Source organism: Pantoea sp. Mb-10 (genome assembly GCF_021272205.1).
Taxonomy (GTDB): Bacteria; Pseudomonadota; Gammaproteobacteria; order Enterobacterales; family Enterobacteriaceae; genus Pantoea.
Window position 1 is genome coordinate 230,248 of sequence record NZ_JAJSDX010000002.1, and the last position, 56,553, is coordinate 286,800.

At 58.8% G+C, this 56,553-nt stretch carries 55 protein-coding genes and 1 tRNA gene (1 of these 56 only partly in view); 44 read left to right on the forward strand and 12 right to left on the reverse strand.

What is annotated here, in order from left to right; all coding sequences use genetic code 11:
* Positions 1-151, forward strand: partial view of a helix-turn-helix domain-containing protein gene (locus LU196_RS04390; RefSeq protein ID WP_232759755.1) — the end only. 725 nt of this gene lie to the left of the window's left edge; only the last 151 of its 876 coding nucleotides appear in the window; its start codon lies beyond the left edge, outside the window; its stop codon occupies positions 149-151.
* A 67-nt stretch (positions 152-218) separates the two neighbouring features.
* Entirely contained in the window at positions 219-3,854 is a 3,636-nt protein-coding gene (locus LU196_RS04395) for a hypothetical protein (protein ID WP_232778279.1), read from the forward strand.
* A gap of 96 nt (positions 3,855-3,950) precedes the next feature.
* Here LU196_RS04395 and LU196_RS04400 read toward each other — a convergent pair.
* A tRNA-Arg gene (locus tag LU196_RS04400) sits at positions 3,951-4,025 on the reverse strand.
* A 395-nt stretch (positions 4,026-4,420) separates the two neighbouring features.
* On the opposite strand from LU196_RS04400, the gene LU196_RS04405 reads away from it, so the two are divergent.
* Positions 4,421-4,858: a VOC family protein gene (locus LU196_RS04405; RefSeq protein WP_232759446.1), complete on the forward strand. Its 438-nt coding sequence runs from the start codon at positions 4,421-4,423 to the stop codon at positions 4,856-4,858.
* Between the two features lie 355 nt (positions 4,859-5,213).
* Positions 5,214-6,797: a diguanylate cyclase gene (locus LU196_RS04410; RefSeq protein WP_232759447.1), complete on the forward strand. Its 1,584-nt coding sequence runs from the start codon at positions 5,214-5,216 to the stop codon at positions 6,795-6,797.
* Positions 6,798-7,165: 368 nt separating this feature from the next.
* Here the strand turns inward: LU196_RS04410 and LU196_RS04415 are convergent, their stop codons facing one another.
* Positions 7,166-8,083 (reverse strand): formate/nitrite transporter family protein, encoded by a 918-nt coding sequence (locus tag LU196_RS04415; protein ID WP_232759448.1) that lies wholly within the window; start codon positions 8,081-8,083, stop codon positions 7,166-7,168.
* A 244-nt stretch (positions 8,084-8,327) separates the two neighbouring features.
* On the opposite strand from LU196_RS04415, the gene ccmA reads away from it, so the two are divergent.
* From ccmA to mlaA, 10 genes are read left to right on the forward strand one after another with little or no spacing between them, the layout of a single operon-like run.
* Positions 8,328-8,948: a cytochrome c biogenesis heme-transporting ATPase CcmA gene (ccmA, locus tag LU196_RS04420; protein WP_232759449.1), complete on the forward strand. Its 621-nt coding sequence runs from the start codon at positions 8,328-8,330 to the stop codon at positions 8,946-8,948.
* Positions 8,942-9,601 (forward strand): heme exporter protein CcmB, encoded by a 660-nt coding sequence (gene ccmB / locus LU196_RS04425; protein ID WP_232759450.1) that lies wholly within the window; start codon positions 8,942-8,944, stop codon positions 9,599-9,601. The genes ccmA and ccmB overlap by 7 nt, the downstream gene beginning before the upstream one ends.
* A gap of 51 nt (positions 9,602-9,652) precedes the next feature.
* A complete protein-coding gene (locus LU196_RS04430) occupies positions 9,653-10,393 on the forward strand; it encodes a heme ABC transporter permease (RefSeq protein ID WP_232759451.1) in 741 nt (246 codons plus the stop codon).
* A complete protein-coding gene (gene ccmD / locus LU196_RS04435; RefSeq protein ID WP_232759452.1) occupies positions 10,390-10,620 on the forward strand; it encodes a heme exporter protein CcmD in 231 nt (76 codons plus the stop codon). Before LU196_RS04430 ends, ccmD begins: the two co-directional genes overlap by 4 nt.
* Positions 10,617-11,102 (forward strand): cytochrome c maturation protein CcmE, encoded by a 486-nt coding sequence (gene ccmE, locus LU196_RS04440; protein WP_232759453.1) that lies wholly within the window; start codon positions 10,617-10,619, stop codon positions 11,100-11,102. The genes ccmD and ccmE overlap by 4 nt, the downstream gene beginning before the upstream one ends.
* Positions 11,099-13,057 carry a heme lyase CcmF/NrfE family subunit gene (locus LU196_RS04445; RefSeq protein WP_232759454.1) on the forward strand — a complete coding sequence of 653 codons (1,959 nt, stop codon included), beginning with the start codon at positions 11,099-11,101 and terminating at the stop codon, positions 13,055-13,057. Before ccmE ends, LU196_RS04445 begins: the two co-directional genes overlap by 4 nt.
* Positions 13,054-13,608 (forward strand): DsbE family thiol:disulfide interchange protein, encoded by a 555-nt coding sequence (locus LU196_RS04450; protein ID WP_232759455.1) that lies wholly within the window; start codon positions 13,054-13,056, stop codon positions 13,606-13,608. The genes LU196_RS04445 and LU196_RS04450 overlap by 4 nt, the downstream gene beginning before the upstream one ends.
* Positions 13,605-14,060: a cytochrome c-type biogenesis protein gene (locus LU196_RS04455; protein ID WP_232759456.1), complete on the forward strand. Its 456-nt coding sequence runs from the start codon at positions 13,605-13,607 to the stop codon at positions 14,058-14,060. Before LU196_RS04450 ends, LU196_RS04455 begins: the two co-directional genes overlap by 4 nt.
* Positions 14,060-15,271, forward strand: a complete 1,212-nt coding sequence (ccmI, locus tag LU196_RS04460) for a c-type cytochrome biogenesis protein CcmI (protein ID WP_232759457.1) — start codon at positions 14,060-14,062, stop codon at positions 15,269-15,271. The genes LU196_RS04455 and ccmI overlap by 1 nt, the downstream gene beginning before the upstream one ends.
* 35 nt (positions 15,272-15,306) lie before the next feature.
* The gene (mlaA, locus tag LU196_RS04465; RefSeq protein WP_232759458.1) at positions 15,307-16,074 is read left to right on the forward strand and encodes a phospholipid-binding lipoprotein MlaA; all 768 of its coding nucleotides are present in this window, start codon (positions 15,307-15,309) and stop codon (positions 16,072-16,074) included.
* Positions 16,075-16,144: 70 nt separating this feature from the next.
* Here mlaA and fadL read toward each other — a convergent pair whose 3' ends face one another.
* Entirely contained in the window at positions 16,145-17,437 is a 1,293-nt protein-coding gene (gene fadL, locus LU196_RS04470) for a long-chain fatty acid transporter FadL (RefSeq protein ID WP_232759459.1), read from the reverse strand.
* A gap of 343 nt (positions 17,438-17,780) precedes the next feature.
* Between fadL and LU196_RS04475 the strand changes: the two genes are divergently transcribed.
* The 4 genes from LU196_RS04475 to sixA all read left to right on the forward strand — a co-directional run bounded on the left by LU196_RS04475 (position 17,781) and on the right by sixA (position 22,355).
* Entirely contained in the window at positions 17,781-18,071 is a 291-nt protein-coding gene (locus LU196_RS04475; protein ID WP_232759460.1) for a YfcZ/YiiS family protein, read from the forward strand.
* Positions 18,072-18,235: 164 nt separating this feature from the next.
* Positions 18,236-19,546: an acetyl-CoA C-acyltransferase FadI gene (fadI, locus tag LU196_RS04480; protein ID WP_232759461.1), complete on the forward strand. Its 1,311-nt coding sequence runs from the start codon at positions 18,236-18,238 to the stop codon at positions 19,544-19,546.
* Positions 19,546-21,675, forward strand: a complete 2,130-nt coding sequence (fadJ, locus tag LU196_RS04485; protein ID WP_232759756.1) for a fatty acid oxidation complex subunit alpha FadJ — start codon at positions 19,546-19,548, stop codon at positions 21,673-21,675. Before fadI ends, fadJ begins: the two co-directional genes overlap by 1 nt.
* A gap of 194 nt (positions 21,676-21,869) precedes the next feature.
* Positions 21,870-22,355, forward strand: a complete 486-nt coding sequence (gene sixA / locus LU196_RS04490; protein WP_232759462.1) for a phosphohistidine phosphatase SixA — start codon at positions 21,870-21,872, stop codon at positions 22,353-22,355.
* Between the two features lie 59 nt (positions 22,356-22,414).
* Here sixA and smrB read toward each other — a convergent pair whose 3' ends face one another.
* A complete protein-coding gene (gene smrB, locus LU196_RS04495) occupies positions 22,415-22,963 on the reverse strand; it encodes an endonuclease SmrB (protein WP_232759463.1) in 549 nt (182 codons plus the stop codon).
* A gap of 152 nt (positions 22,964-23,115) precedes the next feature.
* Between smrB and prmB the strand changes: the two genes are divergently transcribed.
* From prmB to LU196_RS04525, 6 genes are all read left to right on the forward strand, one after another.
* The gene (gene prmB / locus LU196_RS04500; protein ID WP_232759464.1) at positions 23,116-24,048 is read left to right on the forward strand and encodes a 50S ribosomal protein L3 N(5)-glutamine methyltransferase; all 933 of its coding nucleotides are present in this window, start codon (positions 23,116-23,118) and stop codon (positions 24,046-24,048) included.
* Positions 24,049-24,094: 46 nt separating this feature from the next.
* A complete protein-coding gene (gene aroC / locus LU196_RS04505; protein WP_232759465.1) occupies positions 24,095-25,180 on the forward strand; it encodes a chorismate synthase in 1,086 nt (361 codons plus the stop codon).
* Positions 25,181-25,187: 7 nt separating this feature from the next.
* Entirely contained in the window at positions 25,188-26,012 is an 825-nt protein-coding gene (gene mepA, locus LU196_RS04510) for a penicillin-insensitive murein endopeptidase (protein WP_232759466.1), read from the forward strand.
* Positions 26,013-26,072: 60 nt separating this feature from the next.
* Entirely contained in the window at positions 26,073-26,870 is a 798-nt protein-coding gene (locus LU196_RS04515) for a sulfite exporter TauE/SafE family protein (RefSeq protein ID WP_232759467.1), read from the forward strand.
* A gap of 67 nt (positions 26,871-26,937) precedes the next feature.
* Positions 26,938-27,483, forward strand: a complete 546-nt coding sequence (locus tag LU196_RS04520; RefSeq protein ID WP_232759468.1) for an elongation factor P hydroxylase — start codon at positions 26,938-26,940, stop codon at positions 27,481-27,483.
* A gap of 31 nt (positions 27,484-27,514) precedes the next feature.
* The gene (locus LU196_RS04525) at positions 27,515-27,796 is read left to right on the forward strand and encodes a YfcL family protein (RefSeq protein ID WP_232759469.1); all 282 of its coding nucleotides are present in this window, start codon (positions 27,515-27,517) and stop codon (positions 27,794-27,796) included.
* Between the two features lie 34 nt (positions 27,797-27,830).
* Here the strand turns inward: LU196_RS04525 and mnmC are convergent, their stop codons facing one another.
* On the reverse strand, positions 27,831-29,840 hold the full coding sequence (mnmC, locus tag LU196_RS04530; RefSeq protein WP_232759470.1) for a bifunctional tRNA (5-methylaminomethyl-2-thiouridine)(34)-methyltransferase MnmD/FAD-dependent 5-carboxymethylaminomethyl-2-thiouridine(34) oxidoreductase MnmC: 2,010 nt from the start codon (positions 29,838-29,840) through the stop codon (positions 27,831-27,833).
* A gap of 155 nt (positions 29,841-29,995) precedes the next feature.
* Between mnmC and fabB the strand changes: the two genes are divergently transcribed.
* Positions 29,996-31,216 carry a beta-ketoacyl-ACP synthase I gene (gene fabB, locus LU196_RS04535; RefSeq protein WP_232759471.1) on the forward strand — a complete coding sequence of 407 codons (1,221 nt, stop codon included), beginning with the start codon at positions 29,996-29,998 and terminating at the stop codon, positions 31,214-31,216.
* Between the two features lie 42 nt (positions 31,217-31,258).
* Here fabB and LU196_RS04540 read toward each other — a convergent pair whose 3' ends face one another.
* A complete protein-coding gene (locus LU196_RS04540; protein WP_232759472.1) occupies positions 31,259-32,692 on the reverse strand; it encodes a PLP-dependent aminotransferase family protein in 1,434 nt (477 codons plus the stop codon).
* Between the two features lie 86 nt (positions 32,693-32,778).
* Here LU196_RS04540 and LU196_RS04545 point away from each other — a divergent pair, with 86 nt between their 5' ends.
* The gene (locus tag LU196_RS04545; protein WP_232759473.1) at positions 32,779-33,222 is read left to right on the forward strand and encodes a rhodanese-like domain-containing protein; all 444 of its coding nucleotides are present in this window, start codon (positions 32,779-32,781) and stop codon (positions 33,220-33,222) included.
* Position 33,223: 1 nt separating this feature from the next.
* On the opposite strand, the gene flk is transcribed toward LU196_RS04545, so the two are convergent.
* From flk to LU196_RS04565, 4 genes are all read right to left on the reverse strand, one after another.
* On the reverse strand, positions 33,224-34,255 hold the full coding sequence (flk, locus tag LU196_RS04550; protein WP_232759474.1) for a flagella biosynthesis regulator Flk: 1,032 nt from the start codon (positions 34,253-34,255) through the stop codon (positions 33,224-33,226).
* Positions 34,256-34,374: 119 nt separating this feature from the next.
* Positions 34,375-35,883, reverse strand: coding sequence for a tripartite tricarboxylate transporter permease (locus tag LU196_RS04555; protein ID WP_232759475.1), 1,509 nt, complete (start codon positions 35,881-35,883; stop codon positions 34,375-34,377).
* A gap of 11 nt (positions 35,884-35,894) precedes the next feature.
* Complete coding sequence (locus LU196_RS04560; RefSeq protein ID WP_232759476.1) at positions 35,895-36,326, reverse strand: tripartite tricarboxylate transporter TctB family protein; 432 nt, start codon at positions 36,324-36,326, stop codon at positions 35,895-35,897.
* A gap of 11 nt (positions 36,327-36,337) precedes the next feature.
* The gene (locus tag LU196_RS04565) at positions 36,338-37,270 is read right to left on the reverse strand and encodes a tripartite tricarboxylate transporter substrate binding protein (protein WP_370640967.1); all 933 of its coding nucleotides are present in this window, start codon (positions 37,268-37,270) and stop codon (positions 36,338-36,340) included.
* A gap of 165 nt (positions 37,271-37,435) precedes the next feature.
* On the opposite strand from LU196_RS04565, the gene tctD reads away from it, so the two are divergent.
* Positions 37,436-38,107, forward strand: a complete 672-nt coding sequence (gene tctD, locus LU196_RS04570) for a transcriptional regulator TctD (RefSeq protein WP_232759477.1) — start codon at positions 37,436-37,438, stop codon at positions 38,105-38,107.
* Positions 38,098-39,474, forward strand: a complete 1,377-nt coding sequence (locus LU196_RS04575; RefSeq protein ID WP_232759478.1) for a sensor histidine kinase — start codon at positions 38,098-38,100, stop codon at positions 39,472-39,474. The genes tctD and LU196_RS04575 overlap by 10 nt, the downstream gene beginning before the upstream one ends.
* On the opposite strand, the gene LU196_RS04580 is transcribed toward LU196_RS04575, so the two are convergent.
* Entirely contained in the window at positions 39,455-40,354 is a 900-nt protein-coding gene (locus tag LU196_RS04580; protein WP_232759479.1) for a DMT family transporter, read from the reverse strand. The genes LU196_RS04575 and LU196_RS04580 overlap by 20 nt on opposite strands.
* A 170-nt stretch (positions 40,355-40,524) precedes the next feature.
* Between LU196_RS04580 and pdxB the strand changes: the two genes are divergently transcribed.
* The 14 genes from pdxB (at position 40,525) to hisP (ending at position 53,950) form a co-directional block, all read left to right on the forward strand.
* Entirely contained in the window at positions 40,525-41,649 is a 1,125-nt protein-coding gene (gene pdxB / locus LU196_RS04585) for a 4-phosphoerythronate dehydrogenase PdxB (RefSeq protein WP_232759480.1), read from the forward strand.
* Positions 41,650-41,747: 98 nt separating this feature from the next.
* On the forward strand, positions 41,748-42,758 hold the full coding sequence (locus LU196_RS04590) for an aspartate-semialdehyde dehydrogenase (RefSeq protein ID WP_232759481.1): 1,011 nt from the start codon (positions 41,748-41,750) through the stop codon (positions 42,756-42,758).
* Entirely contained in the window at positions 42,758-43,564 is an 807-nt protein-coding gene (truA, locus tag LU196_RS04595) for a tRNA pseudouridine(38-40) synthase TruA (protein WP_232759482.1), read from the forward strand. Before LU196_RS04590 ends, truA begins: the two co-directional genes overlap by 1 nt.
* Before the next feature lie 82 nt (positions 43,565-43,646).
* Entirely contained in the window at positions 43,647-44,309 is a 663-nt protein-coding gene (locus tag LU196_RS04600; RefSeq protein ID WP_232759483.1) for a DedA family protein, read from the forward strand.
* 132 nt (positions 44,310-44,441) lie between these two features.
* Positions 44,442-45,350, forward strand: coding sequence for an acetyl-CoA carboxylase, carboxyltransferase subunit beta (gene accD / locus LU196_RS04605; protein WP_232759484.1), 909 nt, complete (start codon positions 44,442-44,444; stop codon positions 45,348-45,350).
* A gap of 139 nt (positions 45,351-45,489) precedes the next feature.
* Complete coding sequence (gene folC, locus LU196_RS04610) at positions 45,490-46,758, forward strand: bifunctional tetrahydrofolate synthase/dihydrofolate synthase (RefSeq protein WP_232759485.1); 1,269 nt, start codon at positions 45,490-45,492, stop codon at positions 46,756-46,758.
* A complete protein-coding gene (gene dedD, locus LU196_RS04615) occupies positions 46,748-47,515 on the forward strand; it encodes a cell division protein DedD (RefSeq protein ID WP_232759486.1) in 768 nt (255 codons plus the stop codon). The genes folC and dedD overlap by 11 nt, the downstream gene beginning before the upstream one ends.
* A gap of 250 nt (positions 47,516-47,765) precedes the next feature.
* The gene (gene cvpA, locus LU196_RS04620; protein WP_232759487.1) at positions 47,766-48,251 is read left to right on the forward strand and encodes a colicin V production protein; all 486 of its coding nucleotides are present in this window, start codon (positions 47,766-47,768) and stop codon (positions 48,249-48,251) included.
* Positions 48,252-48,287: 36 nt separating this feature from the next.
* Positions 48,288-49,805: an amidophosphoribosyltransferase gene (gene purF / locus LU196_RS04625; protein ID WP_232759488.1), complete on the forward strand. Its 1,518-nt coding sequence runs from the start codon at positions 48,288-48,290 to the stop codon at positions 49,803-49,805.
* Positions 49,806-49,944: 139 nt separating this feature from the next.
* On the forward strand, positions 49,945-50,514 hold the full coding sequence (locus tag LU196_RS04630; protein WP_232759489.1) for a UbiX family flavin prenyltransferase: 570 nt from the start codon (positions 49,945-49,947) through the stop codon (positions 50,512-50,514).
* 275 nt (positions 50,515-50,789) lie between these two features.
* Positions 50,790-51,572, forward strand: coding sequence for a lysine/arginine/ornithine ABC transporter substrate-binding protein ArgT (gene argT / locus LU196_RS04635; RefSeq protein ID WP_232759490.1), 783 nt, complete (start codon positions 50,790-50,792; stop codon positions 51,570-51,572).
* Between the two features lie 195 nt (positions 51,573-51,767).
* Positions 51,768-52,454: a histidine ABC transporter permease HisQ gene (locus LU196_RS04640; RefSeq protein WP_232759491.1), complete on the forward strand. Its 687-nt coding sequence runs from the start codon at positions 51,768-51,770 to the stop codon at positions 52,452-52,454.
* Positions 52,451-53,167, forward strand: coding sequence for an ABC transporter permease (locus tag LU196_RS04645; protein ID WP_232759492.1), 717 nt, complete (start codon positions 52,451-52,453; stop codon positions 53,165-53,167). Before LU196_RS04640 ends, LU196_RS04645 begins: the two co-directional genes overlap by 4 nt.
* 9 nt (positions 53,168-53,176) lie before the next feature.
* Positions 53,177-53,950 carry a histidine ABC transporter ATP-binding protein HisP gene (gene hisP, locus LU196_RS04650; RefSeq protein ID WP_232759493.1) on the forward strand — a complete coding sequence of 258 codons (774 nt, stop codon included), beginning with the start codon at positions 53,177-53,179 and terminating at the stop codon, positions 53,948-53,950.
* Positions 53,951-54,001: 51 nt separating this feature from the next.
* On the opposite strand, the gene LU196_RS04655 is transcribed toward hisP, so the two are convergent.
* Positions 54,002-54,898, reverse strand: a complete 897-nt coding sequence (locus LU196_RS04655; protein WP_232759494.1) for a TIGR01777 family oxidoreductase — start codon at positions 54,896-54,898, stop codon at positions 54,002-54,004.
* A gap of 206 nt (positions 54,899-55,104) precedes the next feature.
* On the opposite strand from LU196_RS04655, the gene yfcF reads away from it, so the two are divergent.
* Both yfcF and yfcD read left to right on the forward strand, forming a co-directional pair.
* Positions 55,105-55,746 carry a glutathione transferase gene (gene yfcF / locus LU196_RS04660; protein WP_232759495.1) on the forward strand — a complete coding sequence of 214 codons (642 nt, stop codon included), beginning with the start codon at positions 55,105-55,107 and terminating at the stop codon, positions 55,744-55,746.
* A 113-nt stretch (positions 55,747-55,859) separates the two neighbouring features.
* Positions 55,860-56,405, forward strand: coding sequence for an NUDIX hydrolase YfcD (gene yfcD / locus LU196_RS04665; protein ID WP_232759496.1), 546 nt, complete (start codon positions 55,860-55,862; stop codon positions 56,403-56,405).
* Positions 56,406-56,553 lie beyond the last annotated feature (148 nt).

Consider the following 56,553-nt stretch of genomic DNA (forward strand, 5'->3'; position numbering starts at 1 on the left):
AGCCCAGCGCCTGCTGCGTACCACCGCACTGCCGCTGACGGAGATTGCGCTGCGCTGCGGATTCCACTCGTCCAGCCATTTCAGCCACCGTTTTCGTCAGCTGCACGGTACGACGCCTTCGGCATGGCGTCAGGCAGGAGGCCATGAGTGATTCCTGAAAGAGGGTAAGACATTTCAGGAGTAGGCTGCGCCTCCTTTATCTCAACCGGAGACGCATCATGCACGCGGCCTCATCTTCCTCTTCTTCAGCAGCTCCTTCTTTCTCTTCCCCATCATCCGCGCGCGCTGCGGCTCCCTCTTCGCACGCAGCGCAGGGAGGACGCTATTGCCAGCAGGTTACGGCCGTCCACAACCGGCAGATTAGCCCGCCGCTCACGGGTGATGTGCGTCATCACGACATGCAGTCATGGCTTACCCATGGGCACTACGCGCCGACATCCGCCGAAGCGGCATGGCGCCCCTCCACTGCCAGCGTTGCGACGTTCAATCTGGCCCCTGAGCAGCGAACGCTAATTGATAAAAATATTCTCTTTATCTGGGTGGGAGGGAATAAAATTGCGCAGAAAAACCTGAACAATATCAAGGTATGCGCAGAGAAAAATCCCGACGCCAGGATCACCGTGTTACTGCACGACACCCGCAGCAGCAGCACGCCGCAATTAATCGCGAAGTCGGGCTTTGCCGAGGTGCTGCCGCGCAACATCACCTGTGTGGATCTCGGCAGAAGTCCGGCGTTAGAGAGTATCCGGCAGAGCGATGTCTGGCCGGTGAGTGAAACGCTGATGCAAGAGTCGCGCTTCTCGCTGGTCTCCGATCTCATGCGCTTTGCCTACAACCGCGTGGAATCGCTGATGTATGTCGATGTGGATGATGCGATAACCTCGCCGATCGACTGGACCAGAGCCTCAGCGGCACCGGATGAGATATTAGTCAGCTCTCCTGCCAGCCTAAAAGAAAGCCCACTTTTTATTCCTACCCGGCCTTATCTGGCGCATAAAGACAACAAAATCATCGAGCAGGTGAGCAAAGAGCAGCTGGCGAATTTCAATCAGCTGCTGAAGATCGATGCGCACGGCTACGGCGGCATGGGCCTCAGCGCGCTGCAATCCTTAATGGATATCGAAGCGACCTGCGGTGCCATTTGCTTTACCGAGGTGTTCCGGCGCTGCGATCCGCGCATTGATACGGTCCTCAAACGTGTTGAGCAGGCGGTTGCAGAAAACAATAGCGAGCTCGCCTTGGATGCCCACACCGTCAGCCTGTTTCCTTTTGCGCCTAACATCCAGATTTGTGACTATCAAGCGGACGCAGATAACTCTTGGGCCGATACGTTTAACTATGACCTCAAGGGTGTGCAGCCGCCGCCAGCCACAGACACACCGCATCTCGCGTGGCTGGTGGAGAATATCCGCCGTACCAGCACGTGGAGCGACGCGCGCTTTGATGTCGTGCCGCTGCTGCTCAATCGGATGCTGGCCGAATCGCCCTATATCGCCTTTGATCGGCTGGTGATTGTGGATAATCAGGGCGCGCTGACCCATTTTTCGGCAGGGCCGCCGGATCTGCAAAATGCGGTGGTACTGCGGCTGGATAACGCTGACGGGGCCGCGCCGCACTATGATGCGGTCTCGCCGCGCGATCCGCGTGGGTATCAGCTGACGCAGCGGAACGGACGCTGGATGCTCGCGCCCGACAGCATCAGGATCACGCCCATTGCCCGCGATGGCCTCTGTTTAACCAATGCGCTTGCTTCTTCCCTCAGCATGGGCGGTGAACGCTTGCGCGCCGAATTTAGCCAGTGGCTGACGCAGCATGACGATATGCAGCAATTTGAGGAGCAACTCGCGATAGCGTCGGCGGTATCCGGCCCGACGGTCGCCGCCGAGATGCGATCAGAGAGTCGTCCACTAACGCGCCATCGCGCCCCAGCGCTAATCGACCGTGAGGTGGCCGCACGCGTGGCACCGATCTCCGCGCCGATTGTGCCGTCAAGCACCGCCACCCCGAACACACCGCTCTCCGCACCGCAGTTGGCGGCCATCACCGAGCATCTCGTTGCCCTGATTGACACGCATCGCCTAACGGATTTGTTGGCGTCACTCACCGCCACCACCGCGCTGCCAGCGCCTCAGCAGCGCGAGGTGGCGTTGGCGATACTGCCTGCGCTGGTGCAGCAAATGGATAAACAGGATACGCGTCGACACCCAGGCGGGGCCAACGTGGCGGCGGTGTCGCACCTGCTGGACGTTCTGACCAACACGCAGGCGCTCGCCGCCGATCAGGGCGACGCGCAGCTTGCCAGCCTGCTGTTTACGCCGCAGCAAAACGGTAAACATGTGGCTGAAACCCTAGCGCCCTGGCTGCCGTTCCCGGATGTGAAGAGGGTTGGCGAGCAGCTGTTGCATCTCACCCACAGTCTGGCGTCGTTCAAACCCGCTCAGGCGGCAATCCAGACCGGCATTGAGAGGGTGCGCAAACGTCTTAAGCAGCAGGTGGTGGGGGACGACAACGTTAAGCAGGCGCTGTCGGCGTCGTTCAAAGCGGTGGTCAAAGCGGTAAAAAGGGGTCAAGCGGCAACGCTGCGTAGGGTTCCGCCCGCGCTGCCGTTAACGGATGCTCTGCCGCGCCTGATGGCGGCGGGTGAGGCCCACGTCAAGCGTGAAGCGCGACAAAAGCAGGTATTGCAGGCGCAGCAGGCGGTCGTTAATACGCCGGCCTATCAGCGGCAGGAACAGATTTTCGCCCGGCTAAGATCCGAGGCGGAAGACAAGCAGGCGCGTCACCAGCAACACAGTCAGGCCATGCTGTCGTATAGCCTGAGCAAAACCGATGAAGCCAATGTGGCCGCCGCCGTCAGAAAAGCCGCTAAGCAAACGGCAGAAGTGGCCAACGTGCAGGCGCGCGTGCGGGACGAGGCGCGCGTCCAGCAGCGCAGACAAGCGCTCTTAGCGGAGTCGCGCGCGCAAGGTGCTGCCACGGTGCAGCAGATGCTGGCCATTGACGCGGCCCGGCGCGCACCTGAACCGCAGCGGGCGCTGACGCAGCACGCCGATCACACCCCGCAGGCGTCGCTGACCGCCGCGGAGTCAGCCCGCGCGCTCACCGCACCGCCCGCGTCATCTGCGCTGATGCCTTATGACGCACGCGCAAAACTGGGCGTTGCGGTGAAAACCGTGACCGGCCGCTACATTCCGGCCTTGCTCACCCTGAGCGGTAAAAACGTGGTGATTGAATCCGACGCCGCCCGCGCCGCGCCGGGGATCCACACCTTTACGCAGATAAAGAATGCCGCTGCAGAGGGCAGTCAGATGTGGTTGAACGGACCGGATGGCGGCAAGATCAAAGTCAGTGGCGAACTGGATCGCGTGGCGTTACAAACCCGCGCTGGGCACATCGATCTCCGCGCGCAGGCCTGGCAAGGTAACACGGCGGTGCTGGCCTCAGACAAGGGCATGCTCAGAACGCGTCTTGATCAGACGGCGACCGCCATCAACGCGCGTGATATGGCGGCGTTTAATCGAGAAAAGGAACAAAAAAATGTGCAGCGGGTGCGTGAGGCGCGTGCCCACCTTCAGCAGGCGAGTCAAGCCGCTGCAGCTTTTGCCCAGCCACGTACCGTGGCAAACCCACCCGCACCCGCCGCGCCGCGCCAGTTTGCCGCAGACATCAAAACCGCCGCGCCCGTCTCCAAACGCAGCGCAGGTAACCGCGACAGTAAAGTGGGGAATGCGGTCAATACGCCCTATCCGCCGTCTCGCCGCCCCTCGCCGGTATTCGCGCCCTTTACTCCGCTGACCTTACGTGAACTGCTGGCGCGCGCGGAAGCGCAGCTGGGATCGCAGGCGCAGCAATGACCGAAAAGCGGAGATAGGGAGTCGCAGGTCGTCGCGGTGGCGGCCTGTGTTTTTTTAAAGAGGTCAGGAAGCGGGGCGGAGAAGGTCTGGTAACGCTGGTGTCCCCTGAAGGAATCGAACCTTCAACTAGCCCTTAGGAGGGGCTCGTTATATCCATTTAACTAAGGGGACGCGGCGCACAGTATAGCGCACCGCCCGGCAAAACTTAACTATAAAGCGCGTGTTTGCTCAACTTATCAGCAATTTAGTTGCGCTTCTGCTGCTTCTCTTTGCGTTTTTGACTGGATCGCTTTGAATGTTATTTGCAAAAAAACAGGGTCATTTTAGATCACTCTGTTTGCGATTCTGCATTTGGCTTCGGAAATTGATGAAACGTTGAGCGCCAGAAAAATGTGTGGCGGTTGAGCAGTTGTGTTTTATGTCAGCCAGAAAGGGTGTTTCAAAGATGCGCAATGCTGGCAGGTAATGTACGTCCGCTATGCGCGAAAAGCGGACATTCACAGTTTTCTATGATAGAGACAGACTTGTAACGCAGTCGCGTTTAAGCAACAGGAGCTGACAATCTCATGATTTTAAGTGCTAATCACGTCGGTTTTTCAGTGAAAGATATTGAGGACTCGTTATTCGTTTGGACTCACATTCTTGGCGGAAAGTTATTACGCGAAGGAAAAATGTCTGGACCTATTATTGATGAAGTAACAGGCGCCAGGGGAGCTGATGTACGCATGGCTTTGCTTGAGCTGGCTGGCATTAAGATTGAATTACTGCAATACGATAACATTCAACAGCCCGAAGCGCCTTCAGCCCCCTACATCCCAGGCTACGCGCATCTTGCGTTTATGGTCGAGGATCTTGATACACTGTTAAGCAAGATATCGGACTATGGCTGGAAGACGCCAGGGAGACCTCAAACAGTCTTGTCAGGACCCATGCAGGGAACCAGAGTGATATATGTACAAAGCCCCGATGGGCAGACGCTTGAATTGATGGAAAGTGGGCGATGAAGAACATACGTTATGACCTGCTACGTCCTTATCAGTGATTTTTGCGAAGTCCGCTTTTGTCACACAGCATACGGTCGCGCTAACGGCCCTCTTTGAGCGCACAGTCGTAGTCCGCAGCAGTATACCTTTCACACCGCACACGCTTTAACAAACGGATATAACGCTCAGGCTAAGCCTGAGCCGGAAGCCGTCACACACTACGTTCAGACCCGTATTTCATCGCCTCCGACTTCTTGCGATTTGGCGGTCCTGCAAACGTATTTCATACAACTGAAAAGAGCGGCAAAACGGGGCTTGTTCATTTCATTGGCGGATAGGCCATTGGATACACTCATAATACGTCTGAACGGAGCCTTTGCCAGTGAGAAAGTTGCGCCTTCGCACCCTGCTGATTTTCCTCGCTGTCGGAGGAATCGTCATGACCTCCTGCCTGATCCTGGGGGCACTGCTGATTTTTCAGAAAAACAATATTGAAGACAGCCTGCTTGAAAGCAACATTGCCTATGCCCGCAAGCTGGCAGAAACCACGGACTTCTTCCTGACCATGGCGCAGAAAGAACTTTTATGGAGCGCTACGCAGATCCGGGACCTCGCCGATGAAGACCTACTCGGACGCGAAACAGAGCGACTGCGACGCCAGTCCGGTCTCTTTAATTCTGTTGCAGTGGTTGACCGTAACGCCACAATAGTGGCTATCTCGCCGGCCGATAGGGCTCTCACGGGCAGGGCGGTTACTTCCGATGTCAGCCGCCGCGCAATCCTCTCGCAGAAGCCCTTCATTTCATCGCCTTTTACGACTGTCACAGGCAATTATGTGGTGTTCATCTCGCAGCCTTTACGGTCCCGGGACGGTCACTATCTCGGCTATATCGGCGGTACGATATATCTCAAAAAACAAGGTATGTTCAGCGACCTCATCGGCCAGCACACCAACGGGAAACATACGCTTGTCAGCATTGTCACCCGCAGTGGGCTGATAATCTACAGTAATGATCCTGCGCTGGTCGGCAGACAGGTCCCTATGAACGAGAGCCTTATCAGGCAGGTTGCCACGACCGACAGCGGTCGCCTGATTGTGAACGCCGGCGGTAAGCAGTTTCTTAACGGGTATGCCGCCGTACACGTCACAGACTGGAACATCTACATCGCCGGTACGGGTGAAACGGTGAAAAACATACTCGCTTCAACGGTGCGTAAAGCGTTCTGGTTCCTGCTGATTATCATTGTCCTGAACGCCGTGGTGGTGGCATTTCTTGCCGGCCTGTTAGCTTCACCGCTGGAAAAGCTCGCAGCCAGGGTGCGTGACGATGGCAGCGAGGTAGAGCCTTCTTCGCTGGATTCCGTTAAAGGCTGGTATCACGAAGCCGAACAGCTCAGGGAAGCCATCCAGACGCACCGGCACGCAGTAGCCGGTCATCTTGCCGAGTTGCATGACGACGCCATTACTGATCCGCTGACCGGCCTGCTGAACCGCCGTGGCTTCAGCATACTGGTCACAAAGTGGAGCGAGTTAAGGGAACTTTGCGTGGTAGCTGTGGATATCGACCACTTTAAAAAAGTGAATGACCGGTTTGGCCACGATGCTGGGGATGCGGTGCTGAAACAGGTCGCCGCGCTTCTTCGTCATGCAGGCCGCACCGGTGATGTCGTCAGCCGTTTTGGCGGTGAGGAATTCATTGTGCTGCTGCCGCTGACCTCACTGGCTGATGCGGCCCGCTTCGCAGAGCGTCTGCGCAGTACCGTGGCGTCCGAAACGTTTTTATACACAGGTGAAATGACAGTCTCTGCAGGCGTCGCGAGCCTGAGCGACGACGAAAAGGACTGGGATTCCCTGCTGAACCGGGCAGATAAAGCGCTGTATGAGGCAAAAAAAGGCGGCCGGAACGCCGTTGTTGTGGCCGATGGCCAAGGGGTCAGCCGGTACAACTCTGCTGAGTAAGCGAATGTGGCGAGCTCAATAGTCATCGCGCATGAGCGCGCGCAGCAAGAAGTGAAACTTGTAAGACGCTAACCCCTTAACGCCGCACATCGCGAAACGTTTGATTATCATCTCATGCTGGAACACCTGTTCGTTCAACGTTTACCCATGAACTTCACTTCAGCATGTTTAGCAGTAAGAGTTTGAAGAAAAAAGGATGTACGGGGTGCATACCTGTTTGCGTATCAACTCTTAATTATTTTGGTTTTTAAGTAATTAAAACAATTCATTATAACCCTACCTTAACTCAGAGGACGCGGCGCGCCGTCTAGCGCGCCGCCTGGCAAAACGTAACGATAAAGCGCGTGCTTGCGCAACGTATCAGCAATTTAGTCGCGCTTCTGCTGCTTCTCTTTGCGTTTTTGATCGGCACGCGCTTTGGCTTTGGCGGTCTCGCTCATGTCGTTGCGGATCTGCGCGTGGCTGATCAGGGCGAAAATCAGCGTCCCGCCGGTGATATTGCCCAACAGCGTTGGCAGGGCGAAAGGCCATAAAAAGTCCTGCCACGGCAGCGTCCCGGCAAACACCAAATACAGCACCTCCACCGATCCCACCACGATATGGGCCAAATCGCCCAGCGCGACCAGCCAGGTCATCATCACGATCACCACAATTTTGGCCCCGCCGGCATACGGGAACATCCACACCATGGTGGCGATAATCCAGCCGGAAATCACCGCATTCGCAAACATTTCGCCCGGCGTATGCGCCATCACCTTTTCGCTGATAGAGGTAAACGCCTGGCGCGTGGCGTCATCAAAAATCGGCATATGGTTAAACGCGAGCGCACCCAGCGCGGTGCCGATCATATTGCCTGCCAGCACCACGCCCCACAGCCGCAGCAGCAGCGCGAAGTTACTGCCGGTGGGTTTATGCATAATCGGCAATACGGCCGTAACGGTGTTTTCCGTAAACAGCTGCTGGCGCGCCATAATGACGATCACGAAACCGAAGGTATAACCCAGGTTTTCCAGGAGAAACGCACCCGGCACGCCCTCCAGATGCACGTGAAAAATGCCTTTGGCCATCAGCGAGGCGCTCATTGACAATCCGGCGGCAATGGCAGACCACAGCAGCGCCATGCCGTCACGCTCCAGCTCTTTCTCACCGTCCTGACGAATCTCTTCATGGATAGCCGCCGCGCGCGAGGGCAGGGCATCTTCATCCACTTCAATTTCAGTGCCTTTTTCCTTCTCTTCGCTCTCTACGTCATTGTCATCTTGGGCATGGGACGGCGATGGGGTCATATTTCCTCCGGTGATAATGCCAATGCGTAATAAGCGTAGACGGTTTTATGCGGGGCGAAACGCGGCGGTCGCGCAAAAATAAAAGTAACAAAATTTTAACCTCACCCGCTGCGGACGCGGTTTTGCCGTGAAATACGCACGATTGCTCAAATTTGGTGAAATGAGAGCTGTCTCACAGACTTCGGCCCACAGATTCCTTGTGGTATTATCCCGGCCTCATTTACTGGCTGCGACTCCCTCTTTCATGCTCGATATCCTCAATCTCACCTGCGTCCGCGATGAGCGAACCCTGTTTCAGGGGCTGAGTTTTTGCGTGCTGCCGGGCGATATCGTGCAAATTGAAGGCCCGAACGGTGCGGGAAAAACCTCCCTGCTACGCCTGCTGGCGGGGCTGAGCCGTGCTGACACCGGCGACATTCGGTGGCAGGGAGAAGCGATTGATCAGCAGCGGCAGCGCTGGCAGCAAAACCTGCTGTATCTCGGCCATCAACCGGGCGTCAAAACCGCGCTCTCCGCGCTGGAAAATCTCCAGTTCTGGTACGGCCGCGGCGATGACGCGCGCCTGTTTAGCGCGCTGGAGCAGGTCGATCTGCTGGGGTACGAAGAGATGCCGGTCGCGCAGCTTTCTGCCGGTCAGCAGCGTCGTGTGGCGCTGGCGCGTCTGTGGCTGGCGTCGTCGCCCGTGTGGATTCTTGATGAGCCGCTCACCGCCATTGATAAAGCCGGCGTCGTGACGCTGGCGGCGCGCTTCGCCCGGCATGCGGATAACGGCGGAGCCGTGATCCTCACCACGCATCAGGATCTGCCCGACGCGGGCAACCGCGTGCGCAAGATTCGGCTCGGCGCGGAGGCTCAGCCATGTTAGGACGCGTGATTCAGCGCGAAGTCAAAATCGCCTTTCGCAGCGGGGCGGAAGTGGTGAATCCACTGTGGTTTTTTCTGATCGTCATTACGCTGTTTCCGCTTGGCATTGGCCCGGAGCCGCAGCAGCTGGCGCGTATCGCGCCGGGCGTGATTTGGGTTGCCGCACTGCTGGCCTCGCTGCTGGCGTTAGAACGCCTGTTCCGCGACGATTTTCTCGACGGATCGCTGGAGCAACTGCTGCTGCTGCCTACGCCGCTGCCGGTGACGGTATTGGGCAAAGTGATCGCCCACTGGCTGATCACCGGACTGCCGCTGATTATCCTGTCACCGCTGGCGGCGCTGCTGCTATCGCTGGATATGGCCAGCTGGCGCGCGATGGCGCTGACGCTGCTGCTCGGCACGCCCACGCTAAGTTTTCTCGGTGCGATTGGCACGGGGTTAACGGTAGGACTGCGGCGCGGCGGCGTGCTGCTCAGCCTGCTGGTGTTACCGCTGTCGATCCCGGTACTGATTTTTGCCACGGCGGCCATCAACGCTGCCGCGCAGGGGCTGCCGATTGGCGGTTATTTGGCGGTGCTGGGTGCCATGCTGGCAGTCAGCGCCACGCTCTCGCCGTTCGCAACGGCCGCAGCGCTGCGCATCAGCCTGCACTAACCATGGCCGCCGCGCGGCCAGAATTTGATCTCCTTTTAGGGTGAGCAACACATGTGGAAATGGGTAAACCAGTGGGCAAAGCCGGAGCGGCTTTATCACCTGTGCGGACGTTTGCTACCGCCAATTGCCGTGGCGGGGCTCGCCGCGCTGCTGCTGGGCTGGGGCTGGGGTTTTGGCTTTGCCCCTGCGGATTATCAGCAGGGAAACAGTTACCGCATTATGTACATTCACGTGCCCGCAGCGATGTGGTCGATGGGCATTTATGCTGCAATGGCGATAGCCGCATTCACCGGACTGGTGTGGCAGATGAAAATGGCCGATCTGGTAGCGGCGGCCATGGCGCCCATCGGGGCCGTCTTTACTTTTATCGCGCTGGTGACCGGTTCTGCCTGGGGCAAACCCATGTGGGGCACCTGGTGGATTTGGGATGCGCGGCTGACCTCGGAACTGGTGCTGCTGTTTCTCTACCTGGGCGCGATCGCGCTCTATCAGTCGTTCGAGGATCGCCGCACCGCCGGGCGTGCCGCCGGTATTCTGATTCTGGTCGGCGTGGTCAATCTGCCTATTATTCACTTCTCGGTAGCGTGGTGGAATACCCTGCACCAGGGCTCATCCGGGCTGCTGCAACAGGCGATTGCCCCAAGCATGCGCACGCCGCTGCGCTGGGCGATCCTCGGGTATCTGCTGGTGTTTGTATCGCTGACGCTGATGCGTCTACGTAATCTGATTCTGTTTACTGAACGTCACCGCCCGTGGGTCAGCGACGTGGCTCAGGGAGGGCGCAAAGCATGACGCCGGCATTTACATCATGGCAGGCTTTTTTCGCAATGGGCGGCTATGCCTTTTACGTCTGGCTTGCCGTCGCGATGACGCTGATCGCGCTGGTAAGCTTGCTGCTGCACACCGTGGTGCAGCGGCGCCGCATACTGGCTGAGGTGCGGATGCGCCACGCCCGCGAGCACCGTATGCGCACGGCACGGCAGCAACAAGCCGCGCGCAGCGCCGGGGAGGCGGGATGAACCTTCGTCGTCGTAACCGCCTTGTGGCCGTGATTGCTATTCTCCTGGGCTTAGGTTTGGCCACCGCGCTGGTGATGTATGCGCTGCGCGCCAATATCGATCTGTTCTATACGCCCGGCGAGATCCTCTATGGCAAAGGAGACGCGCAGGAGAAGCCGGAGGCAGGGCAGCGTTTACGCGTGGGCGGTGTAGTGATGCCGGGCAGCGTGCGGCGCGATCCCACGTCGCTGGCGGTGACGTTTAAGCTGTACGACGCCCGCGGCGTGGTCAGCGTGAGCTACGAAGGCATCCTGCCGGATCTGTTTCGAGAGGGACAGGGCGTGGTCGCGCAGGGCGTCCTGGCCGCGGGTAATCGGGTCATGGCGCAAGAAGTGCTGGCCAAACACGACGAAAACTACACGCCGCCAGAAATTGAGGATGCGATGAAAAAACCTCAAAGGGGCGCGGCGGTATCCAATACGCAGGGAGGGCCGCGCTCATGATGCCGGAAATAGGCACGTTTCTGCTCTGTCTGGCGCTGGGGCTGGCGCTGTTGCTGAGCATCTATCCGCTGTGGGGCGCGGCACGCGGTGATGGCCGACTGATGGCCACGGCACGGCCGCTGGCGTGGGGATTGTTTGCCTGTATTGCCGCCGCGTTTCTGGTGCTGGTGCATGCTTTCATCGTCACGGACTTTACCGTGGCGTACGTCGCCAACAACGCTAACACCCTGCTGCCGGTGTACTACCGCATTGCCGCAACCTGGGGCGCGCATGAAGGCTCGCTGCTGCTGTGGGTGCTGCTGTTAAGTACCTGGACGGTGGCCGTGGCGAAATTTAGCCGCGGGATGCCGCAGGATGCGCTGGCGCGCGTGCTGGCGGTGATGGGCATGATCACCTTTGGCTTCCTGCTGTTTATTTTGCTTACTTCCAATCCCTTTACCCGCACGCTGCCGGACTTTCCCGTTGAGGGACGCGATCTGAACCCGATGCTGCAGGATATTGGGCTGATCTTCCATCCGCCGCTGCTCTATATGGGCTACGTGGGCTTTTCCGTAGCATTTGCGTTTGCTATCGCCTCGCTGATGACCGGGCGCCTGGATACCGCCTGGGCGCGCTGGTCGCGTCCATGGACCACGGCGGCGTGGATTTTCCTCACCATCGGTATCGTGCTGGGTTCGGCATGGGCTTACTACGAGCTGGGCTGGGGCGGCTGGTGGTTTTGGGACCCGGTGGAAAATGCCTCCTTTATGCCGTGGCTGGCGGGCACGGCCCTGATGCATTCGCTGGCGGTCACGGAAAAGCGCGGCAGCTTCAAATCCTGGACAGTGCTGCTGGCGATTACCGCCTTTTCACTCAGCCTGTTAGGCACGTTTTTAGTGCGTTCCGGGGTATTGGTCTCCGTGCACGCGTTTGCGTCCGATCCGGCACGCGGCATGTTTATCCTGGCGTTTCTGATCATCGTGATCGGCAGTTCGCTGCTGCTTTACGCCCTTAAAGGCGGCCAGGTACGCAGCCGGGTACAGAATCAGGCCTGGTCACGCGAGTCCTTCCTGCTTGGCAATAACGTGCTGCTGATTGCTGCGATGCTGGTGGTGCTGCTGGGGACGCTATTGCCGCTGGTGCATAAGCAGCTGGGTCTCGGCACCATTTCCGTCGGTGAACCTTTCTTTAATACGCTTTTTACGTGGTTGATGGCGCCGCTGGCGCTGCTGCTGGGTATCGGGCCCTTGGTGCGCTGGCGGCGTGATGAGCCGCAGAAATTAGTGCGCCGTTTGGGCGTGGCGCTGGTGGTCACGCTGCTGCTGTCCGTGACGCTGCCGTGGCTATTGCAAGATCGCATTGAGGCCATGACGGTTATTGGCTTGCTGATGGCGGTATGGGTGACAGTGCTGACGCTGATGGAGCTGCACGAGCGTGCCACCCATCGCCACTCGCTGCTTAAGGGGTTACGTCATCTCTCGCGTAGCCACTGGGGCATGGTGCTTGGCCACCTCGGCGTGGCGGTAACGGTGGTGGGCATCGCCTTCAGTACGCAATATAGCGTTGAGCGCGATGTGCGCATGAAGGCCGGCGACACGCTGGATATCCACGACTATCACTTTGTTTTTCGCGACGTGCATGACCTCCAGGGCCCGAACTACAGCGGCGGCGTCGCGCTGATTGATGTCACGCGAAACGGTAAGCCGGAAGCGGAACTGCGTGCGGAAAAACGGTTTTACACTGCGGCCCGCACCATGATGACCGAGGCGGCAATCAGCGGCGGCTTCACGCGCGATCTCTACGCTGCGTTGGGCGAGGAGCTGGATGATGGCGCGTGGGCGGTGCGTATTTATTACAAACCCTTTGTGCGTTGGATCTGGTTTGGCGGCGTATTTATGGCGCTGGGCGGGCTGCTGTGTCTGCTCGATCCGCGCTATCGCGCCCGCAAGAAAACGCCGCAGGAGGCGCAGGCATGAAGAAGATGCTGTATATCCCGTTGATCCTGTTTTTGCTGCTCGCGGCGGCGCTGCTGTGGCAGCTGACGCGCAACGCGGAGGGGGACGATCCCACGCGGCTGGAGTCTGCGCTGATCGGGAAACCGGTGCCGCGCTTCACGCTTGAAGCACTGGATCAGCCCGGAAAAATTTACGATCAGCAGGTGCTCACGAACGGTAAACCGATCCTGCTTAACGTGTGGGCGACCTGGTGTCCAACCTGCCGCGCAGAGCATCAGTATCTCAATTCGCTGGCAGAGCAAGGCATTCGCGTGGTGGGGCTGAACTATAAAGATGATCGCACCAAAGCGGTCACCTGGCTCAACACGCTCGGGAATCCTTATGCCTTGAGCCTGTACGACGGTGACGGCATGTTAGGACTCGATCTGGGCGTTTACGGCGCGCCAGAGACCTTCTTGATCGATGGACAGGGCATTATCCGTTATCGCCATGCGGGGGACCTGAACGCTCGCGTGTGGCGTGAAGAGGTGAAACCGCTGTGGGACAAATACAGTCGGGGAGCGGGCGTATGAAACGGCTCATGCTCCTCTTGGTGGGGATGATGCTCAGTGCGTCTGTCTGGGCGGCGATTGACACCTTATCTTTCGATTCGCCGCAGCAGGAAGCGCAGTACCGCGATCTGACCGCCTCGCTGCGCTGCCCGAAGTGCCAGAACAACAGTATTGCCGACTCCAACGCCATGATTGCCGCCGACATGCGCAAAAAGGTCTATACGCTGATGAAGCAGGGCCAGAGCCGACAGCAAATCATCGATTACATGGTGGCACGCTACGGCAATTTCGTGACGTATGCGCCGCCTGTCACGCCATCTACCGTGATTTTGTGGGCCGGTCCAGCGATCTTTGTGGTGCTGGGTGCGCTGGTGATCATTCTGCGCAGCCGTCGCAACAGCGCGAGTCACGCGCTTGATACGCGCGAACAGCAGCGGCTGGCGGCCATTCTTAAACGTGACGGGAAGTCGTAATGTCGCAATTTCTTATTACCGTAATCGTTTTGCTGGCCGCCGCGCTGACGCTGTTTCTCGCTGCAGGCTGGCGTCAGCGCGCTGCGCACCCAGACGATCGCGATCGCCTGAACACCGCCTTTTACCAGCAGCGTCTGCGCGAGCTGACGCGCGATGAAGAAGAGGGCGTGGTCGGTGAACGCGACGAAATGGTACGCGAATTACAGCATACGCTGCTGGCTGACGTACCCGATCGTGACGCCGTCAACGCGCGGCCTACGCGCCGTTGGGTGCTGCTCCCTGGCGCCCTGGTGCTGGTGGTGCTGAGTCTCGGCATGTATCTGCACGTCGGCGGCGTAACGCAGTTCGCCAGCTGGAAAAGCGTACAGGATGCTTATCCGGCACTGCGCGCGCGCCTGATGGATCCGCATGCTCAGCCGCTGAGCATGGAGGAACTGGCGCGGCTGGAGCTGGGTCTGCGCAGCGCGCTGCAGGACACGCCCCGCGATCTCACTGGCTGGACGATGCTCGGGCGCTTGGGCATGGTGCTCAACAACGCCACGCTCGCCAGTCAGGCTTTTGAACGTGCGCTGCAGCTAAGCCCTAACGATGCGGCGCTGCAGCAGGATTATGCGGAAGTGTTAACCCGCTCCAGCGATCCGCAGGATAACCGCCAGGCCAGCGTGGTGCTTAAGGCGCTCGAGGCGCGCGATCCGCACGATCTGCGCACGCTGGGTTTGCTTGCGTATAACGCCTTTACGTTGCAGCAGTATGCGGTGGCCATCACCACGTGGCAAAGGATGCTAACAGACCTTCCGGCAGGCGATAAACGCATTACACTGATTGAGCGCAGTATCGAACAGGCGAAAACCGATGCCGGCGAGCAGACGCGTTCGCTGGCGTTGTCGGTGCGCTTAGCGCCGCAGGCAGAAAAAATGTTACCGCCGGGCGGAGTGTTGTATATTTCTGTGTCTGACGGTGTATCACCGGTGCCGGTGGCGGTTAAACGTTTACCACTCAGTCACTTTCCGCTCTCGCTTACGCTGGATGACAGCAATACCATGATGCCCGATCGCCTGCTGTCGGCGCAGCATCAGGTGCAGGTGAGGGCACGCATTTCGCGCGACGGCAGCGCCAATCCGCAGCCAGGCGACTGGTTTGGTTTGAGCGCGGTTACGCCGTGGGACGGGCAGCAACCACTGGCTGTGGACATTAATCAACAGCAGCCCTGAAGTGATACCTTCTTTGTTTGCACAGGGAGAGAACAATGAATATTCGCCTGACCGGTCTGGCGCTGGCTAGCGTACTGCTGGTGGGATGCGCCAGCTCCAAACCAGCTGATGACGCCGAACCCGCCCAGCGCAGCGATCCGCTGGAAGGCTTCAACCGCACCATGTTTAACTTCAACTATGGCGTGCTGGATCCCTATGTGCTGCGGCCGGTGGCGGTGGCGTGGCGCGACTACGTGCCGGCGCCCGCTCGCGGCAGTCTGAGCAATTTCCTGTCCAACCTGGATGAGCCAGCCAGTATGCTGAATGCCATTCTGGTGGGGGAACCGCGCCAGGCAGGCGTGCATTTTACGCGCTTTTTCCTCAACAGCGTGTTGGGCTTAGGCGGCTTTATCGACGTGGCGGGAAGGGCCAACCCGCAGCTGGCACGAGAAGTGCCGCATCACTTTGGCAGTACGCTGGGCCACTATGGCGTGGGCTATGGACCTTACGTGGTGCTGCCGGGCTACGGCAGCTTTACTGTGCGACAGGACGGCGGCGACTATGTCGATACGCTCTATCCGGTGCTGAGCTGGCTGACCTGGCCGATGTCAATCGGCAAGTGGACGCTGGAAGGGGTAGAGACGCGTGCGCAGCTGCTGGATTCCGATGCGATTTTGCGTCAGCAGGCGGATCCTTACGCCTTCATTCGTAATGCGTACTTCCAACGCAATGACTTTATTGCTAACGGCGGCAAACTGAAGCCCGAAGAAAACCCTAACGCCAGCGCGATTCAGGACGACTTAAAAGAGATCGACGCGCAATAAGCCCGGGCGCGGGGTATACGACAATAAAAAACGGCGACCCTGTGGTCGCCGTTTTTTTATGCCTGCTGCATCAGAATTTGTAGTTGAAGTTGGCGCCGTAGAGCCAGGCTTTCCCTTCTGAATTGAAGGTATAGGTGCCTTCTTGTACGGTGACTTTCTGACCGTGCATATAGGAAACGCCCACATCCACCGACGCATCATCGTTAAATGCGTAAGAGGCACCGGCGCTCAGCCACAGACGATCCTGGTCCGGAATCGAGATAGAGCGCTTTTCGGCTGGAACCGGGCTATCGTCAAAGGCGATACCGGTGCGGAACGTCCAGTTCGCATCATAGGTGTAGGTGGTGCCCAGCGCGATGCGATACGCATCGTGATAGCTTTCATCTTTATAGAACAGCTGCTGTCCGTTGCTGCCGGTGGCTTTCAGCTCCTGGAACTGGCTCCAGCTGGTGTACGCCAGGCTGTAGTGTACCGCCCACTGCGGCGCCACTTTATGCCAGCCAGACACTTCCCACATCTCTGGCAGGTTCAGGGTCAATGAACCCGGAATTGTGCTGCCATTGGTACCGAACGGCAGGCCCGCCGCCACGGCGCGCGGTGAACCGTTGATGGCGCTTGGGAGATTGCTACGGTATTCGCCGTCAAAGTCCACTTTGACTTCAGAGCGATACGTAAAGCCGAAGCGGTTGTTGTCATCCACTTCATACAAGATACCGGCGTTCCAACCGTAAGCCCACTCGTTACCTTTCAGGCGCGCCATTTGGGTATCTGCAGGCAGTGGCAAACCGGCAATTTGACCGACTTCTCCGGCATAACGCTCAATTTTTGCTTTTGCATACACGGCGTCAAAACCCACGCCGAAGCTGAAGTGTTCGTTTAAACGGTAGGCGGTGCTGAGGTTGACGTTGGCGGTGGTCAGGTCGGTTTTTCCACCTAATCCCCCTGCGGCATAATTATTATTAAATTCCGTGGCAAGGCCATAGTTAGAGGTAACGGATGCACCTACCCACCATTGATCGTTAATGGGCTGTACGTAGTGAATATTCGGCACCCACTGATTCGGGGCAATATTATTCGCGTCAAGGCTGTTGCCGGTGTACTGGCTGCGGCCGCTGATATTCACATCCGGGTCAATGTAAACCGCACCGATCGAGAACGCCGGGCGATCCATCAGCGCCATGGTGGCCGGGTTGCGGCTCGCCGAAGCAGCGGTGTCGCCCATCGCACCTTCACCGGAATAAGCGCGGCCTAATCCAATAGAAGAAAATTCATTGAGTTGAAAGCCTGCGGCGTAAACATGGGAAGAGACAAGCGCCACAGCAGCTGCCACAGCTGACTTTGCAAACAGGTTCTTATGGTTCATGACCACAACCTCATCTTAATTATTTTTAAACGATGTTACGACGCGTAACAAAGGACGGCGGATTGTAGGGACTGATGACAGCGACACATATCAGACCAGTGCGACGAGTATAGGTCCGACCTGTGTATTTGTTGCAATAATGTTTTTTAGATATTTCTAGTTTGATCGACAAAATCAGATCTGCTTAACAAAATCTTGCCACCGTCCTGACGCCATTAAGTCACAAAATTGTCCCTGATCAATTTATTGTGTGATATTCGTGACTTAGCCGGGAAAAGATGGCTGCGCTTTTGCGTCGGGCGTAGACTCCTGTTCAGGGTTTACCCCATCAGAGGAGAGAAGAATGCGAGAAAACGTTACGCCCTGCACAGACACGGCGGCCTGCTGCTGCGTGGAGATTGGCACCGTGATCGACAACAGCGACTGCACCGCCCACTGGTCGGGTCATTTCTCCGACCGCGCGACAGCAGAGGTGATGCTGGCACAGCTAAGCGATCGCGCACAGCGTGCCGCATCGGAGCCCTGCACTGTTCACGCAACCTTTACCGCGCGTGGGACGGGCGTGCAGTTGGACATGGATTTTACGTTTTGCTGCCAGGCGGAGAGCCTGATTTTTCAATTCGGTTTACGCTAACCCTGCCGCTGCCGCACCCCTGTCCGGCAGCCTTCACTGTTTTTCGTGTTTCCCTTCGCACTTTTTTTCTTCCGCTATTGGCGACGCCGAAGTACCTGGTTAACACTGATCAGGTCAGACCTGTTTGGCAATGATGCTGGGGTCATAAATTATTGGTGAATGCAATGAGCAAAGCGCAGCGGCTGCTGACGCGTCAGGGTGAACGTATCGCCATCACGCACGGATTACGCACGCCTTTCGCCCGACAGGCGACAGATTTTCACGGTATCCCCGCGCTGGAGTTAGGCAGAATGGTGGTGTCTGAACTGCTTGCGCGCAGCGCACTTCCCGTTGAGGTCATCGATCAGCTGGTATTTGGTCAGGTCGTACAGATGCCGGAAGCCCCTAATATTGCCCGTGAGATCGTATTGAGCAGTGGATTGAGCGTGCATACTGACGCCTATAGCGTGAGCCGCGCCTGCGCCACGAGCTTTCAGGCGGTGGCCAACGTGGCTGAAAGTCTGATGGCGGGCACCATTAACGTGGGTATTGCAGGGGGCGCGGATTCGTCGTCGGTGCTGCCGATTGGCGTGAGTAAAACGCTGGCGCGCGCGCTGGTTGATTTGAATAAGGCACGGACGTTTAGCCAGAAGGTGGCGATTGTTCGCCGCTTGCGGCCGCGCGATTTGCTGCCGGTGCCGCCCGCAGTGGCAGAATACTCCACCGGTTTACGCATGGGTGACACCGCGGAGCAGATGGCGAAAACCCACGGTATTACGCGCGAAGCGCAAGATGCGCTGGCGCTGCGCTCGCATCAGCAGGCGGCACAGGCATGGCAATCTGGCGTGCTGGCGCAGGAAGTGATGCCCGCCTTTGTCCCGCCGTGGAAAGCGCCGATCGCCCAGGACAACAATATCCGCTTCAACGCCAGCGCGGCCGATTATGCCAAGCTGCGTCCTGCCTTTGACCGTCAGCACGGCTCTGTCACGGCGGCGAACAGTACCCCGCTTACTGATGGCGCAGCGGCGGTGATTCTCATGCGCGAAGGCCGCGCCCGTGAGCTGGGGATCGCGCCGCTGGGCTACCTGCGCAGCTATGCCTTCACCGCCATTGATGTCCGACAAGATATGCTGCTGGGGCCGGCTTACGCCTCACCGTTGGCGCTGGATCGCGCCGGCATTACGCTACAGGATCTCACCTTAATCGACATGCATGAGGCCTTTGCGGCGCAGACGCTGGCCAACCTAAAGATGTTCCACGATGCGCGCTTTGCGCGCGAAGTGCTCAATCGTCCGCATGCGCTCGGCGAGGTAGACGAGGCACGCTTCAACGTGCAGGGCGGCTCTATCGCCTACGGGCATCCCTTTGCGGCCACCGGCGCGCGCATGATCACGCAAACGCTGCATGCGCTGCGCCGCCGCGGCGGCGGGCTGGGGTTGGTCACCGCCTGCGCGGCGGGCGGACTGGGTAGCGCCATGGTTCTGGAGGCTGAATGATGAGCGAGTCTGCATTTACACTGCACGTGCGTCCAGACCACGTCGGCGTGATTACGCTGGATGTACCGGGCGAGAAAATGAATACCCTCAAGGCAGAGTTTGTCACGCAAATCCGCACGGTGCTAAGCGCGGCGCGCAGCCATGCGCAGCTTGCCGGCCTGGTGCTGATTTCTGGCAAACCCGACAGTTTCATTGCGGGTGCAGATATCGCGATGATTGCCGCCTGCCACACGGCGCAGCAGGCGGAAGCGCTGGCGACGCAAGGGCAGGATGTCATGGCGGAGATCGCCGCGCTGCCGTTTCCCGTGGTCGCGGCAATCCACGGCGCCTGCCTGGGCGGTGGGCTTGAGCTGGCGCTGGCGTGCAGCGCGCGCATCTGCACGCTGGATGATAAAACGCGGCTGGGGCTCCCGGAGGTTCAGCTCGGCTTACTGCCCGGCTCGGGCGGAACCCAGCGGCTGCCGCGCCTGATTGGCGTGCAGCAGGCCCTGACGCTCATGCTAAGCGGAAAGCAGCTGCGCGCCCGGCAAGCGCTAAAACTCGGTCTGGTTGATGACGCGGTACCGCAGGCGATCCTGCTGGAAACGGCGGTAGCATGGGTGCATAAAGGAAAGCGTACGCTGCGCACGCTGTCGCGTCGCGATCGCCTGCTGCAAGCGCCAGGCGTGCGTTCGGCGCTGTTTGCGCTGGCAAAGCGCCAGACCGATCAAAAAACACAGGGAAATTATCCCGCCACCGATCGCATTCTGTCTGTGGTACGCACCGGACTTGAGCAGGGCAGCAGGGCAGGGCACGCCGCCGAAGCGCGCGCCTTTGGTGAATTGGCCATGACGCCGCAATCCGCCGCGCTGCGCAGCCTGTTTTTCGCCTCAACGGCTTTGAAAAAAGAGCCTGTTGCAGACGCCGAGCCGCGTGCGCTGACGCACATTGGCCTGCTTGGCGGTGGATTGATGGGCGGGGGAATCGCGAGCGTCACGGCGCTGAATGCGGGATTACCGGTCCGCATCAAAGATATCCATCTGGAGGGCGTGAACCACGCACTGAAATACAGCTGGGATCGCCTTAGTAAAAAAGTGGCCCGCCGCCAGCTTAAGCCTGCTGAACGTCAGCAGCAGATGGCGCGCCTCAGCGGCGGTGTGGATTATCAAGGCTTCCAACAGCGGGATATGGTCATTGAAGCGGTGTTTGAAGACCTGGCGCTTAAGCAGCAGATGGTGGCAGAGATTGAGCACCATTGTCAGCCGCACACCCTTTTTGCCTCTAATACGTCGTCGCTGTCCATTGCGGATATTGCCGCGCAGGCGCAGCGTCCTGAAAACGTCATTGGCCTTCATTACTTTAGTCCGGTAGACAAAATGCCGCTGGTGGAGGTGATTCCCCATGCCGGCACCTCGGCGACTACGTTGGCGACCACGGTGCAGTTTGCGCGACAGCAGGGTAAAACCGCGGTGGTGGTGGCGGACCGCCCCGGCTTCTATGTTAACCGCATCCTCGCGCCTTATATTAATGAGGCCCTGCGCTGCCTGCTGGAAGGTGAGCCCATTGAGCATATCGATCGGGCGCTGGTGGCGTTTGGTTTCCCCGTGGGGCCGCTGCAGTTGCTGGATGAAGTGGGCATTGATGTCGGCAGTAAAATCAGTCCGCTGCTGGAACAGGCTTATGGGGCTCGCTTTCGCGCGCCCGCTGCGGCGGAAAGGCTGCTCGCGAGCGGGCGAAAAGGACGTAAAAATGGTCAGGGTTTTTACCGCTACGATCCCGTCCGCTGGCCGCGTAAACGTCAGGCGGATGCCGCAATCTACTCGTTGCTGAATCTTACGCCGCAGGCTACGCAAAGTGCGCGTCAGATAGCCGAGCGTTGCGTCATGATGATGCTCAATGAGGCGGTGCGGTGCCTGGATGAAAAGGTGATTCGTAGCGCCCGCGACGGCGACATCGCTGCGGTATTTGGCATTGGCTTCCCGCCGTTTCTGGGCGGGCCCTTCCGTGACATTGATCGACTCGGGGCCGCGACGGTGGTGGAAACATTACGCGCGCTAATGCAGCAGCACGGCGAACGTTTTACCCCCTGCGCGGCGCTCATCGTGCAGGCCGAGGGTAAAACGAAATTTTACACTTCGGCACAGACATGAATAGGCGTACAGATTCAGTGGGTTAGATTGGAGGCCGCGCAGAGGCCAAGCGCGGCCCATTCTGCAAGGTGCTTATTTAATAAACAACCGGTTGACTATACTCAATCCATTGGGGTAAAACACACCGTTCATTCGCAGAATGAAGCGTCTGGTGCTGTGGTACCGACGATATCGACAAACAACAGCGGTGCTTTATGCAAGTTTTTATCATGCGTCATGGCGATGCAGCGTTGGAGGCAGCAAGTGATGCGGTTCGTCCGCTTACGATCTGTGGCTGTGACGAATCGCGCCAGATGGCGAGCTGGCTGAATAGCCAGGCGCCGGACATTGACCGGGTGTTAGTTAGCCCTTATCTGCGTGCGCAACAAACGCTCGCCACGGTGCGGGAAGCGCTGAAACTGCCGGAAGGCGAAGAGGTGTTACCCGAGCTGACGCCGGGCGGCGATCCCGGCCAGGTAGCATGCTATCTGCATGCTTTGGCAAGCCAAGGGGTGAAATCGGTCCTGGTGATCTCGCATTTACCGCTGGTGGGCTATCTGGTTTCGGAGCTATGCCACCATGAAACACCGCCGATGTTCGCTACATCTGCCATCGCCTGTGTGAACGTCGAGGATGCGACGCAGGGCAATGGCACGCTGGTATGGCAGGTCAGCCCGTCAAAATTAGCGAAAGCCATTTAACCTTTCCGTGGGCCGCTTCAGCGGCCCTTCCTTTATGATGCTCCCGTTGTCACCCACTCTCAGGGCAGTTCTGGGGGATGCCACTCTTCGACTTCAATCAGCACCAACAGCGCAGCGTCGCCGCCGAACAACTTGGGCGCCTGATGAAACGCCATCACGTGTGGATGCTGGGCCAGCCATAAGGGTGTCTGCTGTTTGAGAATGTGCTTGCCGTGCCCGGTCATGACGCTGGCGCAAAACAGATGCTCGCGACGGCAGGCAGCGATCAATGCACCTAGCTCCTGTTTTGCCTGCTGCTGAGTAAGCCCGTGCAAGTCGAGAAAGATCTCTGGCGTATAGTCGCCGCGGCGTAGCTTTTTGAGTTCATAGTGGCTGACATCGGCGCGCACGTAGCGCATGGGGCCGTCGTTCGACAGCAGGGGCTGGAACTCATCCGAGAAGTAGTGACTATTGTCAGCTTGTTCGGACAGCAGACGCTTTAGCGGCACTTCCCGCGTCTTTACGGCGGGTTTATGGACAATGGTGTCCTGTTTGAGCTTACGCGTCCCGGTCATTAATTGACGAAACAGCGCCTGATCGTCCTGACTGAGCGGCGTTTTTTTATTCATGAATTGGAAGTTATCAGAAATGGCTGGATTCTGCCCCTTACCTTAACGCTAAGCGTCAACAAATGTCAGCTTTTTCACCTCGCTGCGCTGAATTCTTTCGGGCTTCATGGCAAACTATCGGCCGATTGATATTACGGCCTGCGGAGGGCTACGTGGACAAGATTTTCGTCGATGAGGCAGTGAACGAGCTGCACACCATTCAAGATATGCTGCGCTGGGCGGTCAGCCGTTTTACGGCAGCGGGTATTTGGTATGGTCACGGCACGGACAATGCCTGGGACGAAGCCGTCCAACTGGTGCTGCCAACGCTGTGGCTGCCGCTGGATATCCCAGAAGACATGCGCCATGCGCGCCTGACCGCCAGCGAACGGCATCGTGTCGTTGAGCGCGTTATCCGCCGCGTCAATGAGCGCATTCCGGTGGCTTATCTCACCAACAAAGCCTGGTTCTGCGGCCACGAATTCTTTGTGGATGAACGCGTGCTGGTGCCGCGTTCGCCGATTGGCGAGCTGATTGAAAACCGCTTTGCGGGCCTGCTGACCCAGCAGCCGCAGCACATTCTCGATATGTGCACCGGCAGTGGCTGTATCGCTATCGCCTGTGCATATGCATTCCCGGAAGCGGAAGTGGACGCGGTAGACATCTCCAGCGACGCGCTGGCAGTGGCTGAACAAAACATTGAAGCGCACGGCTTGCTGCACCACGTCACGCCGATTCGCGCCGACCTTTTCCGCCAGCTGCCACAGCTGAAATATGACCTGATCGTCACCAACCCACCGTACGTGGATGCAGAAGATATGGACGATCTGCCCGGCGAGTATCGCCACGAGCCTGAACTGGGCCTGGCGGCAGGAAGCGACGGCCTTAAACTGGTGCGCCGTATTCTCGCCTGTGCGCCAGATTACCTCAGCGAGCAAGGCGTGCTGATCTGCGAAGTGGGGAACAGCATGGTGCACATGATGGAGCAGTATCCTGATGTGCCGTTTACCTGGCTGGAGTTTGATAATGGCGGAGACGGCGTGTTCATGCTCACGCGCGAGCAGATTATCGCGGCGCAGCACCATTTCTCTTTCTATAAAGACTAAAAGATAGGGCGAGCGCTCGCCCGCAACATCGCAACAAGGAATCTCCATGGCCGGAAACAGCATCGGACACGTTTTTCGCGTTACCACCTTTGGCGAGTCGCATGGCATTGCGCTTGGCTGCATTGTTGATGGCGTGCCGCCTGGCATCCCGCTGACTGAAGCGGATATTCAGCACGATCTCGATCGCCGTCGTCCCGGCACCTCTCGCTATACCACGCAGCGCCGCGAGCCGGATCAGGTCAAGATCTTGTCCGGCGTATTTGACGGTGTCACCACGGGCACCTCTATCGGTTTGCTGATTGAAAACACCGATCAGCGCTCACAGGATTACGGTGCGATCAAAGATCTGTTCCGGCCCGGACACGCGGACTACACCTACGAACAGAAGTATGGTCTGCGCGACTATCGCGGCGGCGGACGCTCGTCGGCGCGTGAAACTGCCATGCGCGTGGCCGCGGGTGCCATCGCCAAAAAATACCTGCACATGAAGCACGGTATTCAGGTGCGCGGCTATCTGGCGCAGATTGGCGACGTGGCCTGCGAGCTCAAAGACTGGTCCATCGTCGAAGAAAACCCGTTCTTCTGCCCCGATGCGGACAAACTGGACGCCCTGGACGCATTGATGCGCGCGCTGAAAAAAGAGGGCGACTCCATCGGCGCGAAAGTCACCGTGATGGCGGAAAACGTCCCGCCGGGCTTGGGCGAGCCGGTGTTTGATCGCCTTGATGCCGATTTGGCGCATGCGCTAATGAGCATCAATGCGGTAAAAGGCGTGGAGATTGGGGATGGCTTTGCGGTGATCAACCAGCGCGGCAGCCAGCATCGCGATGAGCTGCGCGCCAACGGCTTCCAGAGCAACCATGCCGGCGGTATCCTTGGCGGCATCAGCAGCGGGCAAACCATCAGCGCCAATCTGGCGATGAAGCCCACCTCCAGTATCACCGTGCCGGGCAATACCATCACCCGCACCGGCGAAGAAGTGGAAATGATCACCAAAGGCCGCCACGATCCGTGCGTGGGCATCCGCGCCGTGCCGATTGCCGAAGCGATGATGGCGATCGTGTTGATGGATCACCTGCTGCGCCAGCGTGCGCAAAACGGTGACGTCAACAGCAGCGTGCCACGTTGGTAACGCCCTGATGCGCCGACCACTTATCGCGCTCGCTGCCCTGTTAGGTAGCATGGCCGCCACGGCCGCCACCCCGTGGCAGCAAATTCATCAGCCAATCCCCGGTAGCCCGCAGTCGATTGGCAGCTTCGCCAACGGCTGCATCGTGGGCGCACAGGCATTGCCGCTCAATGCCCCGCATTATCAGGTAATGCGGCAGGATCAGCGCCGCTATTACGGCCATCCCCATCTCATCGCGTTTATTCAACGCCTCAGCCAGCAGGCGCATCAACGGCAGCTGGGGCAGGTACTGATTGGCGACATGGGCATGGCCGCGGGCGGACGTTTCAGTAGCGGGCACGCCAGCCACCAAACCGGCCTGGACGTGGATATCTGGTTGCAGCTGCCGCAAACGCGCTGGACGGCGCAGCAGCTGCTGAAACCGCAGCCGCTGGATTTAGTGGCGCCGGACGATAAGCAGGTCATCACCCGTCATTGGCAGCCGCAAATTGACAGCCTGATTAAGCTGGCAGCCAACGATGATGACGTGACGCGTATCTTTGTTAATCCCGCGATCAAAAAGCAGCTGTGTGCCGATGCCGGGCAAGATCGGGCATGGCTCAACAAAGTGCGGCCGTGGTTTGCCCACCGCGCGCACATGCACGTGCGTTTACGCTGTCCGGCGAACAGTCTCGAATGCGAAGACCAGCCGCCACCGCCGCCCGGCGATGGCTGCGGTGCGGAGCTGGAGAGCTGGTTCTTGCCGAAAAAACCGGGCAGCCAGCCGCCGGTAAAAAAAGCCCCACCGCCGCTGCCACCGTCGTGTCAGGCGCTGTTGGACCGCCACCTGCTCTAAGGTGATCCCGTGCCCTGGCGCACCGCTGTGGGTGTATTGACTAATTGCAATGAGACGTTAATGGATCTGTTTGTTGTCAGCCCACTGCTGTTGGGCGTGCTGTTCCTGGTTGCGGTATTAGCGGCGTTTATTGATTCCATTGCGGGCGGCGGCGGCTTACTGTCGGTGCCCTCTTTGCTGGCTGCGGGCCTCTCCCCGGCGCAGGCGCTGGCAACCAATAAATTACAGTCCGTTGGTGGATCGTTTTCTGCCAGCCTCTATTTTGTGCGACGCGGCGCGGTAAACCTGCGCGAGCAGCGGCTGAATATTGCGATGACGTTTATAGGGGCGGTGTGCGGTGCCGTGCTGATACAGCATATTCAGGCTGACGTGCTGCGGCAGGTGCTGCCGCTGCTGCTGCTCGCAATTGGGTTCTGGTTCCTGCTGATGCCGCGTTTGGGCGAGGTGGATCGCGAACAGCGGCTGCAAGGACTGGCGTATGCGCTGGTCGGTGGCGGCTGCGTCGGTTTTTACGACGGCTTTTTTGGGCCCGGGGCCGGTTCCTTTTATGCGCTGGCGTTTGTCACGCTGTGCGGGTTTAACCTGGCCAAAGCCACGGCCCATGCGAAAGTGCTGAATTTCACCTCCAATTTTGGCAGCCTGCTGTTTTTTATGTTTGGCGGCAAAGTGGTGTGGGGCACCGGCATTGTCATGCTGATCGGCGCGTTTATCGGCGCGCGGCTAGGAGCACGACTGGTGCTGAGCCGAGGACAAAAGCTGATTCGTCCGATGGTGGTCACGGTATCCGCCGTGATGAGCGCCAAACTGCTATGGGATAGCCACGGCAGTGAACTTATGGCCTGGTTTGCCACGCTGTAATTGAACACTCGTCAAGACCGGCAGCCAGTGCGACAATGGCGCCGGTTTTTTTAAAGATTAAACTATTATGAGCACTGAGCATCATTATCAGCAGCTGATCGACATTTTTGACAGCTGCTTCAAGGACGCCTTTCAGACGCGTCTAATTAAAGGCGACGACGAACCCATCTATCTTCCTGCTGATGAGCACTCGCCGTGGCATCGCATTGTGTTTGCCCACGGCTTTTATGCCAGTGCGCTGCATGAAATTTCCCACTGGTGCATTGCCGGTGAAGCGCGCCGCCAGCAGGTCGATTTTGGCTATTGGTATTGTCCTGATGGCCGTGATGCGCAGACGCAAAGCCAGTTTGAGGCGGTTGAGGTTAAACCGCAGGCGCTGGAGTGGATGTTCTGCGTGGCCGCTAATTTTCCGTTTAACGTCAGCTGCGACAACCTGGAAGGCGATTGCGAACCCGACCGTATCGGGTTTCAGCGCAAGGTTCATGCGCAGGTAATGCACTGGCTGGCGCAGGGCATTCCGTCGCGCCCAGCCCGTTTTATCGCAGCACTCCAGCACTACTACGGCACGCCAGCGCTCAGCGCGGCCCATTTTCCCTGGCCGGAAGCGTTGTGATTCGCCCGCCTTCACCTAAAGGATTAATACGATGATTGTAGAATTTGAGTCCCGCATCCTCGCGCTGATCGACGATATGGTTGACCATGCCAGCGACGACGAACTGTTTGCCAGCGGCTATCTGCGCGGTCACTTAACGCTGGCGGTCGCTGAAATTGAGCAGAGCGGCGAGCATACGCCGGAAGCGCTGCAGGCCAAGGTGAGCAACAGCTTGCAAAACGCCATTGCCGCCGGCGAGCTTTCACCGCGCGATCAGGCACTGGTGGTGGGCATGTGGGATAATCTGTTCCAGCAGGCGCGTCAAACCGCCTAATCCACGCGGCGCAGGTCGCCGCGTGATTCTGCTCTTATTCTGCTTTTTTTCCCTTCAGCAGTTTTCGCACCCAGTACCGATTTGGATTGAGCGCCGCCAGCGTGGCGGCGTCGAGCGGTTGCGGTTCGCCGCTCATCTGCGCGGCCAGTACTTCGGCTGCCAGCGGGGCGCTGCAAATGCCGCGCGACCCGAGGGCGCCCAATACAAACAATCCGGGGTAAACCGGCGCCGATGCAACGGGCGCGCCGCGCTGGCGCTGCTGCGCGAGCTCGGCATAGTGACGCAGCGTCGCCTCATAGTCGGGCACGCTGCCGCTCATTGGCAGGTGGTCGCGACTGGCGCAGCGCACGCCGACGCGTGCTGCATTATCCGCCACGCTCACCGCCTGCGGCCACGCCTTTTCCGGCAGGCAGTCGATCAGACGCTGACGGTTCTGCTGCTGATCCTCCGGGCGAAACGCGGTATGGGTGTCACCGCGGTGGTAGCTCGCGCCAATGCAGTGCGTGCCGAACTGCGGGCTGCGCGGCGTCAGGTAGCCGTCGTAGCACAGCACGGTTTGCAGCGTATCCAGCGTGGGCGTGCCCGGAACGTGGCTTACCTGACCGGCCACCGGATAGACCGGCAGCGCACGCGTTTGCGCCAGATCCAGAAGCGCAGGGCCGCTGGCGAGGACCACCTGCCCATGCACCGCTGCGGGCTGTGCGGCGAAGTGAAGCGTCCAGCCTTCGCTGTGCGGTTCCAGCTGCGTCAGCGAATGCAGCCAGTGCTGGCGCAAACCCAGATGCTGCGCCGCTTCGAGCACGCTGCTGGTCAGCTCGGCGGGGGAAAGCCAGCCGCCGCGCGGATAGAAAATGCCGCCGTGGCCGAGCGGCACGCCCGCGAGGGCCTCTGCCTCTGCGGGCGTCACGGCATGCGCAACGTCAGAGGGCAGATCCATTTTCAGCATTTGTGCAATTTTGTGACGGCTCTTATCATCCCAACCCAGCTGCAGCACGCCGCTCCAGCTGTGCTCAAACATCACCGGCAGCGAATCATACAGGCGACGCGCAAACGAAAAGGCGGCAGGGAAGAAAGTGGCCAGCGCCTGATCGTGCTGATTTAACAGCGGGTAAAGTGCGCCCTGACGGTTGCCGGAGGCCCCTAACGCGGGGGCTTCATCGGCGCAGTAGAGGGTGACATGCCAGCCGCGGCGCAGCAGCGCCAGCGCCAGCATCGCACTGGCTACGCCTCCACCAATCAGCGCCACGTCGCGCGTTTGTGCCTGCGGGCGCGCATACCACGGCTGGCTGTGCGGCAGGGGCGGGGCCGCGCGCAGGGTGCCAACCAGCATCTCGCGCTTGCGGCCAAAGCCCTTGCGCTTCACCACATCAAAACCCGCCTCTTGCAGGCCGCGACGGACAAAACCCGCTGAGGTAAAGGTCGCTAACGTGCTCTCTGGTCGCGCGAGCCGTGCCATGGCCCTGAACAGAGCGGGCGTCCACATGTCGGGGTTTTTGGCCGGAGCAAAACCGTCCAGAAACCACGCGTCTACCTGACGATTAAGGCTGTCATCAAACGTATCAATTAACGCGTTAATATCCCCAAACCAGAGATCGAGCGTGACCTTGCCGCCGTTGAACAGCAGGCGCTGACAGCCCGGCAGCGCCTCGGGCCACTGTTGTTGCAGCGGCTCAGCCCAGGGTGCCAGCTCAGGCCAGTGCGCATGCGCTGCCGCAAGGTCGCTGCGCGTGAGCGGGAATTTCTCGCAGCTAATAAAGTGCAGCCGCTGTAGCGTCGCTTGTGGATGCTGTGCGCAAAAATCATCAAACGCCTGCCACAGCGTAAGGAAGTTCAGACCCGTGCCAAAGCCGCTCTCGGCAACGATAAACAGGTCGCGCGCGTGATGGGCAAAGCGCGCCGGAATCTGGTTGCCATCAAGGAACACATAGCGCGTCTCTTCTAGCCCGTTATCGTTTGAGAAATAGACATCGTCGAACGCTCGGGAAACAGGTGTACCCTGATCGTTCCAGGTCAGTTGGGCGTGTTTGATGGCGGATGCGGTCACGGGAAAGGCTCATTTTCAGGCAGTGGCGCGATTTTAGCGAGTGCCGTCACATGACGCAAATTTACAAAAGGAAATGGCTGATCGGACTTGTTCGGCGTACAACTGTACGCTAGAGTGCACGTCATTCCAAAAGATGGGTAATTGAGGACTATTGAATGAAACGTGCAGTGATTACTGGCCTGGGTATCGTTTCCAGCATTGGTAATAACCAGCAGGAAGTGCTGGCCTCTCTGCGTGAAGGCCGTTCGGGCATCACTTTCTCTGAAGAGATGAAAGACGCCGGAATGCGCAGCCACGTGTGGGGTAACGTCAAGCTGGATACCACCGGGCTCATCGATCGCAAAATTGTGCGTTTCATGAGTGACGCGTCAATTTACGCGTACCTGTCTATGGAAGAAGCGGTAAAAGATTCCGGCCTGACCGATGAGCAGTATCAGAACAACCCGCGCGTGGGTCTGATCGCTGGCTCCGGCGGCGGTTCGCCGCGCTTCCAGGTTTTCGGCGCGGATGCCATGCGCGGCCCGCGCGGTTTGAAAGGTGTGGGTCCGTATGTGGTGACCAAAGCCATGGCATCAGGCGTGTCTGCCTGCCTGGCCACGCCGTTTAAAATCCACGGTGTGAACTACTCCATCAGCTCCGCCTGTGCGACCTCTGCTCACTGCATCGGTAACGCGGTTGAACAAATCCAGCTGGGTAAGCAGGACGTGGTGTTTGCCGGCGGCGGCGAAGAGCTGACTTGGGAAATGGCCTGTGAGTTTGACGCCATGGGCGCACTGTCTACCAAATACAACGAGACGCCAGAAAAGGCCTCACGGACTTATGATGCCAATCGCGACGGCTTTGTGATCGCTGGCGGCGGCGGCATGGTCGTGGTGGAAGAGCTGGAGCACGCGTTGGCGCGCGGTGCACACATCTATGCTGAGATCGTGGGCTACGGCGCCACCTCTGACGGCGCCGATATGGTGGCACCTTCAGGTGAAGGCGCAGTGCGCTGCATGAAGATGGCGATGCAGGGCGTGGACACGCCTATCGACTATCTCAACACGCACGGTACTTCTACGCCGGTGGGCGACGTTAAAGAACTTGGCGCCATTCGCGAAGTGTTTGGTGACAACTCACCTTACCTGTCAGCCACCAAAGCCATGACCGGCCACTCGCTGGGTGCGGCGGGCGTGCAGGAAGCGATTTATACGCTGCTGATGCTGGAGCACAGCTTTATCGCGCCGAGCATTAACGTGGAAGAGCTGGATGAAGCGGGCAAAGGTCTGAACATTGTCACTCAGCCCACGGAAAAAGCGCTGACCACGGTGATGTCCAACAGCTTCGGCTTTGGCGGCACTAACGCGACGCTGACGATGCGTAAATATCAGGCGTAATGCGTTGAACCTCTCTCAGGGCCGGTTAATCCGGCCCTTTTTTTATGCGCGCGGCAGCGCTCGCGCAAGCAATGTTGCCAAGGTGTCGCAGGCGCGCGTGATTTCGCCCGGCGTGAGCGCGGCAAAGCCCAATATCCAGCCCGCCTGGCGCGCCGATCCGCTGTAGAGCGGTGACAAACGCGGTAATAACAGCCCACACTCCCGCGCCCGCTGCGTCAGGTGTGCCTCATCTCCTTGGGTAAGCGTGACCGTTAATTGCAGGCCGCCCGCGCTGGGCAGCGGCGTCAGCCACGGTTGCAGGCGCGTGCCGATCTGCTGCAGTAGGCGATCGCGTCGGCTGTGATAGAGCTGGCGCATCAAGCGCAGATGACTGGCAAAATGGCCCTGCTGCAAAAATTCGGCGGTTACCGCCTGCGGCAGCAGCGCGCTGTGTCCGTCCATCACGCTGCGCGCGCGGCCCAGCGGCGCCACCAGCGGCGTGGGCAGCACCATCCACGCCAGCCGCAGTGAGGGAAACAGCGTTTTCGAAAACGTCCCAAGGCAGATCACCCGGCTCTCATCCCGCAGGCCTTGCAGCGCGGGGGCAGGGCGCTCATCAAAATGAAACTCGCCGTTATAATCGTCTTCAATCAGCCAGCTTTGCTGCTGCTGCGCCCAGTCAAGCCACTGCAGGCGGCGCGCGAGGCTCATCGCCGTGCCGCTGGGGTAGTGATGTCCCGGCGTCAGATACACCAGTCTGGCGCTGCCGTCGAGTGGCACCGCACCGTCGCTGTCCAACGGCATTGCCCGACAGGTTGCGCCCGCCGCAACAAACGCGTTACGCGCACCCGGGTAGCCGGGCTCTTCCAGCCATACGGTGTCGCCGCTGTCCAAAAACAGCATCGCCAGCAGCTGTAGCGCCTGCTGTGAGCTGGTCAGAATCACGATTTGTTCAGCGCTGCAGCGCACGCCGCGCGAAAGCGCCAGGTAATCGGCCACCGCCTGGCGCAGCGGCGCATAGCCCAGCGGATCGCCGTAGCCCATGGCACGACTACCCAGCGAGCGCTGCACCTGATGACTAATACGTTGCCACTGCACGTGGGGAAAGGCGCGCAGTTCGGGCGATCCCGCGGCGAAAGCGTGTGGAAACGGCGGATCCTGACAGCCGCCGGTGGCCAGTACCTGTTGACCGCGACGCGAAAACGCCGGTGTCGGCTGCGGGCGCCGCGGTGGCGGTGGCGGCGCGATGTCAATCAGCACAAAGGTGCCACGCCCGGCGTGCCGTTGAAGATAACCTTCGCTTTCCAGCTGCGCGTAAGCCGCCTCTACCGTAACGCGCGACAGCGCCAAATCCTGTGCCAGCTGACGGCTAGACGGTAATTTTTGCTGATGGCGCAGATGCCCTTCGACGATGGCTTGACGCAGCGTGCGGCACAGGCGCGTCCGCCGTCCGCCTGCGGTCTGCTGATCAAACAGGGTCAATAACGAAGGGGTCATCGTGGTCTTATCACGTCGCGCAAAGTGGTCTCAAACAGCAGGCCACTTTGCCGTAAACTGCAGGAAATTAACAGCAGGAGAGCATGATGTCATCGGTCTTACATTTTCCCCCCGCCAGCCCCGCACAGAGCGTCGCGTGGCTTGAGCAAAAATTGGCGCACTACGCCGATGCCTGGGATGTGGCAGAGGATTTAGCGCAGGGCGTAACGGAGATCGTGGTGCTTGATGTGCGCGCCCGCGAAGCCTATGAGCGCGGTCATATTTGCGGCGCGATCGCGTTTCCTCACCGCACCCTGGATGCCACCACGGTCGCCGCGCTGGACCGAAACAAAGTCTATATCACGTACTGCGATGGCATTGGCTGCAACGGCTCCACCAAGGGCGCGCTCAAGCTGGCTTCGCTGGGCTTTCAGGTTAAGGAGCTGATCGGCGGGCTGGATTTCTGGACGCGCGACGGGCATCCGCTGGCGTGGGGCAGCGCGCCAGGTGAATGGCCGTCGCCGCGCACTGGCGCGGCGTGCGGCTGCTGAGCTACACCAATAGCCAGATCAGGAAAAACACCAGCGCCATGGCAAGCGCCAATGTCAGCATCGGGCGCTGTGCCAGCGGGCGTGGCAGAAACGGCACCAGCGGCGACCAGATCGGCTGCGGATTCATGGCGCTGTCAGCCAGCGGCTGCTCACTGCTGCGCTCCAGACGACGTGAAAACAGCAGGTTCAGCAGATCCTGCGTTTGTGCGGTGGTTAGCACGGTTTGCGGCGTGGCCTGGAAGCGCTGCAGGCTGTACTCTTCCAGCAGCCGCTGCTCATCCTGGCTCATCGGCTGCTTGAGCGAGCTTTCCAGCATGAGCAGCGTTGGCGCGCTGTGCTGACCCAACGTCTGACGCACGTGCAGATATTGAGATAAAAGCGGGAAGTGGCGCGAAGGAATCGGATCGCCGCTCTTCAGGTTTGCCAGTTTTAAGGTGTCAGCCAGCAGCTTCACCGGTGATTCACCGGTCGTGGCCGCGAGGCGTGTGACCTGCTGATTAAGGGCCTGCTGTTCGGCCGGTAACAGCGTGCGATCGGACACGCGCGTCTGCTGCGGCTGCGGAATGGCCATCTGCCCGTTTTGCAGCATGGTCAACACCTGGCGCAGTTGGTCCTGGGTCAGGGCGCTGAGCACCGTTTGATTAAACTGCTGACGAATGAAATCGCTGACCGCCTGGCGATTGTTGCCCTGCGGCAATTTATCCATCAGCTGCTGCTGAAGCTGACGCGTCGCGTGGCTGTTCTGCACCTGAGTCAGACGATTATTCAGATACTGCTCTGCGGCGGGAAAATGGCGCGACTGCAGCTCGCCATCGCTCTTCACCCCCACTTCATGGCGCACGCCAGCCCAGAGTTCAGGCGCTTTGAGCGTGCTCAGCGACAGGATGCGCACAATCAAACGCTCCAGCGTGGTGCGCTGGGCCGGGGAGAGCGGCTGCTCGCCGGCCGGACCGCCGGGGCGCAGCGCGCCAGGAGCATCAGTAAGAGGTGAACGATCGCCCGCGGGCACACCGGGACCGCTGAGAGGTTGCATGGCGGAATCCTTGAAAACGAGGTCAGATCCGGGTGCGCCGGAAAAACGAGGCCATATGATAGCAAAAGCCCCCGGGAAATCCACGGGGGCGGTAGCAGTAGACGCGGTCAGACAGTGATTTATTTCACGTCTGCGGTTTGCAGGCGCTTGCGACGCAGCCGTTTCCACAGCGGCGGCACCACCAGCACGGCGATCGCCAGCACCAGCAGCACTTTAGAAATCGGGCTTTCCCACAGGATCGGCAGCTCGCCGTTGCTGATGGAGAGGGCGCGACGCAGGTTCTGCTCCAGCATTTCACCCAGCACGAAACCGAGGATCAGCGGCGACATCGGAAAATCCATTTTGCGCAGAATATAGCCAAAGATGCCCAGCCCCACCATCAGCAGCAGATCAAAGGTGGTGCTGTGCACCGCATACACGCCGACCGCAGAGATCGCCGCGATCGCTGGCACCAGGAACCACAGCGGAATGGAGAGCATGCGCGCGAAGATGTTGATCATCGGAATGTTCATCACCAGCAGCATCACGTTACCAATCAGCAGCGCGGCAATCAGGCCCCAAACGATATCGGGCTGCTCGGTAAACATCGCCGGACCGGGCGTGATGTTATACAGCGTCAGCGCACCCACCATCACGGCGGTGGTGCCGGAGCCGGGGATGCCGAGCGTAAGCATCGGGATAAATGAACCACAGGCGGAGGCGTTGTTGGCCGCTTCCGGGGCCGCCACGCCGCGAATATCCCCTTTACCAAACTGGTCGCTACCGCTGATTTTCTTCTCGGTCATATAGGCGATGGCGCTGGCGATCGTGGCGCCGGCACCCGGCAGGATGCCCACAAAGAAACCAATAAACGATGAGCGCAGCGTGGCGCCAGTGGACTGCGCCGCCTCTTTCATGTTGAACATCATGCGGCCGCTGGCGCGAACCAGTTTCTGTCCGCCGCTGGTGGACTCCAGCATCAGCAGAATTTCGCTGACGGAGAACAGACCAATCACCACCACCACAAACTGAATGCCATCAGACAGGTGCACGCTCTCAAAGGTGAAACGGTACACGCCGGTGTTGGCATCTACGCCCACGGTGGCCATGCCAAGCCCAATCAGCGCGGCTAAAAACGATTTCAGCGGGTTATGGCTCATCATGCTGCCGAGGCAGGCAATCGCGAACACCATCAGGGCGAAATATTCCGCCGGGCCGAACGCCAGCGACCAGCTGGCCAGAATCGGTGCAAAGAGAATAATGCCAAGGATGGCGATGGTGGAGCCGATAAAGGAGCTGACGGCGGAAATCGACAGCGCCACGCCCGCTTTGCCCTGCTGCGCCATGGGATAGCCGTCCAGCGCCGTCATAATTGCCCCGGCGTCGCCCGGCACGTTCAGCAAAATAGAGGAAATACGGCCGCCGTATTCACAGCCGATGTAAACCGTCGCCAGCAAGATCAAGGCTGACTCCGCCGGCAGGTGCAGCGCAAAGGCCAACGGCATCAGAATCGCAACGCCGTTGATGGGCCCCAGCCCCGGCAGCAATCCCACCACCGTGCCGATAAAGCAGCCGATCAGCGCAATCATCAGGTTTTCGGGCGTCATCGCAACCGCAAAACCCTGCATCAAAAAAGACCAGGTATCCATAATGACTCCGGTTAGCTCAGCCAGCTGCCAACGGGCAGCGTGACGTCAAGTAAACGATCAAAGGCGTAGAACAGCGCGCTGCCCATGACAACGCCCGACAGCGCAGCGGCCCAGGCGCGTGCGCCAAACAGCAGGCCGATGCCAAAGGTCAGCAAGGCGGTACAGAGCGCAAATCCCAGCCGTTCAAACAGCCAGCCGTAGACCACCAGCATCACGCACAGCAGCGCCAGCTTTTTCAAGATAGCGGCGTTCGGCCACTGCACCGTGTCGGGCTTACGCACCAGCATCAGCACGGCGCAGATCGCCATCAATCCCAGCAGCAGCATCGGAAACGGGCGCGGGCCCACCGGCTCGTAGCTGTATTCGCTTTGGATCTGCCAGGCGATAAACAGCCCGGCGACACACAGTGCCAGCCACAGGCCAGCAAAAATACGATCGCTCATCGTCGCCTCCGCTATTTCGCCAGGCCAAAGGATTTGGCTTGCTCACGGTAGTCCGCCACCTGTTTTTTCACGTAAGTATCCAGTTCGCTGCCAAACAGGTTGAATTCAAACAGGCCGCGCTGTTCGCGCTGATTTTGAAATTCCGGTGTAGCCACCAGCTTTTTGAACGCGTCCTGCCACCACTGGTAATCGGCATCGCTGACTTTTGGCCCGAGGTAGTAGCCGCGAATAATGGGCCAGGTCATGTCATAGCCTTGTTCTTTGGCGGTGGGCACGTTCGCCAGTTCGCCCGGCAGGCGTTTATCCGCCATCACCGCCAGCACGCGCAGTTTGCCAGCCTGCAGGTGCGGCACCATCTCACTCATGTCGCCCGACACCACCTGAATGTGGTTGCCGAGCAGCGCGGTCACGGCCTCGCCGCCGCCCTCAAAGGCGACGTAGCGCATTTTGCGCGGATCGATGCCCGATTTTCGCGCCAGCACCGCTGTTTTCATCCAGTCCTGACTGCCAATGGAGGCGCCGGCGCCCACGACCACTTTGGTCGGTGCGTTTTTCATGGCGGTCATCAGTTCGCCGAGATTTTTCCACGGCGCATCCTGACGTACGGCCACGATGCCGTAATCCGTGGCCACCGCCGCCAGCCAGCGCACGTCGCTCTCGCTATAGCGGCCAAATTTCCCCTGCGCCAGATTCAGCAGCGATCCGCCAGAAAACGCCACCAGCGTGCCGGCTTCTGCCGGGCGCTGGGCGATGATAGCGTTGTAAGCTACGGCGCCGACGCCGCCGGGCATATAGGTCACACGCATAGGGGATTGGATTTGCCCGGTTTCCTGCAGTGAAACCTGGATCAGCTTACAGGTCAGGTCGAACCCGCCGCCGGGCTTGGCCGGCGCGATGCACTCGGTGCGCGCCGGTGCGGCGGCGCACGCGGCAGAAACGGTCATGGCAAGCAGGGTTGTGGTCACCAGGCCGCGTAGTGTTTTTCTCATCATTCGCTTCACTCTCTCTTCCAGTATGTGATTGCTACCCAATATTCACGGTTGCTGAATTGTTAAAACAGCAACCTTTCATTTACCTTTCAGCCCACGGGTAAAATGAAAGGATGTGATATGCGTCTCTTACTAGTGGAAGACACGGTTGAGCTGGCGAAGTGGTTACAGAAGGCGCTCACACAAAAAGGCTTTGCGGTGGATTGGGTCGCCGACGGCATTGCGGCCGATCACGTGTTGCAAAGTGAAGAGTACGCGCTGGTCGTACTGGATGTGTCACTGCCGCGCCTTGATGGGCTGGCTGTGTTGGCGCGGCTGCGCAAGCGCGGCCAGGGGGTGCCGGTACTGCTGCTGACGGCACAAAGTGCGCTGGAGCAGCGCGTGCAGGGGTTAAACGGCGGTGCTGATGACTATCTTACCAAACCGTTTGAGTTAGACGAACTCGAAGCGCGGCTGCGCGCCCTGCTGCGTCGCAGCCACGGACAGACGCTGCAAAACCAGCGGGTCGGGCAGCTGGAGCGCGATAGTGAAGGGTACTTTTTACTGAATCACAAGCCGCTGCTGCTGACGCCGCGCGAGGCCAGCGTGCTCGCCACGCTGATGCAGCGGCCGGGTCGTCCCGTTTCGCGCCAGCATCTGTATGAACAAACCTTCACCTTAAACGATGAAGCCAGCCCGGAAAGCATTGAGCTTTATGTCCATCGAGTGCGCAAAAAGCTGGCGGGCAGTGATGTGGCGATCGTCACGCTGCGCGGTCTTGGCTATAGCCTTGAGTGCCACGCATGCGCCTGATTAACACGCTGCGCGGGGAACTGCTGGTGTGGCTGGGCGCCCCCTTACTGTTGCTGTGGGCGCTGTCGGTTTATACCCATTATCAGAGCGCCTTACAGGCCGCCAATCAGGCGTATGATCGTTCCCTGCTGGCGTCGGCGCGCACCGTGGCGGAGCGGCTGGAAGTGCGCCATCAGCAGCTGCAGGTGGATGTGCCATGGGTGGTGCTGGACAGCTTTGAGCGCAACATGAACGATCAGCTGTTTTACCAGGTCATTTCACCGCAGGGACAAACGCTGTCTGGCTATCCCGATTTGCCCGTGCTGCCGCGTAACGCGCCGCTTTCGGACGCCTATCCGGCGCTGGTGCACTTTTACGATGCGCACTATCGCAAGCAGCCGATTCGCGTCGCCGCGCTGTGGCAGCCAGTCAGCGAAGAGGGCGTTGAAGGAATGGTGCTGGTGCTGGTGGCTGAGACGCTGAACTCGCGACACGCCTTTGCCGAAAGGCTGCTGCATACCGCGCTGATCAGCCAAAGCTTTCTGGTGCTGATGACGCTGTTGCTGGCCAGCTTGCTGCTGCGTAAGGTGCTGCGGCCGCTGCGGCGCCTATCGCGTATGATGCTGCGCCGCGCGCCGGGTGAGCTCACGCCACTGCCTTCGCTGCTGCCGTGGGCCGAGTTACAGCCGCTCATCGCGGCGTTTAATCGCCATCTGGCGCGGCTGCGGGGGTTGCTGGCGCGGCAGGAGCGCTTTAGCGCCGATGTCTCTCACCAGTTGCGCACGCCGCTGACCATCTTAAAAACCCAGGTCAGCGTCGCCCTCAGCAGCGACGAACCGCGCCAGTGGCGCGAAAGCCTGGAAGGCATGCGGGACACGCTGGATGACACCGTCGCGCTAACCGGGCGCTTACTGCAGCTGGCGCAGATCAAAGCGCGCCACGGCGAAGAGAAAAACCTGAGCCGCGTCAATCTCAGTGACATTGTGCAACAGGCCTGCCTGAGCAGCTACGCAGCGGCACGGCGCAAGCAGATCGATCTGGGGTTTGAGGGCGACGAGGCGTGCGATGTGCAGGGCGACGGCGTATTGTTGGCCGAACTGTGCGCCAATCTGCTGGATAACGCGGTGAAATACACGCCGCACGGTGGGGTGATTACCGCCCGCGTGCAGCAGCGCGTTTTGGTGATTGAAGACAGCGGGCCGGGCATCGCTGCCGAGTTGCAGCAGCAGGCGCTGCGCCCCTTTGGTCGTCTTGATGGTCAAGCTCAGCCGGGGGCGGGCATTGGCCTGGCGCTGGTGAGCGATATTTGCGTGTGGCACGGCGCGCAGCTGCAGCTGGACCGCAGTCCGCAGCTCGGCGGTCTGCGCATTACGGTTCGCTTTCACTGATTGACGGGGAGCGGCGCAGTGGCGTTTGCACACGCTGTGCCACGATCACACCTGCCAGCGTCATCCCGCCGCCGATCCAGTGATAGGCGTGCAGTTGCTCATGCAGAAACAGCACGGCAATCACGGCAGTAAACACCGGCACAATGTTCATAAACAGGCTCGTGTTGCTGGCACCCAAGCGCTGCACGCCTTGGATCCAGAGATAAGGCGCGAGGATCGATGCCAGCAGCCCGGCGTACAGCACCAGCGGCAGATTGCGCGCAGTCAGCGCCACCGTGGGGGCATGCAGGAAGCCGGGCAGCAGCAGCAGCACGCCGCAAAAAATCTGCACGTACAGGCTGTGCCACACCGTGAGCGGAATCGCCCAGCGCCGGGTTAACACGCCGTACAGCGCATAGGACGTGGACGCCGCCAGCATCATCACTTCGCCTGCGCCCAGCGGCTGATGCAGCAGCCGCGCAGGCTCTCCGGCGCTGACCAGCCACACTAATCCTGCAAACGATAAGACACCGCCCGCCAGGATGCCGCGCGTCGGCGCCAGGCGCAGCACCAGCACGCTAAGCAGAATAGTCAGCAGCGGGATCGTGCCCCCCAAAATCCCCATCATCACTGCCGACACGCTGTGCGCCGCGTAATAGGCGAGGCTTTGATACAGCACCATGCCCAGCAGCCCAAGCAGCAATAAGCGCCACGCGTGCGCTTTCACCACGGCGCGTTGGCGCCAGACCGATGGCAGGCAAAAAGGGGTCAACACCAAAAAGGCCAGTAGCCAGCGGTAAAATGAAATCGCCGCCGGATCGATGCTGTTGGCCGAGAGTTTGCTGACGATAGTGTTAATCGACCAGATCAGTACCGCGATCAGCGGGAACAGCATATTCATGGCACGCTTCCTTAAATACTCCGCGCCGAGTTTACGTGCGAGCGGCCAGAAACAGGTAGTGAAAATCTCACATTTTTATCGCGCGCGGCCGGGGCGCGTCGGTTAGGCGAATGTCCGGCTTTATGTCAGAATGTGCGCCCTCATTATCATCTGCACACAGGACCGCCACAGTGAAAATCGTCGTTGATGAAAACATGCCTTACGCCCGTGAACTGTTCAGCCGCACCGGTGAAGTGATTGCGGTGCCGGGACGCCCGCTGCCTGGAGCCGCGCTCCAGGATGCCAGCGGCCTGATGGTGCGTTCGGTTACGCAGGTCGACGCTGCGCTGCTCGCGGGGTCGCCGGTGAAGTTTGTCGGCACCGCCACGGCGGGCACCGATCACGTTGATGACGCTTCGCTGAAGGCGGCAGGTATCGGCTTTTCGGCGGCGCCCGGCTGTAACGCGATCGCGGTGGTGGAATATGTGTTCTCGGCGCTGCTTTTTTTAGCCGAGCGAGACGGCTTTGAGCTGCGCGATCGCACCGTGGGCATTGTTGGCGTGGGCAACGTCGGCAGCAGGTTGCAAGCGCGGCTGGAGGCGTGGGGCGTCAATACGCTGCTGTGCGATCCGCCACGTGCCGATCGCGGCGATGCCGGTGACTTCCGCTCGCTGGAGGCGCTGGTGGCTGAGGCAGATATTCTCACCTTCCACACGCCGCTGTTCAAAGCGGGGCCTTACAAAAGTTGGCACCTTGCCGATGCGGCCCTGCTGATGGCGTTAAAGCCCAACGCTATTTTAATCAATGCCTGCCGCGGCCCGGTGGTCGATAACGCCGCACTGCTGGCGGTGATGAATATGCGTCCGGATCTACGCGCGGTGCTCGATGTCTGGGAGCCCGAGCCGGATCTCAATCCCGCGCTGCTCGACAAGGTAGACATTGCCACCCCGCACATTGCGGGCTATACGCTGGAAGGCAAAGCGCGCGGCACCACACAGGTGTTTGAAGCGTGGTGCGACTTCCTGGGACAGCCGCAGCAGGTGGCGCTGGAGAGTCTGTTACCGGTGCCGGACGTGAGCGCGGTGACGCTGCATGGCGCGCTCGATCAAGCCGTGCTGAAACGGCTGGTGCACCTGGTGTATGATGTGCGCCGCGACGATGCGCCGCTGCGCAAAGTCGCTACCCAGCCGGGGGCGTTTGATCGCCTGCGCAAGCAGTATCAGGAGCGCCGTGAATGGTCTTCTCTGCGGGTAAGTTGTGACGACGCCGCTACCGCCGCCATGCTGGAAAAGCTCGGCTTTCGTGCGCAATGCTAAGTCTATGCCGCGCGGGCCGCGGCATGGGAAGCGTCTGATTTCATCAGCGGTATCGCTACCGCTCTCTGTTTTTATGTCATTGTCTGAGGTAAACCAACATGTCTGACGGCTGGAATATTGCGCTTTTGGGCGCAACAGGCGCAGTGGGGAACGCTGTACTGGAACTGCTGGCGGAACGCCAGTTCCCGGTTGGTGAATTGTATGTGCTGGCGAGTGAAAACAGCGCCGGTGAAAGCCTGCGTTTTGACGGCCGCTCACTGCGCGTGCAGGATGTCGCCACGTTTGACTGGTCGCAGGCGCAGTTGGCGTTTTTTGTGGCCGGACGTGACGCCTCGGCGCGCTATGCGGAAGAGGCTGCCAGCCAAGGCACCTTGGTGATCGACAGCAGCGATCTGTTCGCCCTTGAACCCGATGTGCCGCTGGTGGTGCCGGATGTGAATCCCCAGGTGCTGGCAGATTACCGGAACCGCAATATTATTAGCGTGGCGGATGCGCTGGTGAGCCAGCTGCTAAGCGCCATTAAACCGCTGGTCGACAGCGCAGGGCTCGGCCGTTTACAGGTGACGAATCTGGTGTCCGTGTCCAGCCATGGCAAAGCGGCGGTGGACGGTTTGGCGGGCGAGAGCGCGCGCTTGCTCAACGGCGTGCCAGCGGATGAACACTATTTCGGTCGCCAGCTAGCGTTTAATTTGCTGCCGCAGCAGGTGGATAATCAGGGCAGCGTGGCCAGCGAACGCCGTTTGGTTGATCAGGTGCGCAAAGTCTTGCAAGACGAAGGGCTACCGATTGCGGTGAGCAGCCTGCAGGCGCCGGTGTTTTATGGCAGCGCGCAAATTGTTTATATCGAAAACTTGCGCCCGCTGTCGGCGGAAGAGGCCCGCGATGAGCTCGCGCGCGCCGAAGATATTGCGCTCAGCGATGAGGGCGACTTCCCGACGCCGGTGGGCGATGCTTCAGGCAGCGACCAGTTGAGCATCGGCAGCGTGCGTAATGACTATGGCATCCCGGAACTGCTGCAGTTTTGGTCCGTGGCGGACAATATTCGCTTTGGCGGCGCGCTGATGGCGGTAAAAACGGCGGAGAAACTGGTGCAGGAGTACCTGTATTAATGTCGTCTGAAGCTACAACGTACAAACTGGCGCTGGGCGTGGAGTATGACGGCAGCCGCTATTACGGCTGGCAGCGTCAGAATGAAGTGCGCAGCGTGCAGGAGAAGCTGGAAATAGCGCTGTCGAAGGTGGCGAATCACGCGGTGAGCGTGTTCTGCGCCGGGCGTACCGATGCCGGTGTACACGGCACTGGGCAAGTGGTGCACTTTGAAACCACGTCGCTGCGCGCCGACGGCGCCTGGACGCTGGGGGTGAATGCCAATCTGCCGGATGATATCGCCGTGCGCTGGGTGAAAGCGGTGCCCAATACGTTCCATGCCCGCTTCAGCGCCACCGCGCGTCGCTATCGCTATGTGATCTACAATCAGCGGCTGCGGCCCGCGATTCTCGGCAAGGGGATCACCCATTTTTATCATCCGCTGGATGCTGAAAAAATGCAGCGCGCCGGGCAGTGCCTGATTGGCGAGAACGATTTTACCTCGTTCCGCGCCGTGCAGTGTCAGTCGCGCACGCCGTGGCGCAACGTCATGCACCTGAACGTCACGCGTCAGGGGCCGTATGTGATTGTCGACATCAAAGCCAATGCCTTTGTACATCACATGGTGCGCAACATTGTCGGCAGCCTGATGGAGATCGGCTGCGGCAACCGGCCTGAATCCTGGATGGCAGAGCTGCTGGCAGCGAAAGACCGCACGCGCGCAGCGGCCACGGCAAGAGCCGAAGGGTTGTATCTGGTGGCGGTGGATTACCCCGAACACTTTGCTTTACCTCAACCCGCGCTGGGACCTCTGTTTCTCGCGGATTAACTTTTAAAAATGGAAACCCGGATTCGACGGGTTGCCGCCTAAGCGCGGGCAATCTGGAGCACGAGGGGCCAGGGGAGCTGTTATGGAGTTTCTGCACTTTATCGTCGATTTTATCCTGCACATTGATGTGCATCTCGCGGAGCTGGTAGCGCAGTATGGCGTTTGGATTTATGCCATTCTGTTCCTGATCCTGTTCTGCGAGACCGGTCTGGTGGTGACGCCGTTTCTGCCGGGCGATTCGCTGCTGTTTGTCGCGGGAGCACTGGCGGCGCTGCCGGGCAACGATCTAAACGTCCACCTGATGGTGACGCTGTTGGTTGTCGCGGCGATTCTTGGCGATGCCGTGAACTACACCATTGGCCGCCTGTTCGGTGAAAAGCTGTTTAGTAACCCGCACTCGAAAATTTTCCGCCGCAGCTATCTGGATAAAACCCATGCGTTTTACGATCGTCACGGGGGGAAAACCATTATACTTGCGCGCTTTGTGCCAATCGTGCGAACCTTTGCCCCCTTTGTTGCTGGGATGGGGCACATGTCCTATCGCCACTTCGCGCTCTTTAACGTCACGGGCGCGCTGCTGTGGGTGCTGTTGTTCTCGTACGCGGGCTACCTGTTTGGCGATCTGCCGGTGGTACAGGAGAACTTAAAACTGCTGATTCTGGGCATTATTGTGGTTTCTGTGCTGCCAGGGGTCATTGAAGTATGGCGTCACCGTCGTCAGGCGCGTCAGCAAAAATCGCAGTAAGCGCGGAACCAGATTTTTATCCACAGCGAGAACGGGTTGTGGTTTAATGAGCGACATTTACGGCCTGCTGAAGGTGATTTCAGCAGTAACACGAAGACTGGACCAGGTCAGCATTAAACAGAAAGGTCATCAATGAGCTGGATTGAACGCATACTGAATAAAAGCACTACCACGCCTTCGCGCAAAGCCAGTATCCCGGAAGGGGTCTGGACCAAATGCGACAGCTGCGGTCAGGTGCTGTACCGCGCCGAATTAGAGCGCAACCTTGAAGTCTGCCCGAAGTGCGATCACCACATGCGCATGCACGCGCGCGATCGCCTGCAAAGCCTGATGGACGAAGGCTCAATGGTAGAACTGGGAAGCGAACTGGAACCCAAAGATCTGCTGAAGTTCCGCGACTCTAAGAAGTACAAAGATCGTCTGGTTGCGGCACAAAAAGACACCGGCGAAAAAGATGCGCTGATCGTCATGAAAGGTCAGCTGCACGGTATGCCGGTGGTGGCGGCTGCGTTTGAGTTCTCCTTTATGGGGGGCTCAATGGGTTCCGTGGTTGGCGCCCGTTTTGTGCGTGCGGTTGAGCAGGCACTGGAAGATAACTGCCCGCTGATTTGCTTCTCCGCCAGCGGCGGTGCGCGTATGCAGGAAGCGCTGATGTCGCTGATGCAGATGGCGAAAACCAGCGCGGCGCTGGCAAAAATGCAGGCGCGCGGCTTGCCGTATATCTCTGTGCTGACCGATCCCACCATGGGCGGCGTCTCTGCCAGCTTTGCCATGCTGGGCGACCTTAACGTAGCAGAGCCCAAAGCGCTGATTGGCTTTGCGGGTCCGCGCGTGATTGAGCAGACGGTACGTGAAAAGCTGCCGCCGGGCTTCCAGCGCAGCGAGTTCCTGATTGAAAAAGGCGCAATCGACCTGATTATTCGTCGTCCCGAAATGCGCTTTAAGCTGGCTAGCCTGCTGGCAAAAATGATGAACCTGCCGGCACCGCAGCAGGATGGTGAACAGCCGACGCCGGCTGACCCTCAAAGCAGCGAGGCCTGACAGGCAACGGAAAGGCGCGCGCTGCGCCTTTTTACCAATGCACCGTCTACACCCAACCCTGCAGGCTGCCGTGACCACAACAGCACGCCTGGCACTTTCGCCATCGCTGGCGCGGGTGTATTGATTAAAAACGGGACACATGGACACGCATCGCCTTCCTCAAGCCACGTCGCCCTTGGTCACGTGGCTTCATTATCTCGAAAATCTGCATTCTCAGGCTATTGAACTGGGCCTGGATCGTATTCAACGCGTCGCTGAACGCCTCGACCTGCTCAAACCCGCTCCCGTTGTTTTCACGGTCGCCGGCACCAACGGCAAAGGCACCACCTGTCGCACGCTGGAAACGCTCTTGATGGCCGCGGGCTACCGCGTGGGTGTGTACAGTTCCCCCCATCTGGTGCGCTATACCGAACGCGTGCGCGTTCAGGGCGCCGAACTGGAAGAGGCGCGACATAGCGCAAGTTTTGCGCAAATTAACGCCGGACGTGGCGACATTTCGCTGACCTATTTTGAGTTTGGTACGCTCTCCGCACTCAATCTGTTCCGCGAGGAAAAGCTGGACGTCGTGATCCTCGAAGTGGGATTGGGCGGCCGGTTAGATGCTACCAATATCGTCGATGCCGATGTGGCGGTGATCACCAGTATCGCGCTGGACCACACCGACTGGCTTGGCCCCGATCGGGAAAGCATTGGCCGGGAAAAAGCGGGCGTCTTCCGGGCGGGTAAACCGGCGGTGGTGGGTGAGGCTGACATGCCGCACACCATTGCGGAGGTGGCGCGCGAGAAGGGCGCGCAGTTGATGCAGATCGGCCGCGACTGGCAGTGGCAGCAGCAGGATACGCACTGGTCGTTTCAGGACGCGCAAGGGGCACTGCCCAATTTACCGCTGCCGCAGGTGCCGTTGCCCAACGCCGCTACCGCGCTGGCAGCCCTTCGCGCCTCGCCCCTTCACGTCAGCGAAGCGATCGTGCGCGAACACCTGCCGCTGGCGATGCTGCCTGGCCGTTTTCAGACGGTGAGCACCTCGCCGCAGGTAATTTTGGATGTGGCCCACAATCCGCATGCCGCGCACTATCTTGCCTCACGGCTGGCGGCGCTGCCGTCGCACGGGCGGGTGCACGCTGTGGTGGGCATGCTGCACGACAAAGATATCGCCGGCACGCTGGCTGCGCTATCTCCCGAAGTGGATGAATGGTACTGTGCCCCGCTGGACGGCCCGCGCGGCGCGACTGCCGCAGAACTCATGACACACCTTAACGCCGGTGCGGCGTTCAATGACGTAGCGGCCGCCTGGCATGCAGCCCAGCAGCGGGCTAACCCAGAGGATGTGATTCTGGTGTGTGGCTCTTTCCACACCGTAGCACAGGTTATGGAATTGATGGCAGCGAGGAACCACAGTGGCGAGTAAGTTTCAAAACCGCCTGGTCGGCACCGTTATTCTGGTGGCGATTGGCGTAATTGTGCTGCCGGGCCTGTTGGACGGTAAGAAAAAGCACTACAAAGAAGAGTTCGCCGCCATTCCGCTGGTGCCGAAACCGGACGATCAGCAGGACAGCGAAACGGTGCCGCCGGTGACGCAGCCGCTGCCTGCACAGCCGCCGGAAGGCGCCAAGGCTGCACAGCAGCAGAATGCGAGCAGCGGGCAAAACGGCGCCAGCAGCGGCAGCGCCCGGCCGGTACAAAACAGTGAGCCGACGGTGGTGACGCCGCCGCCTGTGCATCAGCCGTCCGTGCCTAAAGCACAGACCAAGCCGGTAGAAGCAGCAAAATCCAAGCCGGTTGAGACGCAGAAAAGCAAGCCGGTTGAGCAACCCAAGCAGAAGCTGGTTGAAAGCAGCAAACCGGTCGAGCAGGCGAAGCCGGTGGAGAGCAGCAAACCGGCAGAGCAGCCTAAGCAGAGCGAGTCTAACGCGGCGCCGACTGGACAAGCGTATGTGGTTCAGCTTGGCGCGCTGAAAAATGCGGCGAAAGTCAGTGAGATTGTGGCGAAGCTGCGGCTGTCGGGCTATCGCGCCTTTACCGTACCGGCCACGCCAGTGCAGGGGCAGATTACCCGCCTGTATGTCGGTCCCGACGCTTCAAAGGCAAAATTGCAGGGCTCGCTAAGCGAACTGCAAAGCCTGTCCGGACTGGGTGGGGTAGTAAAACCTTACGCCGCACGCTAAGGGCCGATAAGCCGCGCCAATGGCAGCAACAGGCGCGGCTTATCCTGTCTCTTTTTAGCGAAGCGTTGAAAATTAAATATTATATTTCAGTGGGTTAACTGCTTGAAATGCCGTTGGGCGAAGAAAGATTTTTTCATCGCCTTTTTTATGGATACAGAACCGGAAAACCCTACGCAAACGTTTTCTTTTTCTGTTAGAATGCGCCCCGAACTGGATGCAGGGGTGCCTGTGCACCGGGCTGGAAGAGTTCATGATCTGGATTGATTACGTCATTATTGCGGTAGTTGGTTTTTCGGCGCTGGTCAGCCTGATTCGTGGGTTTGTCCGTGAAGCCTTATCTCTTGTTACCTGGGGATGCGCGTTTTTTGTCGCCAGTCATTACTATCCCTTCCTTGCCGTCTGGTTTACGGGGTTTAGCGACGAACTGGTGCGCAACGGTATTGCCATTGCGGTGTTATTCGTCGCCACGCTGATTGTCGGCGCCATCGTAAACTATGTGATCGGCTCGCTGGTTGAGAAAACCGGCTTGTCAGGAACCGACAGGGTGTTGGGTGTCTGTTTCGGAGCATTGCGTGGCGTGCTGATCGTGTCTGCCATTCTTTTCTTCCTGGATACATTCACCGGCTTTGCAAAAAGTCCGGACTGGCAGCAGTCTCAACTCATTCCCCAGTTCAGTTATATCATCAGGTGGTTTTTTGATTACCTGAAGAGCACGTCCAGTTTTATACCCCGGTGACGCCATCGGGAGTGCGGCTAATGAGGAAATGACAACATGTGCGGTATTGTTGGTATCACCGGTTTTATGCCAGTAAACCAGTCGATCTATGACGCGTTAACGGTGCTGCAGCACCGCGGCCAGGATGCTGCCGGCATTTGTACCATCGATGCGCTGAATTGCTTTCGCCTGCGTAAAGCAAACGGATTGGTCAGTGATGTGTTTGAAGCGCGTCATATGCAGCGCCTGCAGGGGAACATTGGCATTGGCCACGTGCGCTACCCGACCGCAGGCAGCTCCAGCGCCTCTGAAGCGCAACCCTTCTATGTGAACTCGCCGTATGGCATCACGCTGGCGCACAACGGTAATCTGACCAACGCACATGAGCTGCGTAAGCAGCTATTTGAAGTCGGACGGCGTCACGTTAACACCACCTCAGATTCTGAAATTCTGCTCAACATTTTCGCCCAGGAGCTGGATCGTTTTCAGCACTATCCGCTTGAAGCCGAAAACATTTTTGCTGCTGTGGCGGCGGTGCATCGTCAGGTGCGCGGTGCCTACGCCGTAGTAGCGATGATTATCGGTCACGGCATGGTCGCTTTCCGCGACCCCAACGGCATTCGCCCGCTGGTGCTGGGTAAGCGCGCACTGCCAGACGGTCGCACGGAATACATGGTGGCGTCTGAGAGCGTGGCACTGGATACGCTCGGCTTTGAGTTTATTCGTGACGTGGCACCGGGTGAAGCGGTGTACATCACCGAGCAGGGACAACTCTCTACGCGTCAGTGCGCTGAGAATCCTAAAAGCAATCCGTGTCTGTTTGAGTACGTCTATTTTGCTCGTCCTGACTCTTTCCTCGACAAGATTTCGGTGTACAGCGCGCGCGTGCGCATGGGCACCAAACTCGGTGAGAAAATTGCGCGTGAGTGGGAAGATCTCGACATCGACGTGGTCATTCCTATCCCGGAAACCTCGACCGATACGGCGCTGGAAATTGCCCGCATCCTCGGCAAGCCTTATCGCCAGGGGTTTGTGAAGAACCGTTATGTCGGCCGCACCTTTATCATGCCGGGGCAGCATCTGCGCCGCAGCGCGGTACGCCGTAAGCTGAACGCCAACCGTGCAGAGTTCCGCGATAAAAATGTGCTGCTGGTAGACGATTCCATCGTGCGCGGTACCACCTCAGAGCAGATTATCGAGATGGCGCGCGAAGCGGGCGCGAAGCGGGTTTATCTGGCCTCTGCTGCGCCAGAAATTCGCTTCCCCAACGTCTACGGCATCGACATGCCGAGCGCGACCGAGCTGATTGCGCACGGCCGCGAAGTTGAAGAGATTCGTCAGTTAATCAAAGCCGATGCGCTGATTTTCCAGGATCTCAACGATCTGATCGAAGCCGTGCGGGAAGAGAATCCGGACATTGCCCAGTTTGAGTGCTCGGTGTTTAACGGCATTTACGTTACCAAAGACGTGGATCAGCAATACCTGGAGTATCTGCAATCTCTGCGCAACGACGACGCAAAAGCGTTGCAGCGTCAGAACGAAGTGGAAGGCTTGGAGATCCACAACGAAGGGTAACGTTACGCATAACGTCATCTTTTTTAACAGGGCGGGCGCAATCCCGCCCTGTTTGTTTTTGACCTTTTTTCGGCGCGGGAGCGCAATTCTGCGTGGTGCACGCTATGATTGCCGCAATCTGAACGAGCAAGGCTGAATTATGAAACGACTCATCATTGGACTCTCTGGCGCCAGCGGCGCGATCTACGGCGTGCGGATGCTGCAAGTGCTGCAACCGTTGGCGGAAGTGGAAACCCATTTAGTGATGAGTCCGGCGGCGCGGCAAACGTTGGCGTTGGAAACCGAATACAGCGTGCGCGATGTGCAGATGCTTGCAGACGTGGTGCATGACGTGCGCGATATCGCCGCGAGCATCTCTTCCGGTTCGTTCAAAACGCTCGGTATGGCCATTCTGCCCTGCTCAATGAAAACGCTCTCCGGCATTGTACACAGCTACAGCGACAGCCTGCTGACGCGTGCGGCCGATGTGGTGCTCAAAGAGCAGCGTAAGCTGGTGCTGTGCGTGCGCGAGACCCCGCTGCACTTGGGGCATCTGCGTATGATGACCACCGCCGCAGAACTGGGTGCGTTAATTATGCCGCCCGTACCGGCGTTTTATCACCGCCCGCAAAGCATTGACGATTTAGTCGACCAGACGGTGAATCGCGTGCTGGATCAGTTTGATATCACTTTGCCAGAAGATCTCTTTACCCGCTGGCGTGGTGCATAATGGTGCAGTGATGCGCGGTCGCGGTGCAAAATCGCGTCCGCGATCACTGTTCGTGCATCTCGTGCACCAAAAGTTAACAATGTCGCTTTCTCTTCCCCACGCCGCTGTTATATTTCCCTCACAAACTAAGCGTTTGCACGGCGACGCAGGCAGGCAAAATGCACTGCTTGTCTCACCCGCAGCCATTTCTCATAACTGGCATGAAACCTGCAATTCACTTAGCGCAAACACATCACGACGCACATAACAATAAGCACTTTACTTGAGGGTTTTCTATGAAAAAGCGAGTTCTGGCTCTCTCTTTGATGCTGGCAATGTCCAGCGCTGCGAGCGTGTTCGCCGCAGTGCCGCAAACGCTGCGTATCGGAACGGATCCGACCTATCCGCCGTTTGAGTCAAAAAATGCGCAGGGCCAGCTGGTGGGCTTTGATATCGATTTAGCCAATGAGATCTGCAAGCGTATTCAGACCAAATGCACCTATGTAGAAAGTGACTTTGATGCGCTGATCCCGTCGCTGAAGGCGAAAAAGATCGACGCCATCATCTCCTCGCTCTCCATCACCGAGAAACGTCAGGAAGAGATTGGCTTCTCAGAAAAACTCTACGCGGCGAACGCCCGCTTAGTGGCGCCAAAAGGCTCGACGTTGCAACCCACCGTGGCGTCGCTGAAGGGGAAAAACATCGGCCTGCTGCAGGGTACCACGCAGGAAACCTATGCTAACCAATATTGGCGGCCAAAAGGCGTGACCGTAACGCCTTATGCTAATCAGGATCTGGTGTATCAGGATCTTAACGCTGGACGTATCGACGCGGCGTTCCAGGATGAAGTGCAAGCGAGCGAAGGCTTCCTGAAACAGCCGGTCGGCAAGAATTACGCCTTTGCTGGCCCAGCGGTTAAAGACGACAAAATTTTTGGCGTGGGCACCGGCATGGGGCTGCGTAAAGATGATGCCGATCTGAAAGCCGCCATTGATAAGGCTTTTGATGCCATGCGCAAAGATGGCACCTACGACAAGATTGCGAAGAAGTACTTTAATTTCAACGTTTATGGCGATTAAGTATCCTGATTCCTGACGTCAGCGAAGGAATTTTCACAGGATCGCTCATAACTATTCACTCCGGGTGCTTACCTATGTAAACTCCCGGAGTTCATACGTTTGCCGCCTTCCATTATGTGATTCCCATCCCGGTCAGGACTGTCCGTAACATGTTGGGCAGCGTAGGTTATTTTTTTTCACGACAGGATCGATCCCATGCTGTATGGCTATTCTGAAGTCATCCTCAAAGGTACGTTGGTCACGCTCGAATTGGCGCTCAGCTCCGTGCTGCTGGCGGTGGTGCTGGGCTTGATTGGCGCCGGTGCCAAGCTCTCCCGCAATCGCCCCCTGGCAATGCTCTTTGAAGGTTACACCACGCTGATTCGCGGTGTGCCCGACTTAGTCTTGATGCTGCTGATTTTCTACGGTTTGCAAATTGCGCTTAATGCCGTCACCGATGCGCTGGGCATGGCGCAGTTTGATATTGATCCCATGGTGGCCGGCATCATCACGCTTGGCTTTATCTATGGCGCTTACTTTACTGAAACCTTCCGTGGCGCGTTCCTGGCGGTGCCTAAAGGGCAGATTGAAGCCGCCACCGCGTTTGGCTTTACCGGATCGCAAACGTTCAGGCGCATTCTGTTTCCCGCCATGATGCGCTTCGCGCTTCCCGGTATCGGCAACAACTGGCAGGTGATCCTCAAAGCCACCGCGCTGGTCTCGCTGCTGGGGTTGGAAGACGTGGTAAAGGCCACGCAGCTGGCGGGGAAAAGCACCTGGCAGCCGTTCTACTTCGCGATTGTGGCCGGGGTGATTTATCTGGTGTTTACCACGCTGTCAAACGGCGTGCTGTGGTGGCTTGAACGCCGCTACTCGGTCGGCGTGAAAAGGGCAGAGTTATGATCGACATTATTCAGGAATATTGGAAACAGCTGCTCTGGACCGATGGCTATCGCTTTACCGGCGTGGCGATCACGCTGTGGTTGCTGATCCTCTCGGTTGTGATTGGCGGATGTCTTGCCGTGCTGCTGGCGATTGCGCGCGTGTCCGCTAATCGCTTCATCTCCACGCCGGTCTGGCTGTTTACCTATGTGTTTCGCGGGACGCCGCTCTACGTGCAGCTTCTGGTGTTCTATTCCGGGATGTATACGTTAGAGGTGGTGAAGGGCTCCGAACTGTTGAATGCCTTTTTCCGCAGCGGGCTGAACTGTACGCTGCTGGCGTTTACCTTGAACACCTGCGCCTATACCACGGAAATTTTTGCGGGCGCCATCCGCGCCGTGCCGCACGGCGAGATTGAGGCCGCGCGCGCCTATGGCTTCTCAACGTTTAAGCTATATCGCTGCATTATCCTGCCCTCAGCGCTGCGTACTGCACTTCCGGCTTACAGTAATGAAGTGATACTGATGCTGCACTCCACCGCCCTGGCGTTTACCGCTACGGTGCCAGACTTGCTCAAGATCGCGCGCGACATTAATTCGGCCACCTACCAGCCGTTTACCGCCTTTGGTCTGGCCGCTGTGCTGTATCTTATTATTTCTTATGGGCTGATTAGCCTGTTCCGCCTGGCGGAACGCCGCTTCCTGGCGCATATAAAACCTTCTTCGACGCACTGAGTTAACACTATGGCTGAAAAAAAATTAAGCGTTACCGAACTGCACAAGCGTTACGGTGAGCATGAAGTCTTAAAAGGCGTATCACTGCAGGCCAATGCCGGTGATGTGATCAGCATTATCGGTTCGTCCGGGTCCGGGAAAAGCACCTTTTTACGCTGCATCAATTTTCTTGAAAAGCCGAGCGAAGGGGCCATCACGGTCAACAATGAGTCGATTAATCTGGTGCGTGATACCGACGGCCAGCTAAAAGTTGCCAATAAAGAGCAGCTGCGTCTGCTGCGCACGCGTCTCACCATGGTGTTTCAGCACTTTAACCTGTGGAGCCACATGACGGTGCTGGATAACGTGACCGAGGCGCCGATTCAGGTATTGGGCTTGAGTAAAGCCGAGGCGCGCGAACGGGCGATTAAATACCTTGATAAAGTGGGCATTGATGCGCGCGCGCGCGCGAAATATCCGGTGCACCTGTCCGGTGGCCAGCAGCAGCGCGTCTCTATTGCGCGTGCGCTGGCGATGGAGCCTGACGTGCTGCTGTTTGATGAACCCACCTCCGCACTGGATCCTGAGCTGGTTGGAGAAGTGTTGCGCATCATGCAAAAACTGGCGGAAGAGGGGAAAACCATGGTGGTCGTCACCCATGAGATGGAGTTTGCACGCCATGTCTCAAACCATGTGATTTTCTTGCACCAGGGTAAAATTGAAGAGCAGGGGCCGCCTGACGCCGTATTCGGCAATCCGCAAAGCCCACGCTTGCAGCAGTTCCTCAAAGGGTCGCTGAAGTAGCGCCATCCAAACCACAGAGCCTGACCCGGGCGTCAGGCTTTGGAGACGCGCTTACCCCGCCACATCCTGCAGTGCTTCCTCCAAATCGTACCAGCGAAAACGATACCCGGACGCTTCCAGCCGCTTCGGCAGCACATGCTGCCCACCCAATACCAACACGGCGGACTCGCCCATCATGAGCTTGATCGCGCTGGCGGGCGTGCGCATAAAGGCAGGACGATGCATCACCCGGCCAAGCGTGGCGGCAAACTGTTCATTGCGAACCGCATATGGCGCGACCATATTGAACGGACCGGAGAGCGCCGGGTGATCGATTAGCCACAAAATCGCATTGACCATATCGTCAATATGAATCCATGAAAGATACTGTTTGCCGCTGCCGATCGGGCCGCCTACGCCCAATTTGAACGGCAATTTCATTTTAGCCAGCGCGCCGCCCTCTTTGGCGAGCACGACGCCGGTGCGCAGTAAACATACGCGCGTTTGCTCACTTTGCGCGTTGAGCGCGATATCTTCCCATCGGGCGCAAAGCGTATGGGTAAACTCATCCTGACCGGGATCTTCTTCGGTGAGCACCAGCTCGCCCGTGTCGCCGTAAAACCCGGTGGCGGAGCCTGAGAGGAGAAACTGGGGCGGCTGACTGCTGGCATGAATCAGCGAAACCAGTTGCTCGGTGATTTGCCAGCGACTTTCGCACAGCTGCTGCTTGTGCTGCGCAGTCCAACGTTTGTCGGCGATGGGTTCGCCAGCCAGATTGATTATGCCGTCAATGCCATTGAGATCGGTCTGCTGATTCAAACCCGACCATAGCGCCACGCGCGCATCCAGTTTTTCGCGCGCACTGGCAACATCGCGTGTGACCACGCTGACCTGATGCCCAAGGGCGAGCAGACGCGGAATCAGGTGCTGGCCAATCAGGCCGGTTCCACCGGTGATAAGCAGGTGCATGTGAGCCTCCTTGTCATGTTTTTTATGCTCAAGATTGAGCATAGAAGAGAAGCGCTACGGTGGCGCGTTCGGCCTGAGGTGAGCCTGAAAAAAAGCCACCGTTGTGTCACGTAATCGTGGTGAAAAATGATCCGCATTGCGCCATTGCTATAGGCGAAAAAAATAGGTAAATAAGAAGCACCCCTGACGCTTACCTGAGGCCGTCAATGAACTACCCGTCCCTCACTCTCTGGTCTGATGCTTCCTTTTTTAGCCCCTATGCGATGTCAGTGTACGTGGCCTTAACCGAAAAAGGCATTCCCTTTAGCCTCAAGCGCGTTGACCTGGCACAGCAGGGGCAGCACGACGATGCCTACCGTGCGCTGTCGCTTACCTGCCGGGTTCCCATGCTACAAATAGACGATCTGAGCCTCAATGAATCCTCGGCGATCGCCGAATATCTGGAGGAGCGCTTTCCCGCACCGGCGTTTGAACGTTTGTACCCGGCCGATCGCGAAAAACGTGCGCGTGCGCGTGAAGTTCAGGCATGGCTGCGCAGTGATTTAACCGCGCTGCGCGCGGAGCGCCCCACTGAGGTGTTATTTGCCGACGAGCGCTTTGGTCCGCTTACCTCAGCAGGCGAGCAGGCAAAACAAAAACTCATCGCCGCCGTACAGCGATTGTTGCCCGATGGGCAGCAGAATCTGTTTGGCGAGTGGTCGATAGCCGACACCGATTTGGCGCTGATGATTAACCGTCTGGCGCTGCACGGTGACACGCTGCCAGTGAAACTTCAGCACTACGCGGCGTTCCAGTGGCAGCGTGCTTCGGTGCAGCTGTGGCTGGCGGAATCGGGTAAAACGCGCTAAGCACGATGCGCCTTGCAGAGGCGAAAAGAACGCTTTACCTTACCGCACATTCTAATAAGAGATGGCAAACAGGGCGCGTGCCAGGCACGCCGAAAACGTAAAAAGGGTTATGGATGGTGGATCAAACGGCTGCAGACGGAATCGAGTGGGTCGATATCGTCAATGAAGATAACGAGGTCATTGCGCAGGCTACCCGTGCGCAGATGCGGGCGCAGTGCTTGCGTCATCGCGCAACCTATATTGTGGTGCACGACGGCATGGGGAAAATTTTGGTACAGCGACGCACGGAAACCAAAGACTTCATGCCGGGCATGCTGGATGCCACTGCAGGTGGCGTCGTGCAGAGCGGGGAAGATTTGCTGGAATCTGCGCGCCGCGAAGCCGAAGAGGAGCTGGGCATCGCCGCCGTGCCGTTTGCCGAACACGGCAAGTTCTATTTTGAAGACGCGCACTGCCGCGTCTGGGGCGGTCTGTTCAGCTGCGTCTCACACGGTCCGTTTGCCATGCAGGAAGAGGAAGTGGATGAAGTGTTCTGGATGACGCCCGAGGAGATCACCGCGCGCTGCGATGAATTTACCGATGACTCGCTCAAAGCGCTGTCGCTGTGGCTAAGCCGCAATAGCGAAGCAACGCGCAGCCAGCAGAGCAGCGAAGCATAATAACGATATACGTAAGAAACGGCGCCTATTGGCGCCTTTTTTCTGCCCCGCGTGCGGTAACCCGCCACAGAGCGGCTGATTAGCGGGGGAGAGCGTAACCCTGCAGAGAGTGTGGCCTGCGTGCGGGCAAATTCATCGATACCAGCTC

What these genes read in the sequence shown, in the direction of transcription:
- LU196_RS04475 (WP_232759460.1), top strand. Translation starts at nt 17,781, where the DNA reads ATGCGAGAAAACGTTACGCCCTGCACAGACACGGCGGCCTGCTGCTGC.
- LU196_RS04430 (WP_232759451.1), top strand. Translation starts at nt 9,653, where the DNA reads ATGTGGAAATGGGTAAACCAGTGGGCAAAGCCGGAGCGGCTTTATCAC.
- ccmE (WP_232759453.1), top strand. Translation starts at nt 10,617, where the DNA reads ATGAACCTTCGTCGTCGTAACCGCCTTGTGGCCGTGATTGCTATTCTC.
- LU196_RS04520 (WP_232759468.1), top strand. Translation starts at nt 26,938, where the DNA reads ATGAGCACTGAGCATCATTATCAGCAGCTGATCGACATTTTTGACAGC.
- LU196_RS04555 (WP_232759475.1), bottom strand. Translation starts at nt 35,883, where the DNA reads ATGGATACCTGGTCTTTTTTGATGCAGGGTTTTGCGGTTGCGATGACG.
- LU196_RS04580 (WP_232759479.1), bottom strand. Translation starts at nt 40,354, where the DNA reads ATGAATATGCTGTTCCCGCTGATCGCGGTACTGATCTGGTCGATTAAC.
- fadJ (WP_232759756.1), top strand. Translation starts at nt 19,546, where the DNA reads ATGAGCGAGTCTGCATTTACACTGCACGTGCGTCCAGACCACGTCGGC.
- LU196_RS04515 (WP_232759467.1), top strand. Translation starts at nt 26,073, where the DNA reads ATGGATCTGTTTGTTGTCAGCCCACTGCTGTTGGGCGTGCTGTTCCTG.
- LU196_RS04575 (WP_232759478.1), top strand. Translation starts at nt 38,098, where the DNA reads ATGCGCCTGATTAACACGCTGCGCGGGGAACTGCTGGTGTGGCTGGGC.
- sixA (WP_232759462.1), top strand. Translation starts at nt 21,870, where the DNA reads ATGCAAGTTTTTATCATGCGTCATGGCGATGCAGCGTTGGAGGCAGCA.
- argT (WP_232759490.1), top strand. Translation starts at nt 50,790, where the DNA reads ATGAAAAAGCGAGTTCTGGCTCTCTCTTTGATGCTGGCAATGTCCAGC.
- LU196_RS04450 (WP_232759455.1), top strand. Translation starts at nt 13,054, where the DNA reads ATGAAGAAGATGCTGTATATCCCGTTGATCCTGTTTTTGCTGCTCGCG.
- LU196_RS04600 (WP_232759483.1), top strand. Translation starts at nt 43,647, where the DNA reads ATGGAGTTTCTGCACTTTATCGTCGATTTTATCCTGCACATTGATGTG.
- flk (WP_232759474.1), bottom strand. Translation starts at nt 34,255, where the DNA reads ATGCAACCTCTCAGCGGTCCCGGTGTGCCCGCGGGCGATCGTTCACCT.
- smrB (WP_232759463.1), bottom strand. Translation starts at nt 22,963, where the DNA reads ATGAATAAAAAAACGCCGCTCAGTCAGGACGATCAGGCGCTGTTTCGT.
- LU196_RS04655 (WP_232759494.1), bottom strand. Translation starts at nt 54,898, where the DNA reads ATGCACCTGCTTATCACCGGTGGAACCGGCCTGATTGGCCAGCACCTG.
- yfcD (WP_232759496.1), top strand. Translation starts at nt 55,860, where the DNA reads ATGGTGGATCAAACGGCTGCAGACGGAATCGAGTGGGTCGATATCGTC.
- ccmB (WP_232759450.1), top strand. Translation starts at nt 8,942, where the DNA reads ATGTTAGGACGCGTGATTCAGCGCGAAGTCAAAATCGCCTTTCGCAGC.
- yfcF (WP_232759495.1), top strand. Translation starts at nt 55,105, where the DNA reads ATGAACTACCCGTCCCTCACTCTCTGGTCTGATGCTTCCTTTTTTAGC.
- purF (WP_232759488.1), top strand. Translation starts at nt 48,288, where the DNA reads ATGTGCGGTATTGTTGGTATCACCGGTTTTATGCCAGTAAACCAGTCG.
- fadI (WP_232759461.1), top strand. Translation starts at nt 18,236, where the DNA reads ATGAGCAAAGCGCAGCGGCTGCTGACGCGTCAGGGTGAACGTATCGCC.
- hisP (WP_232759493.1), top strand. Translation starts at nt 53,177, where the DNA reads ATGGCTGAAAAAAAATTAAGCGTTACCGAACTGCACAAGCGTTACGGT.
- tctD (WP_232759477.1), top strand. Translation starts at nt 37,436, where the DNA reads ATGCGTCTCTTACTAGTGGAAGACACGGTTGAGCTGGCGAAGTGGTTA.
- aroC (WP_232759465.1), top strand. Translation starts at nt 24,095, where the DNA reads ATGGCCGGAAACAGCATCGGACACGTTTTTCGCGTTACCACCTTTGGC.
- LU196_RS04525 (WP_232759469.1), top strand. Translation starts at nt 27,515, where the DNA reads ATGATTGTAGAATTTGAGTCCCGCATCCTCGCGCTGATCGACGATATG.
- folC (WP_232759485.1), top strand. Translation starts at nt 45,490, where the DNA reads ATGGACACGCATCGCCTTCCTCAAGCCACGTCGCCCTTGGTCACGTGG.
- LU196_RS04640 (WP_232759491.1), top strand. Translation starts at nt 51,768, where the DNA reads ATGCTGTATGGCTATTCTGAAGTCATCCTCAAAGGTACGTTGGTCACG.
- mepA (WP_232759466.1), top strand. Translation starts at nt 25,188, where the DNA reads ATGCGCCGACCACTTATCGCGCTCGCTGCCCTGTTAGGTAGCATGGCC.
- LU196_RS04455 (WP_232759456.1), top strand. Translation starts at nt 13,605, where the DNA reads ATGAAACGGCTCATGCTCCTCTTGGTGGGGATGATGCTCAGTGCGTCT.
- LU196_RS04590 (WP_232759481.1), top strand. Translation starts at nt 41,748, where the DNA reads ATGTCTGACGGCTGGAATATTGCGCTTTTGGGCGCAACAGGCGCAGTG.
- ccmD (WP_232759452.1), top strand. Translation starts at nt 10,390, where the DNA reads ATGACGCCGGCATTTACATCATGGCAGGCTTTTTTCGCAATGGGCGGC.
- cvpA (WP_232759487.1), top strand. Translation starts at nt 47,766, where the DNA reads ATGATCTGGATTGATTACGTCATTATTGCGGTAGTTGGTTTTTCGGCG.
- LU196_RS04565 (WP_370640967.1), bottom strand. Translation starts at nt 37,270, where the DNA reads ATGACCGTTTCTGCCGCGTGCGCCGCCGCACCGGCGCGCACCGAGTGC.
- mlaA (WP_232759458.1), top strand. Translation starts at nt 15,307, where the DNA reads ATGAATATTCGCCTGACCGGTCTGGCGCTGGCTAGCGTACTGCTGGTG.
- ccmA (WP_232759449.1), top strand. Translation starts at nt 8,328, where the DNA reads ATGCTCGATATCCTCAATCTCACCTGCGTCCGCGATGAGCGAACCCTG.
- LU196_RS04645 (WP_232759492.1), top strand. Translation starts at nt 52,451, where the DNA reads ATGATCGACATTATTCAGGAATATTGGAAACAGCTGCTCTGGACCGAT.
- LU196_RS04445 (WP_232759454.1), top strand. Translation starts at nt 11,099, where the DNA reads ATGATGCCGGAAATAGGCACGTTTCTGCTCTGTCTGGCGCTGGGGCTG.
- LU196_RS04630 (WP_232759489.1), top strand. Translation starts at nt 49,945, where the DNA reads ATGAAACGACTCATCATTGGACTCTCTGGCGCCAGCGGCGCGATCTAC.
- LU196_RS04560 (WP_232759476.1), bottom strand. Translation starts at nt 36,326, where the DNA reads ATGAGCGATCGTATTTTTGCTGGCCTGTGGCTGGCACTGTGTGTCGCC.
- LU196_RS04545 (WP_232759473.1), top strand. Translation starts at nt 32,779, where the DNA reads ATGTCATCGGTCTTACATTTTCCCCCCGCCAGCCCCGCACAGAGCGTC.
- truA (WP_232759482.1), top strand. Translation starts at nt 42,758, where the DNA reads ATGTCGTCTGAAGCTACAACGTACAAACTGGCGCTGGGCGTGGAGTAT.
- LU196_RS04415 (WP_232759448.1), bottom strand. Translation starts at nt 8,083, where the DNA reads ATGACCCCATCGCCGTCCCATGCCCAAGATGACAATGACGTAGAGAGC.
- LU196_RS04405 (WP_232759446.1), top strand. Translation starts at nt 4,421, where the DNA reads ATGATTTTAAGTGCTAATCACGTCGGTTTTTCAGTGAAAGATATTGAG.
- LU196_RS04540 (WP_232759472.1), bottom strand. Translation starts at nt 32,692, where the DNA reads ATGACCCCTTCGTTATTGACCCTGTTTGATCAGCAGACCGCAGGCGGA.
- ccmI (WP_232759457.1), top strand. Translation starts at nt 14,060, where the DNA reads ATGTCGCAATTTCTTATTACCGTAATCGTTTTGCTGGCCGCCGCGCTG.
- LU196_RS04395 (WP_232778279.1), top strand. Translation starts at nt 219, where the DNA reads ATGCACGCGGCCTCATCTTCCTCTTCTTCAGCAGCTCCTTCTTTCTCT.
- accD (WP_232759484.1), top strand. Translation starts at nt 44,442, where the DNA reads ATGAGCTGGATTGAACGCATACTGAATAAAAGCACTACCACGCCTTCG.
- fadL (WP_232759459.1), bottom strand. Translation starts at nt 17,437, where the DNA reads ATGAACCATAAGAACCTGTTTGCAAAGTCAGCTGTGGCAGCTGCTGTG.
- fabB (WP_232759471.1), top strand. Translation starts at nt 29,996, where the DNA reads ATGAAACGTGCAGTGATTACTGGCCTGGGTATCGTTTCCAGCATTGGT.